Below are 57671 nucleotides of genomic sequence, written 5' to 3'. Positions count from 1 at the left end.
GTGCTGCGGATAGATCGCATAACGCATCTCGATGACGCCGTGGCGCACACCCTTGATGTCTTTTTCATAGGTGCGGGTGTCGCCGAGCTGCTCGATGCGCGCATCGGCGATTTGCAACGGGGTCAGGCTGCTGTCGTCGTACAGCGACACCGAGTGATAAATGCGCAGGGTCAGGATGGCCTGGGCCTGCACGTAGACGCTGGTCTGATCGAGGCTGGCTTCGATGAACACCGGATCAAGGCTGTTCTTGTCTTCGCGGGCATCGCTTTCGACCACTTGCACGGTAATCGGCTCGCTTTGCGCGTCGCCCAGTTGCAGCGGTGCAATCACCACGCTGCCGGTCTCTTTCGGCAGCAGGGTGACGATCCAGCGCGTGGTCGCGCGGTTGTCACCATTGAGCGTGTTCAACTGGTTGACCTGCCGCGTGCCACGCACTTCGAACAGCGGCTCCAGCGGTGTCAGGTCAGGTTTGCCGAACTGGGTGACGTCGCTGGTTTCGAGAGTGAGCTCGACCGTCTCGCCGGAGTTGAGGCGACTGCGATCCACGCTGGCGGTCAGCTCGGCCGCCTGAGCGGTGGTCGTGCAGAGCAACAGGGGCAGCAAGAGAGCGGTGAAGCGGGTCATCGAGTGTTTTCCTGATCCTGATGTTGTTGCTGTTCGTACCAGAATTTGCGTCGCAGCAATTCGCCCGGATCGTCCGGGATCTTGCCCAGCCATTGTTCCAGTGCCTGCCGTTGTTCGCCTTCGAGGTTGTCCTCAGTGGGGCGCAGGGTGGGCACGGTGTCCGTTTCCTCTTCCTCGTCGCTGCCCGGAATTTCATCGGGGCCCGGTTGCGGCGGCGTGGTCGGCGGTGGTTCGTTGGCCGGTTCGGCGGGCTGCGTGTCGCCCTGAACTTCACTTTTCACTGCAGGCGGTGGCGTGGTCGCCGGTGGCGGCTCATCGCCGGGCAAGCTTTGCTCCGTCGGTTTCTGTTCTGGCTCAGCGGGCGGCGGCGTGTGTTTCTGTTTCAGCAGGTTTTCCACCAGCGCCTTGTTGGTCTGTGCCGGGCGCAGATCCGGTTGCAGTTCCAGCGCCTGCTCGTAGGCATCGATGGCGGCGTCCAGCTCACCGCTTTTTGCCAAAGCGTTGCCACGATTGTAGTGGGCGCGGGCGTCACTGCCTTCGGCGAAACGCTGGGCGGCGCCACTGTAGTCGCCGGCCTCGTACAACGCCACCCCTTGCCACTGGTGATCGTCAAAATGCGCCGCCGCTTCGGCCGGGCGTTTCTGTTTGAGCAGATGCAGGCCTTGTTGATCGGGGCGCAGCCACAGGTCTTCGAAGTCGAAAGCGTAGCTCGGCTGCGGCAGGCAGAACAGTAATGGCAGGCAAAACAGCCAGCCCCGTCGGCCGGCGCAGGCGGCGAGCAGCAACAGCGGCAACAGCAGCCAGTAACCCTGATCGGCCCAGGTATCGAGGCGCACGGTCTGACCGTCGTCACGCAGGCTGCGCGGGCCATTGAGCAGGCCGAGTGCGCCGAGATCGGCTTCGTCGAGCCGGGCAGGGTGGTATTCGCCGCCGACGCTATTCATAAACGCCGCGAGGCCCGGGCTGTCGAGTTGCGGTACGCGAATCGCGCCTTGCTCGTCCTTGAGGAAACTGCCGTCCTCCTGGGCAATCGGCGCGCCTTCGGCGGTGCCGATGCCGAGCATCAACAGTTGTGCGGATTCACCGCTCAGCGCGCGGCGAATGCCTTGGCGTTCCTGTTCATCGAGCGACGAACCGATCAACAGAATCCGCCCCTGACCGAGCGCGCCTTGTTTGAGCAAGGCCAGCGCTTTGATCACGGCCAGATCGGCACGATGGCCGCTTTCCGGCATCAGCGACGGTTTGAGTGCGTCGAGCAAGTTGCGACTGGTCGCCAGATCATCCGAAAGCGGCACCAGTGTGTGCGCGCTGCCGGCGTAAACGACGATGGCGGTCTGCGCATCGCTGCGTGCCTGCAACAGATCGAAGAGCTTGCGCCGCGCCTGCTCCAGTCGCGTCGGCGGCGAGTCGGTGGCGAGCATTTCCGGGGTCAGTTCGAGCACCACCACCAACGGGTCGGCGGGTTTCTGGCTGGTCTGTTCGACACGCTCCCAGCTCGGCCCAAGCAGCGCGAGAATCGTCAGCAGCCACGCAGCGCCGAGGGCAATCCACGGCAGTTTGCTGTCGCGACCATTACCGCCGCTAAGCAGGGCGGAATGAAACGCCGGCGGCAGAATCATCTGCCAGCGTCCGGCGCGCTTCTGCCGGTGCCAGAGCTGCCAGATCAGCCAGCCGAGCAGCGGCAACAGCAGCAACGACCAAGGACGGAACCAGTGCGGCCAGAGCGCGATCATCGACGCCTCCGCAAACGCAGGCGCTTCAAACGATCACGCCAGTCGGGCAGCGGACTTTGCAGATACAGCTCCTTGGTAAACAGGCGTTGCAACGGGTTGTCCGGCCACAGTTCGCGGGCCACCAGCAACAGGCTCAGCCACAAGGACAGCGCCAGAGGCCAGTGATACAAGGCTTGCGCTGGACGGGCCTGGGTCGGTTGCTGGGTCACCGGTTCGAGTTGATCGAGGGTGTCTTTGATCGCTTGCAGTTCTTTGCCGTCGTGGGCGCGGAAATACTGGCCGCCGGTGACTTCGGCAATGGCTTTGAGCGCCGGCTCGTCGAGGTCCAGGCTCGGATTGACGCCGAGCAGGCCGGTCGAACCACTGTCTTCAGGATTGGCGCCGATGCCGATCGGGTAAATCTTCACGCCTTCGCTGGCGGCCAGTTTCGCGGCGGTCAGCGGATCAATCTCGCCGCCATTGTTGGCGCCGTCGGTGACCAGAATCAGCACGCGGCTTTGCGCTGGGCGCATGCGCAGGCGTTTCAGGCCCAGACCAATGGCGTCGCCGATGGCGGTGTTCTTGCCGGCAATGCCGATGCGCGCTTCATCCAGCCAGACCCGCACGGTGCGGCGGTCAAAGGTCAGCGGTGCTTGCAGGTAGGCCTGGCTGCCGAACAGGATCAGGCCGACGCGATCGCCATCACGGCTTTCAAGGAAGTCGCCGAGCAAATGCTGCACCAGCGCGAGGCGGCTGACTTCTTCGTCCTGCCACTGCATGTCGGGGAAATCCATCGAGCCGGAAACGTCCACGGCCACCAGCAGATCACGGCCACTGGCGGCAATCGGCAGCGGTTCGCCGAGCCATTGCGGGCGGGCAGCGGCGGTCAGCAACAGCAGCCACAGAAGCATGAACGGTGCTTGCTGGCGCCACGCCGGCAGGTTGGCGCGGGCGCGGCGACGGGCGAGGCCTTCGAGATCGGAGAGGAAGCTGACTTTCAGGGCCGGCTCGCCGCTGTCGGCCACTGGCAGCACCAGGCGCATCAACCACGGCAATGGCAACAGCGCAAAGATCCACGGCCAGGCGAACTCAAACATGTTTGCGAATCCACGTGTCGACGGCTTGAGTCAGGCCAGCGATGGCCTTGTCGTCGAGTTTGCATTCCGGTTTGTACGCGCCTTCGACCAGCACCATCCAGCGCGTCAGGCCCGCCGCCGGGCAGCGGTTATCGAGGAACGCCAGCCATTTGCGGCCATTGAGTGTGTGGCTCTGGCTGTAGGGGTAATGGTTGCGACACAGGCGTTTGAGCAGGCCGTTGAGTTGCTGCAACCAGGCACCGGCCGGGGCGCCGTCGTAGGGTTTGGGCATTTGCGCCAGTTCCGCGAGGGCGGCGATGCGCACCGGATCCAGCGGTTGCTCGGCGCGGACGATCGGGCGTTTCTTCATCGGAATAAAGCCCCGCAGCCGCCACACGGCGTAACCGAGCAGCGGCAACAACAGAAGCAGCAGCCACCAGCCCGGCGCCGGTGGCCAAAAGGCAATCGGTGGCGGCGAGATCAGCGGTTGCAGTTGCTCGAGGCCGTTCATCGACCTTTCCCCGGACGCTGCGGATTGAGGAACTCGCGCATCTGCTCGACCATTTCACTCTGCGTACTCAGCGGCATCAGCAGTACTCGCAGCTTTTGCGCGAGCAATTCCCAGCGGGCGATACGCGCTTCGGCCTGAGCGCGGTAGGTCTGGCGCAGGTCGAAGTTCAGCGTGTCGAGTTCCAGCTGCGCGCCACGCTCGGCAAATCTGAGCAGGCCGGCAGCGGGGAGGGCGTGATCCAGCGGGTCGGAAATCGGCAGCATCAGCAGGTCGCAATGCCGCGACAACAGGCTCAACTGTTGCTCGGCGCTCTCGGACAACGCGCGCTCATCGCAGATCACGATGGCCAGACTGCCCGGACGCAGCACTTCACGGGCACGGCGCAGGGCTACGCCAAACGCATCGCGATCCGGTTCGCGCTCGCTGTGCAGCGATTGATTGACTTTGACCAAGCGGTTGAGCAGTTGCAGCAGGCTCTGTTTGCTGCGTCGTGGCTTGATTTCGTAGTGCTCGTTGTCGCCGAACACCAGCCCGCCGACCCGGTCGTTGTGGCCGAGTGCGGCCCAGCCGATCAGCGCTGCGACTTGCGCCGCCAACACCGATTTGAACATCAGCCCGGAACCGAAAAACAGTCGCGTGCTCTGCTCGACCATGATGAAAATCGGTCGCTCGCGCTCTTCATGGAACAGTTTGGTGTGCGGCTCCTGGGTGCGTGCGGTGACGCGCCAGTCGATGGTGCGCACATCGTCGCCCGCCTGATACACCCGCACCTGATCGAAGTCGACGCCGCGACCACGGAATTTCGAGTGGTGCAGGCCGATCAGCGGGCTGCGCTGGCTCGGCGTGGAAAACAGCTGCACTTCGCGCACGCGGTGACGCATCTCGATCAGCTCGGCGAGGCTGATGCGGATGCCCGGTTCGGACGGCAGAGGGGCGTTCATGGGGGTCAAGCGACGGCTACGACGTCGAGAATCCGCTGCACCACGCGATCCTGATCGATGCCAGCGGCTTCGGCTTCAAACGACAAAATGATGCGGTGACGCAACACATCGAACAGCACCGCTTGAATGTCTTCCGGGCTGACGAAGTCACGCCCGGCCAGCCATGCATGGGCACGGGCGCAGCGGTCGAGAGCAATCGAGCCACGCGGGCTGGCGCCGTAGGCGATCCACTCGGCCATTTCCGGGTCGAACTTGGCCGGGTTGCGCGTGGCCATGACCAGTTGCACCAGGTATTCCTCCACGGCGTCGGCCATGTACAGACCGAGGATTTCCTTGCGTGCGGCGAAGATCGCCTGCTGACTGACGCGGCGCTCGGGCTTGGTCTCACCGTTCAGCGCTTCGCCACGGGCCTGCTGGAGGATGCGGCGTTCGACGGCGGCATCGGGGAATCCGATTTTCACGTGCATCAGGAAGCGGTCGAGTTGCGCTTCGGGCAGCGGATAGGTGCCTTCCTGCTCGATCGGGTTTTGCGTGGCCATCACCAGAAACAGCGGCGACAACTCATAAGTGCTGCGCCCGACGCTGACCTGACGTTCGGCCATGGCTTCGAGCAGTGCCGATTGCACCTTGGCCGGGGCGCGGTTGATTTCGTCCGCCAGCACCAGGTTGTGAAAGATCGGTCCTTGCTGGAACACGAAACTGCCGGTTTCCGGACGATAGATCTCCGTGCCGGTGATGTCGGCGGGCAACAGGTCAGGGGTGAACTGGATGCGATGGAACTGGGCTTCGATGCCCTCGGCGAGTTCTTTGATCGCTTTGGTCTTGGCCAGACCCGGAGCACCCTCGACCAGCATGTGGCCGTCGGCGAGCAGGGCGATGAGCAAACGCTCGATGAGTTTTTCCTGGCCGAGAATCTGCGTTGAAAGAAAGGTTCGCAGCGCCAGCAGCGCTTCACGATGTTCCATCGGTGACTGTTCCTGGAAAGGGGTGGCCACCGGCGTTCGGATAACGCCGGGGCTGGGGGCGTTACTTTAATCCATCGCAGGGGGTGGCGACTAACGGCATTTTGCGCAAAGTGCGGGAAATGATTGGGGGAATTGTTGGATTTTTGTAGCCGGGGGAGTGTTGAGGTGGCGGTTCTGGCCTCATCGCTGGCAAGCCAGCTCCCACAGTGATCGATGTGTTGCACAAATCGCATGCATACCATTGAAACCTGTGGGAGTTGGCTTGCCAGCGATGAGGCCAGTCCAGGCGGCATCAAACTTCGTTAATGAAGGTACCGGTCCCATCAAGGATATTCTTGAGGGTCTCAGCAACCTCATCCAGATCCACCATGTCCGGGTTAAAGCTGATCTCCAGCACATCATCGCCATTCAAAGCATCAGCATCCGCCGCCGCAATCTCGATCTTCAACAGCGTCGACGTCAACGTGACCTTCACCCCATCCAGCGTCGACGGCTCGCCATCCAGCGTGATTTCCAGCTCGTCCTCGTCCGGGTAGCGGCTCATCAGGAACATGTCACCCTTGTCGCTGTGGCAGCAGAGCATGGCCATGTTGTCTTCTTCGTCATCGCACGGGTTGACGATGAGTAGGGCGGTGGTCATTTGCATGGGGGGAATTCCTGGCCGAGGTGGCGCTAAGTGCAATCGAAAGCGCAATTTTGCCAGCCTTGGCGCATTTGTGCTGCCCCTTGCGCAGGCAAGAGCTGTTGCGCAGCGATTTTTGGTTATTGATAGTGGTAATAACGCTGCCCGTAAGACTTGGCAGAATCAATAAAGAAGGAAGTTTCCTGCGGATGCGTCTTAGGGCGCAGCGTGAAGTTTCCTAAGGCGTTGCAGGAGAATTTCCCTCTCGGCATTTAATCGACGTTTCCTGCTTTTTCGCTTGTTTTCTCGACATGTGTGCCATTATTTTCGCCATTCGAACGCAAAGGAGTGCGTAAACAAAACTTAAAAAAGGACCTCTTTCAATGAGTCAATATTTCCAGCGCGCAGAGGAGATCGCGCACTTGTCCGACGATCTGGTCGAGCAGCTTTACCAGCGCTATCTGGACGGGGAAAAAAGTGCCGCACTGATGGCCGAGTTTCAAATCCCGGCCACGGTCCGCAGTTTGCTCAAAGTGCTGCCGCCGATCGTCAGTCCGGATCTGAAGTGTCCTTATTGCGATTTGCCTATGTGGGTGCGCCGGCACGCGAGGGGCACGCCGGTCTCGCAGCGTCATCCGTTCAAGTGCGTGCGGTGCGAACACCGCTATTCTGCGGCCGCCCGGAATGGCCGACGCACGGCGTGTAATTGCCAGGCATGCTTCAAGGTTCATCAGCAACAACTGGCGGCGCAGGCCGAGCGAGATCGGCGGGAACTTGAATCGCGCTACGGTACGCCGTGCCCCGCAGTGCCTTATTCGGCGCTGGGGTTTGTGCAGAAACTGACGTTGCTGGCCTTGCTCGACGACGGCAGTGGCAACCAGCACGAATGGATCGCTCCGCTGGGCGCGCCTTCGCGAAACGAGCAACTCGCAATGACCACCGAGGCCAGCGAAGACCGGCTGAAGAGCCTGTATGAGGCCGGCGTGTTAATGGTTGCGACGAGTTCTGACATCAGAGCTTTTGATCGCACCGAGGGTTGCAGTATCAGCGACTATTCAGCGGTGCGCTGGCTGCCCAATGTTGCGCTCGGCGGAACTGCGCGTTGTACTCGGGAAAGTTTGTACCTGGCGCTCTATCATGAATTGTCCGGCGACGTTCAGGCTGCCTGGAAGAGCGAACTCTACGGATTGATCTTCGATCTGGCCCGGGAAGAGTCGCTGCAATACATCCGCGTGCTGGCCAATGAAGTCAGTTTCGCGTTCACGGCCGAGGCGCGTGCTGACACCGTGGTCGGGCAACTCTTGCAGGATTTTTCCGTGAGTCAGCTCTACTACTTCGCCCGTCTGGCGGTGAAAAATGCCGCGCACTTCTACGCCACCGGCAATTCCAAAGGGCGCAACCACGCGTCCAACACCATCCCGCGCAATATGCTCGGCACCGCGCAGGATGCCCTGACGCGAAACTGGCGCAAAAACGCCCACCGCGATTCGCGGGTACCGCAATCGGCGTTAAACCGGTTGTTGTACGACGTGGTGCTCAAGGACAGCGGCGCGGGGTTTTCCAAATCGCCGGGCATGTACTGGCGCGACGAACTGGTGCCGCAGTTCTTTTCGGGCGCGGCGTTCGACAGTGATCTGATCGGCCATTTGAAGCTGTTTTGCCGCGAGTGCGACTCCAGCAACATCGACGCCAGCATGGACAAGTTGATCCTCAAAACCATGTGCTACGACTGCGCCACCATCAGCCAATTCAGAGCCTACGAAGACTGGCCGGACTGATCCGCGTCAACCGCAGCTGCTGAACCCAATGCCACGCTCAGGGTCGATTAAACGTCCCTGGGCGTTTTCGTTTCTGGATATGTAGCGTCGCGTAGGCTGTTTCTGGCACGAAAGTCCCGTAAAACCGGGCGCTCGGGCGGTCATTTTTCCTCGTGGCTGCTAGTGTTTAACGTTGCACAGGCCTTTGTTTACGTGCCAATGACCGAATATGTCGCAGCACCGCAAGCAGACACATTGTCGCACCCTTTAAGCTGCGCAACGGATGAGCACCCGTAAAGGCATTGCCGGCGACCCTGGCAGTCGCTTTTGCAGATGCTCATTCAATGGAAGGTGAATGTGACCTCAGTGTCTCGTCCAGCTTCACCCACCTGTCTCCCTGTTTCCTCTGCCCGAGAATCAGGAACAGGGCGACACAAGCCCCGAAAGGGGTGTTGCACGCGACGCTTTCCATCAATAACAAGCTTAAGCGGAGTACCACAGATGGCGTTCTTCACCGCAGCCAGCAAAGCCGACTTCCAGCACCAACTGCAAGCGGCACTGGCGCAGCACATCAGTGAACAGGCACTGCCACAAGTGGCGCTGTTCGCTGAACAATTCTTCGGCATCATTTCTCTGGACGAGCTGACTCAACGTCGCCTCTCCGACCTCGCTGGCTGTACTCTTTCCGCGTGGCGCCTGCTTGAGCGCTTCGATCACGCGCAACCGCAAGTGCGCGTCTACAACCCTGATTACGAGCGTCATGGCTGGCAGTCGACCCACACTGCGGTCGAAGTTCTGCACCATGACCTGCCATTTCTGGTCGACTCGGTTCGTACCGAACTGAACCGTCGCGGCTACAGCATCCACACCCTGCAAACCACCGTGCTCAGCGTGCGCCGTGGCAGCAAGGGCGAGTTGCTGGAAATCCTGCCGAAGGGCAGCACCGGCGAAGGCGTTCTGCACGAATCGCTGATGTACCTGGAAATCGACCGCTGCGCCAACGCGGCCGAACTGAATGTGCTGAGCAAAGAGCTGGAACAGGTTCTCGGTGAAGTCCGCGTCGCGGTCGCCGATTTCGAACCGATGAAAGCCAAGGTGCAGGACATCCTCACCCAGCTCGACAACAGTGCATTTGCCATTGATGCCGACGAAAAGAACGAAATCAAAAGCTTCCTGGAATGGCTGGTGGGCAACCACTTCACCTTCCTGGGCTACGAAGAATTCGTGGTTACCGATCAGGCCGATGGCGGCCACATCGAGTACGACCAGAACTCCTTCCTCGGCCTGACCAAACTGCTGCGCACCGGCCTGACCTACGAAGACCTGCGCATCGAAGACTACGCCGTTGCCTACCTGCGCGAACCGACCCTGCTGTCGTTCGCCAAGGCTGCGCACCCGAGCCGTGTGCACCGTCCGGCTTACCCGGATTACGTGTCGATCCGTGAAATCGACGCCGACGGCAAAGTCATCAAGGAACACCGTTTCATGGGCCTGTACACCTCCTCGGTGTATGGCGAGAGCGTGCGGGTCATCCCGTTCATCCGCCGTAAGGTCGAAGAAATCGAAACCCGCTCCGGCTTCCAGTCCAAGGCTCACCTGGGCAAGGAACTGGCGCAGGTGCTTGAAGTATTGCCGCGTGATGACCTGTTCCAGACCCCGGTCGACGAACTGTTCACCACCGTGATGTCGATCGTGCAGATCCAGGAACGCAACAAGATCCGCGTGTTCCTGCGCAAAGACCCGTACGGTCGTTTCTGCTACTGCCTGGCCTACGTGCCGCGCGACATCTACTCCACCGAAGTTCGCCAGAAAATCCAGCAAGTGCTGATGGAGCGCCTGAAGGCTTCCGATTGCGAATTCTGGACGTTCTTCTCCGAGTCGGTACTGGCGCGCGTGCAGTTGATCCTGCGTGTCGACCCGAAAAACCGTCTCGACATCGACCCGGTGCTGCTGGAAAAAGAAGTCGTGCAAGCCTGCCGCAGCTGGCAGGACGATTACGCCGCACTGACCGTCGAAAGCTTCGGCGAAGCCCACGGCACCAACGTGCTGGCGGATTTCCCGAAAGGCTTCCCGGCCGGCTACCGTGAGCGTTTCGCTGCGCATTCGGCCGTGGTCGACATGCAGCATCTGCTAAGCCTCAACGAAAAAAATCCGCTGGTGATGAGCTTCTATCAGCCGCTCGGTCAGGTCTCCGGCCAGCGCGAGCTGCATTGCAAGCTGTACCACGCCGACACGCCGCTGGCGCTGTCCGACGTGCTGCCGATCCTGGAAAACCTCGGCCTGCGCGTACTGGGTGAATTCCCGTATCGCCTGCGTCACACCAATGGCCGCGAGTTCTGGATTCACGACTTCGCGTTCACCGCCGCTGAAGGTCTCGACCTCGACATCCAGCAACTCAACGACACCCTGCAAGACGCGTTCGTCCACATCGTTCGTGGCGACGCCGAGAACGATGCGTTCAACCGTCTGGTGCTGACCGCCGGCCTGCCATGGCGCGACGTGGCGCTGCTGCGTGCTTACGCGCGTTACCTGAAGCAGATTCGTCTGGGCTTCGATCTGGGTTACATCGCCAGCACCCTGAACAACCACACCGACATCGCTCGCGAGCTGACCCGGTTGTTCAAGACCCGCTTCTATCTGGCACGCAAGCTCAGCGACGAAGATCTGGAAGACAAGCAACAGCGTCTGGAACAGGCGATTCTGACCGCACTGGACGACGTCCAGGTGCTCAACGAAGACCGCATCCTGCGTCGTTACCTCGACCTGATCAAAGCGACCCTGCGCACCAACTTCTATCAGACTGATGCCAACGGCCAGAACAAGTCGTACTTCAGCTTCAAGTTCAACCCGCACGCGATCCCTGAACTGCCGAAGCCAGTGCCGAAGTTCGAAATCTTCGTTTACTCGCCGCGCGTTGAAGGCGTGCACCTGCGCTTCGGTAACGTCGCTCGCGGCGGTCTGCGCTGGTCCGACCGTGAAGAAGACTTCCGTACCGAAGTCCTCGGCCTGGTAAAAGCTCAACAAGTGAAGAACTCGGTCATCGTGCCAGTGGGTGCGAAGGGCGGCTTCCTGCCGCGTCGCCTGCCACTGGGCGGCAGCCGTGACGAGATTGCGGCCGAAGGCATCGCCTGCTACCGCATCTTCATTTCCGGTCTGTTGGACATCACCGACAACCTGAAAGACGGCGCGCTGGTGCCGCCATTGAACGTGGTGCGCCACGACGATGACGACCCGTACCTGGTAGTGGCAGCGGACAAGGGCACTGCAACCTTCTCCGACATCGCCAACGGCATCGCCATCGATTACGGCTTCTGGCTGGGTGACGCGTTTGCGTCGGGTGGTTCGGCCGGTTACGACCACAAGAAAATGGGCATTACCGCCAAAGGCGCGTGGGTCGGCGTACAACGTCACTTCCGCGAGCGCGGCATCAATGTTCAGGAAGACAGCATCACCGTAGTGGGCGTCGGCGACATGGCCGGTGACGTGTTCGGTAACGGCCTGTTGATGTCCGACAAGCTGCAACTGGTCGCGGCCTTCAACCACTTGCACATCTTCATCGATCCAAACCCGAACCCGGCAACCAGTTTCGTCGAGCGTCAGCGCATGTTCGACCTGCCGCGTTCGGCCTGGACCGACTACGACACCAGCATCATGTCCGAAGGTGGCGGTATCTTCTCGCGCAGCGCGAAGAGCATCGCGATTTCCCCGCAGATGCAGGAACGTTTCGACATCAAGGCTGACAAGCTGACCCCGACCGAACTGCTGAACGCCTTGCTCAAGGCGCCAGTGGATCTGCTGTGGAACGGCGGTATCGGTACTTACGTCAAGGCCAGCACCGAAAGCCACGCTGACGTCGGCGACAAGGCCAACGACGCCCTGCGCGTCAACGGCAACGAGCTGCGCTGCAAAGTGGTGGGCGAGGGCGGTAACCTCGGCATGACCCAATTGGGGCGTGTGGAATTCGGTCTGAATGGCGGCGGTTCCAACACCGACTTCATCGACAACGCCGGTGGCGTGGACTGCTCCGACCACGAAGTGAACATCAAGATCCTGCTGAACGAAGTGGTTCAGGCCGGTGACATGACCGACAAGCAACGCAACCAGTTGCTGGCGAGCATGACCGACGAAGTCGGCAATCTGGTGCTGGGCAACAACTACAAGCAGACTCAGGCGCTGTCCCTGGCGGCACGTCGCGCTTATGCGCGCATCGCTGAGTACAAGCGTCTGATGGGCGATCTGGAAGGCCGTGGCAAGCTGGACCGTGCCATCGAGTTCCTGCCGACCGAAGAGCAGATCAACGAGCGCATTGCTGAGGGCCACGGTCTGACCCGTCCTGAGCTGTCGGTGCTGATCTCTTACAGCAAAATCGACCTCAAAGAGCAGCTGCTGGGCTCCTTGGTGCCGGACGACGATTACCTGACCCGCGACATGGAAACGGCGTTCCCGCCGAGCCTGGTCAGCAAGTTCTCCGAAGCCATGCGTCGTCACCGTCTGAAGCGCGAGATCGTCAGCACCCAGATCGCCAACGACCTGGTCAACCACATGGGCATCACCTTCGTTCAACGACTCAAAGAGTCGACCGGCATGAGCCCGGCGAACGTGGCTGGCGCTTATGTGATCGTGCGCGACATCTTCCACCTCCCGCACTGGTTCCGTCAGATCGAAGCGCTGGACTACCAAGTCAGTGCTGACGTACAGCTGGAGCTGATGGACGAGCTGATGCGCCTGGGCCGTCGCGCTACGCGCTGGTTCCTGCGTGCCCGCCGCAACGAGCAGAACGCTGCCCGTGACGTCGCGCATTTCGGTCCGCACCTGAAAGAGCTGGGCCTGAAACTCGACGAACTGCTGAGCGGCGAAATCCGTGAAAACTGGCAGGCGCGTTATCAGGCGTACGTCGAAGCCGGTGTACCGGAATTGCTGGCGCGTATGGTTGCGGGCACCTCGCACCTGTACACCTTGCTGCCGATCATCGAAGCCTCCGACGTGACTGGCCAGAATCCTGCTGAAGTGGCCAAGGCTTACTTCGCCGTGGGCAGTGCGCTGGACATCACCTGGTACCTGCAACAGATCAGCGCGCTGCCGGTTGAAAACAACTGGCAAGCCCTGGCCCGTGAAGCGTTCCGTGACGATGTCGACTGGCAGCAACGGGCGATCACCATCTCCGTCCTGCAACAGGGCGACGGCACTCAGGACGTGGAAGCACGCTTGGCGCTGTGGATGGAACAGCACGAAAGCATGATCTCGCGCTGGCGCGCCATGCTGGTGGAAATCCGTGCGGCAAGCGGCACGGACTACGCCATGTATGCGGTGGCCAACCGTGAACTGCTCGACCTGGCGTTGAGCGGGCAAGCGGTCGCGCCTGCTGTTGCTGCGAATGCCGAGCTTGAACTGGCGTAAGTAGTCGCTGAATGAGAAAGCCCCGGTGTCGTGAGATGCCGGGGCTTTTTTATGTCTGAAGTTTTTTTACTGGCTGTTATGGCCTCATCGCTGGCAAGCCAGCTCCCACAAGGATCGGGTGCACCACAATACCTGTGGGAGCTGGCTTGCCAGCGATGAGGCCAATACATTCAATACAACTTCTGACCTTGTTTATTATCGAGCATCGACACTTTATCCGCAGGCCTTGCGACTAAATTGTTGAGCGATTGGTCAAACTTCTGCAGCGCCCGAACTTGCACATCCTGCTGCTGATTAATATCCGCCACAATCTCTTCCGAACGTTTGAAGTCCGCCCACACCGGCGTCAGTTCCCGTGCGTCCGAACCTTTCGCCGTGCCGATATAGTTCAACTGCGCATCATAAAAATCGGCACTGACATCGGCCTTGATATCGGAGCTGCGCGAGGTAATCAACTGGCTGTGAGTGTCGATGATCGCCGTCACATCCGGTCTGGCCGCACGCAGGCTTTGCATGTCTGGATACACCGTCACCGAACCGAACTGGCGTTGCAGCGAGGCATTCACCCATTCCACGGCCATGTCCGGTTTCGAACTGGCGACGTAGGCGTCGTGGATCGGCTGCACCAGCAGGCTCTGGCCGAAACCGGTGCCGGCGTTGGCCTGATAGTCGCGCAGGTATTCGCGATTGGTCTGGGTGCTGGGGCTGTAGACCACGCCGAGCGATACGCCGGGACCGCTTTTGACCTGAGTGGCGCTGCTGCGGCCGGTCGGATGGGGCAGCAAAGTATCCAGAGATGAGACTGCTCTCGGGGCCGTAGGGACCGAGCACGCGGACAAGGTTAAAACCGATATAGCCAACACACTGGCAAACGCAAGTTTCATGGTGTTTCTCCCGTGAAACAACATCAGTCGGAAAGTTTCAAGTTGTCATCAATGATGACAGTTAATTCAGACTAAACCCGCCGCGTTGTAAATAACCTGACAATTTGCTGTCTGGTTTTGAGTTGAATAGTTTTATTTGCTGTAACCCGATCCGGTTAATTGCATCGGGATATAAAAAGGCGCAAATCATCGATTTGCGCCTTTTTATTTATGGCTGGCTAAACAACCATCAGTTTTTCAGCGGGATCAGCACTTGCTCATCCGGCGACAGCACCATGAACACCAGCAACTTGGCCGGCTTGGTTTTGCTGGCGTTTTTCGAGACCAAATGTTCGGAGCCGGCCGGTTCATACCAGAACTGACCCTTCTTGTACGTGATCGCCTGTTCGCCTTTCACCTGAGAGATCACTTCGCCTTCGAGCACGTAAGCCATCGCGGTGCCGTCGTGTTTGTGGGCGATGGAGGACTGGCCAGGTTTGTAGTCGACCTCGATCATCATGGCTTTTTTGCCGGGTGCGTTTTTCAGCATCTGGTCTTGGAGGACGGTGATTTTTTCCGAGGGGTCGTGGGCGAAGACGGCGGAGGTGCAGAGGCTCAGGGCCAGGGCAGAGGCGAGCAAGGTATGGCGTTTCATGGCGGGATACCTGTGAGGGTTAAGATGCAATCACAGTAGTCCGCGAGGTTGGGTAATCAAACGGCCAATATTCGGGAAGATCAGGTGACCAATTGGAAGTTATTCAGCGTGTTTGAGTACGCCATCGCTGGCAAGCCAGGCTCCCACAGGGTTCAGCGTCGTTCGATAATTTAATGAACGACACAAAACCTGTGGGAGCTGGCTTGCCAGCGATGGCGCCAGATCAGACGATGGGAAAGCTGTTGAAGTCCACACTATTGGCCAACCGACTATCGATCAAATCAATAAACCCCTGCGCCTCGGGCCGGTTGAAATGCGCCTGCATCGCCGCTTCCGACTGCCAGCGTGCACTGACCGTCCAGCGGTGGCTGTCCTCGGGGCAGCGGTCGACCAGGTAGGAATCGCAGCCCGGCGTTTCGCGCAGGGTTTCGACGATCCTCTGCAGTTGCCTGCCCAGTTCCTCCGAGCGGCCCGTGGCAGCCTGCACCTGTACCGTATTGATCACTTCGTTGGACATTGCTCACACTCCTGAATCAGGCCGGACGAATCCTGCTCACTGAGGGATAACGCCTGTGCAGAATAGGCCTGCACCCCCGGAACACCAATAACCAATCGGCGGTTAAATCTTTAGGCCAATCATTCAGGCAACTTGTTGCAGGAGGTCGCGCAGGCGATCCAGGGCGATGTCGATGTCCAGCGTCTCGATGGCGCCGAAGCCGAAGTACAAGCCGTCCTTGGCCGGCTGCTGATAATAGAAGCCGTTGATCGAGTACAAGCCGACCTCGACCTTCTTCGCCAGCTCGATCAGCAGCGGCAGGTCGATCGGCACCTTGCAGAACACCGCCATATGAAACCCGGCGCTCGCCGGCACGGCTTGCAGCCACGGCGACAGGTCGGTCGCCATCCGCGCCAGAATCCGTTCGCGGCGCTGCGCGTAAATCGCGTGGCAGCGGCGAATGTGCTTGAGCAGGCAACCCTCGGCGATGAACTTGGCCAGCGCCCATTGCGGCAGCGTTGAGGCGTGCAAATCGGTGAGCTGTTTGGCGCGAATCACCGCTTCGATGATCGCCGGCGGCAGAATCCCGTAACCCAGACGCAACTCGGGCAACAGGGTTTTGGAGAAGGTGCCGACGTACGCGACGATGCCGCGCTGATCGAGGTTGTACAGCGAATCGGTCGGTCGGCCTTCGTAGCGGAATTCGCTGTCGTAATCGTCCTCGATGATGATTGCGCCCAGCTCATGGGCGCGGGCCAGCAAGGCTTCGCGGCGTGCGTGGCTCATCGGCATGCCCAGCGGAAACTGGTGCGACGGCGTGACATAGATGAGGCGCGTGCCATCGGGAATGTGCTCGACTTGAATGCCCTCGGCATCCACAGGAATCCCGACCACCTCGGCGCCATGGGTGCCGAACAGCAGGCGAGCCGGCGGATAACCCGGGTCTTCCATCGCCACCCGACTGCCAGGGCGAATCAGCACGCGGGCGATCAGGTCCAACGCCTGTTGCGCGCCGTTGCACACGACGATGTCTTCGTCCTGACAATTGATCCCGCGAGAAAACGCGATGTGCCGGGCAATCGCATTGCGCAGCGCCGGCAGGCCTTCGGCCACACTGTAGAAACCTTTCGATTGGGTCATCTGGCGCATCGCGTGGGACACGCAGCGCCGCCAGTCATCCTGGGGAAATTGGCCCTTGCTCGTGGCGCCGCCGATAAAGTCGTAGCGCAGCGAGCCTTCCAGGGTCGGGTGACGCAGAAACACCGGCAGATTGCGCCAGCTCTCGATCACCTCGGCACTGGCCAGTTCGGTATGGCTTTGTTTGCGCTGGATCTGCGCCGGGCGCGCATTGACGTAGGTGCCTTTGCCGATCACCCCGGTGAGGAAATTTTCGTAGGTCAGCTGCGCGTAGGTGTCGGAAATGGTCTTGCGCGAGATCCCCAGTTGCTCGGCGAGCAAACGGCTCGGCGGCAATTGCGTGCCAGCGGCCAGACGCCCGGTTTCGATGGCCCCGCGCAGTTGCTGATACAACTGACCGGCAAGATCCTTGCGGCCGTTGATCACGACATGAAGTTCCATACCGACGAGGCTCCCGAGGCTGTTTGGCGTGCCCGCCAGATTACCGCTGTTGCGCGATCGGCAATAGTTGCGCACCACAAAAACCCAAAATTGGCCCCAATCCCTGTAGGAGCTGCCGAAGGCTGCGATCTTTTGATCTTGCTTTTCAAAAGACAACATCAAAAGATCGCAGCCTTCGGCAGCTCCTACAGTGGATTGGTGTTTTGATCGTTCCCACGCTCCGCGTGGTAACGCCTCCCGTGACGCTCTGCGTCACAGTGGACGCGGAGCGTCCATGGCTGCATTCCTTTGCTGCGCGTGGGAACGATCAGATCGCGGGGTGATTGGTGTAGCGGTTTTCCGTGCAATTGGGGCTGTAATGCACCGCTGTCGGCGTTTACGGTGAACTCATTATTCCGTCTACCGAGACCTGCCCATGTCCCCGCGTCTGGATTACTACAACGCGTCGCCCAAGGCGATGAAAGCGATGATTGCCATGGAGGCGCTGACCAGCAATCTCAGCATCGAGCAGCCGCTGCTGCAGCTGATCCGTGTCCGCGCCTCGCAGCTCAACGGCTGCGCGTTTTGCACCGACATGCATTCGGTCGATGCGCGGCGGGCCGGGGAGAGTGATCGGCGTTTGTATGCCATTGCCGTGTGGCGCGACAGCAACTTCTTCAATCCCCGCGAACGTGCAGCGCTGGCCTGGGTCGAGGCGGTGACGTTGTTGGCGGAGAGCCGCGTGCCCGATGACGTTTATCAGCAGGCGCGCGAGCAATTCAGTGAAGGGGAACTGGTTGATTTGACCATGGCCGTCAGCGCGATCAACAGCTGGAATCGGTTGGCGGTGAGCTTCCGCCAAACGCCAAGCGATTGAGCCCCCCATGATCGTTCCCACGGTCCGCGTGGGAATGCCTCAACGGACGCTCTGCGTTCGGCTTTGGAGGGGACGCAGAGTGTCCCGGGCTGCGTTCCCACGCGGAGCGTGGGAACGATCAAGATCAAAATCATTGCGGCGGCCGTTGCGGTTTCACTGATGTGCCAAAAGTATTGCCCATCCGCGTGCTGGTCGCCGCCGGTGTCGCGAGACCCACCTGATTCGGCGGCCGCTTATGCACCGGCACATTCAACGCCTCCTGATTCTTCTCGGCCGCCGCCGCACCGTCAGGGTTGTTGCCCATCTGCTGACTCAAACAATCGTAATTCGGCGCCTTGTAACCGCCGACCGTCACGTCCACGCAACCCAGCGGCTGCTCGGCGTGCGCGCTCGCGAACAGCGTCAGCAGCATCCCGCCCAAGGTCAATTTCCACAGTGTTTTCATGCAGGCCTCCTGGCTGGCCCGACGGGGCCGCGCTATGCCATGAGTCTAGTGCAAGCCGTGCGCAATTCCCGTGATGGTTTTTTTGCACCGGCCGTCACACCAGATTCATAAACAGCCCTCAGGATGACGATTTCCAAGGATTCGTCAGCCGTGCAGCGAGGCAATTCCACGGACGGTTTTCAGCGTTCAACGAGGCTTGTGCGCCGGATGTGTCTGGGGTGGCTGCTCGGCTGTGCGGCGAGCCAAGCCATGGCCGACGCGGTGCCGGCAGACTTGCGCATGACGCTGCACATTCCGGCGCAGGATCTGGCCCGGGCGCTGGATCAGTACAGCCGCGCCACCGGTGTGGCGGTGCTGGTCGACAGTCAGTTGAGTCGCGGCAGACGCTCGCTCGCGGTGGACGGCGAGTTCACCGCCGCCGATGCCCTGCGTCGATTGCTCGGCGGCAGCGGCTTGATGGCGCGGTATGCGCGCAACGATGCGTTCACCCTGCAAGTGGCGCAGGTGGAAGACGTGCCGACGCCGACGCAAAAACAGTCGCCGGAGAGCGCGGCCGTCAGCCGCAGTTACGCCACCGCCGTGCAAGCGGCGATCGAGCAGAACCTGTGCCGCTCGCCGCTGACCCGTCCGGGCAGTTATCGCGCGGTGTTGCAGGTCTGGGTCGGCCGCGACGGCGTGGTGCAGCACAACCGGTTGGTCACTTCGACCGGTGATGTACGGCGCGACACCGCGCTGGTGGAAAGTTTTCGCAATCTCAAAATCGAGCGGCCGACGCCCAGCGCCTTGCGTCAGCCGGTCACGTTGCTGTTGTTACCGGAGTCGTCAGGGAAACGCATGGAATGCACGAAATGGGAAGGAGTTTCCGGGGGATGAAAGACACCGGACAAGGCTCGATGAGCCAATTGTTCCTGACGTCCTACGAGGACTTTCGGGTGCGTTTGCGCAGGCGTCTGGGCTCAGAGGATCTGGCCAACGACGTGCTGCACGAAACCTGGCTGCGCGTCGACCGCATGGAGACGCCGCCCAATCTGCTGCGACCCAACGCCTATCTGTATCGCATCGCCCTCAACATCGCCGCCGACCGGCGTCAGGCCGACGCACGTCTGCTCACCGGCAGCGAAGTCGAGGAGCTGCTGCAAATCAGCGACGAGGCGCAGGACCCGGCGCGGGTCGTCGGCGGGCAAAAGGAAATCCAGTCATTGCTCAGCGCCCTCTACGAACTGCCCGCACGGCGTCGGCGGATCTTCATCGCCGCGCGCCTGGAAGAGGCGCCGCACCTGGAAATCTCCCAGCGCTTCGGCATTTCCACGCGCATGGTCGAGAAGGAAATCAAAGCCGCGTTGGGCTATTGCGCGGCGAAACTGGAAAGAAAAGTGTTTCAGCGGTTCGGTCGCGGGGCCGGAAAACCGTCTTCAGAGTAGTGTCCCGATTAATCCGTTGAGAATCTGCGCGTTTGAACATCTTTCGACTGAGACCTGCCGAGCCATCGGCCAGCGAAAATCTGCACAGCGAAGCCCGCGACTGGCTGATCCTGCTGACGTCGGGCCGCGCCACCGTGGCCGACGCTCGTGCGTTGCGCGAGTGGTGCGCGCAGAGCGACGAACATGCGCAGGCATTCGAACAAGCCAAGGTTCTGTGGCAGCACCTGAAGCCAGCGGCTGAGGCGTTGCAGGCACCGCGCGGCTTTGGCCGGCGCGCCTTTCTTGGTGGCGCGATTGCCGCGTCGGCAGCATTCTTTGTGGTACGCGGCACGATCCCCGGTGGCTTCGAAGGGCTGGGCGCCGATTACATCACCGAAGTCGGCCAGCAGCGGCGAATTGAGCCGGCCGATGGCGTGAGGCTGGAGCTCAACACCCAGACGCGGATCAACCAGCGTGCCGTCGACGAAGGCGTGCAGGGTTTTGAACTGGTCAGCGGCGAAGTCGAAGTGCAGACCTCACGTTTGCCTCTGGCGATGCAGGCGGGAGGAGGGTGGTTGCGCGCCAGTCAGGGGCGTTTCAACCTGCGCAACACCGATCAACAGGTGTGCGTGACGTGCCTCGACGGCGCCGTTGAAGTTGACGTCGAAGGGCGTAGCTTGCGCCTGCAACCGGGGCAGCAATTGACCTATGACGCGCGGCAGGTTGGCGCTATTCAATCTGTCGACACCGCTGCCGTCGTGAGCTGGCGTCAGCAAATCCTGGTATTCAACGGCGCGACCCTCAGCCAGATGATCGACGAGATCAACCGCTACCGCCCCGGCATGTTGCTGCTCCTCAACCGCGAACTCGGCCAACGCCGCGTCCAGGCCCGCTTCAGCCTCGACCAACTCGCCGGCGTTGCACTGCTGATTCGCGATGCCTACGGCGTCAAGTTCACCGAGCTACCCGGCGGAGTAGTCGTCCTCAGTTAACCCATTCCCGCCAACACCACCAACCCCTGTGGGAGCTGGCTTGCCAGCGATTGCGGCCTGCCATCCAGCAATTCTCTAACTAACTACATTCGATCCCACTGTAGGAGCTGCCGAAGGCTGCGATCTTTTGATCTTGGCTTTTTTGCGGGGATGACCGAGTACATATCCGTTGCTGCGGTTATGGCTGCTTAGGGTTTCGCCCTTACGGCGACTCACTTTTTTTACAAACGCCTAAAAAAAGTAAGCAAAAAAACGCTTGCTCCTACGTCCGGCCCGCTCGCTGAGGCTCGGGGTTCCTTCGTTCCGACGTCGCCCGTGAATCAAGATCAAGATCAAGAGCTGCAGCCGAGCTAGCGCTCATCCTGTTGAGTGGGGCGGCTTTGCCGCTTGGGTTGTACGCAAATTAAAAACTGTGGGAGCGAGCTTGCTCGCGAAGGCGGCCCACCAGCCAACCAATCTCTATCAGACTGCATACGGTCCACTGTAGGAGTGAGCCTGCTCGCGATGACGGCCTGCCACGCAACCACCCTCCAACTGACCGCACCCAAATACCACTGTAGGAGCTGCCGAAGGCTGCGATCTTTTGATCTTAAAAATCAAAGTCAAAAGATCGCAGCCTTCGGCAGCTCCTACAGTGACATTCCATAGGCATCACTCCAACAACCCAATCACCTGCCGATACCGCTCCACCCCCTGCGCCGTCTCCCGACTCAATCGAATCTCCAACCCCAACGGATCCTCCCGCCGATTCCCGCTCAACTGCCGCCACCCTTTATCCACTTCCCAAACCCGCACTTGCACGTCACTCACCCCATCCAACACCGCCACCCCAGCCGTGGGCGCCGGCAACGGATACCGGCTCCGCGCCTCCGCCACCGCCCGATACAAAGTGTCCCCCTTGACCCACCAGCGCACCCGCTGCAAAGCCCCGGGCTGATCCGCCGCCGTACGAATGACATCCAGCCGAAACCCCTTGCTGTCACTGCTCCGCACAGTAACCGCCGGCGGCGCCGTCACCGGTTCATCATCCACCCCAACCTTCTTCGGCTCCGTCAGCTCAATCCCCGCGCGCATCTCCACATCCCGCTGCAACTGATTCAACGCCCGCAACAAACTGTCACTCTGCTCACCACTCGCCTGCAAATGACCATCAGCCCGCGTCACACTGTCCAACCCCCGCCAGGCAATCAGACTCACCACCGCCATCAGCAGAATCGCGACCATCACCTCAATCAACGTAAACCCGTGCTGATTCTTCATTGGATACTGATCCGCCCAGCGCCGTCGCGCACCACGCTCAACCGATTCAACCCATCCGACAACGTCAACTGCAACGGCGGATTGATCCACTCAGCGTTCAGCACAACCCGCTGCTTCGGCTCCACCCGCACATCAATTTTCGGACTCTGCCAGGCACGCGGACGCAACTGCTGATCCTGCGCAAAATGATCAAACCCCTTGCCACCGTCGCCACGCCGACTAAACCGAAACCCCTTGGCATCGCTCAGCCACACAATCGCCCGACCATCCGCCCGCGCCTCAGCCTGCGCCACCTGCAGCAACTGCGCCACGCGCTCGGCATCCTTGCGCAGCAACTGCAGCGGATCCGGTTTGATATTCAGACTGATCGCCGCACTGGCGATACCGATGATCACCAGCACCACCATCAACTCGATCAGCGTAAAACCCTGTTGCCTGTTCATCGCGCGCGCGCTCCTTTGCGTCCTGCGCCATCGTGCACGGCCAACATGTAAGGCGTGTGAAATAAAACGGAGAGAATTGCCGCGTAGGCTGACAGCAGGGATAAAAAGGAGATTCAACCCATGACTTTCACCGCACGCGTTTCCCCACCCCAAATGGCCCAGGCCTTCGCGCTGCTCGCCGCGCTGGTCGGCGTGGCGACATGGTCGTCGCTGCTGCTGACCTCCGCCGAATCACACACCCCGGCAGCGGCTCCGCAGTTGCTGACGGCGCGCAGTGATAGCCCGGCATTGCAGTGGTTTTCCAATCAAACGGCACCGATGGACATCAAGGTGAGCGGGGTGATGGCGGGGAGTCGGGGGGCGGTGGCGATACTGAGCCTGAACGATGGGCCGCCGAGGAGTTTTTTGCAGGGGGAGAATGTTGGGCCTGGGGTGAAGTTGGTGGCGGTGGAGGGGGATGGGGTGGTGATTGAGCAGGGTGGGGAGAGGGTGAGGTTGGGGGTGGAGAGGTTGGGAGAGGGGGTGGTTTTGCCGAAGTTAACTCGGCCCTGATTAGCAGGGATTTCGACCAGAAGCGGAGTCTCAGGAATATCTCATTCGGAGTTTTCTTGCATGATGGCTTATTGACTCCTTGTCCGAACTAATGCCAAGATCCCGCTATGCCCCTAGGGGGTGAACGGGTGCCCTAAAGCTCTGGATTTAGCTATCAGAGAGATGTGCGGCAGAAGTAGAGAAAGCCTCGAAACTGCTGGATTTAGCGATTTATTTTTGCGTGGTTGCATCCGTGGGAAAAAAGCTCAGCATTCGTGTTGGGCTTTTTTTTTGATTGAATGAGAGGGATCTATGATATTAGAAAAACAACTGCTCAAATTTATCCAAGCTGAGGCAGAGAAACTAAGTGATCGCCACCATGCGTACCACAATTCGGTGAATTTGGAGTTCGAGCGTAAATCTAAGAGATTGTTGGATCCAGGGAAAAAGGTCGTTACGCTACCACCTCACTGGTCCGAAGATAAAAAATTTAACCCTTTTCACGTAAATAAAAATCGTAAAAAAATTGCTCACTCCATAGCAAAAAAAATACTTTTAGGTACATATAGTCCAAACTCTCCTGCCTCCATGAAGGTTCGTAAACCATCAGGGGGGTATCGCACCGTATCCATTTATCAAATTCCAGATGCTGCGGTGTCATCTTTGTTTTATCATCAACTGCTTAGAAAAAACAAACATAGATTAAGCTCCTTTGCGTACGCATATAGAGATGATCGTAATGCTCACTTTGCAATTCAAGATATCTCTCTAGAGCTTGGGCAGGCCCCAAGGATATTTGTTGCAGAATTCGATTTCTCTAAATTTTTCGACAATATTCGACATGATTATCTTTTTGCGCAGTTTGACGAAAACGGATTTTCAATCAGCGAAAGTGAGCGTAAAGTAATTCAAGCATTTCTTGGGCCTTCCGGTAAAGGCATACCTCAAGGTACGTCAATTTCGTTGTTTTTAGCGAATTTAGTTTGCTGGAATCTCGATAAGAAACTTGAGCTTGCAGGGTTGAGGTTCGCTCGTTATGCGGATGATACAGTTATTTGGGCAAACGATTATCAAAAAATCAACATCGCTTACGACATTATCTACAGGTTTTCGGCGGAAACCGGCGTCGCTATCAATTTAGAAAAGTCCGAAGGCATAAGTTTACTTTGTCCTAAGGATCATAAGAGTGAGTTTGCGCAGTGCAAGGATTCTGTAGATTTTTTAGGGTACACACTTTCGAAAGAAAAGATATCAATAAAAGAAAAGTCTGTACTAAAAATAAAAAAAGAAATTAGCTATATTTTGTATAAGCATCTGATTCAGCCGCTGAAATCGTCGGTGCTTAGGTCTTTGAGTATTCCGGCGAACAATAAAGATGTTGATCTTTTGCGGGCAGTGTCTGAGATACGAAGATTTTTATATGGGGATTTAACTGATGAGATGATATCTAATTATATAAATGGAGCCAGTAATCGAATATTTTTCAAAGGTACAATGAGTTTCTATCCTCTTCTCAATGACGAAATGCAACTCCGTCAACTAGATACATGGTTGGTTTTGGCGATTTTTAAATCTATTAAGCTTCGAAAAAGACTACTGGCAAGGCACGGTTATAACAGAGCTCACTCATCTCCATTTAATATACGAAAAAAAGACATCGCATCAACGTTGCGTAGGCAGAAAGATGGCGGGAAGAAAAAATTGCAAATCCCAAGTTTTTTCTTCATATATCAGGCGTTAAGAAAGGGGCTGTCTGATATGGGTGTTGAAGGTGTTATGAATCCGAAGTCAAATATGTATAATTATTAGGTCGTTAGTTTGGCGTGCAAGAACTTCAATCTGATGGGGTTGATGATGCATGATTTGTAGGTCGATATTGTCAGTTGCAACTGACAATATCGCCAACTTTCTTTCGTCTGTTGAGAAAAGGGACGAAGTGAGGCTGATCTGTTCAGGACAGTTACGAAAAAGTTGATCGATTGATTGTCTGATAAATAGCTAAGCATCTTTTTTTAGTGTCCTGGAACGGATAGGTATGCTCATTGTAATTGGCTAGTAACATTACCCCGAGCAGCCTGCAGCCAATTTAAAGCTTTCGCCAGATTGTACTTTTCCTAATAACGCAACCGCTGCTTCAGAGTATTTCCTAGTGAAACTACTCTCCGACTTGCCAGTCTTTAATTTAAAGTGGTAAGGGTTGTCAGAGTTTTTCATATCAAAGCCGGTCATTTGCTCTAGCAGTTCAATAAGTTTGTGAGCACCATTCCAACTAGTAAATCCCAATTTCTCCGCTACCATTTGAAGGGTATACGGATAGTTAGCGTTTACGCTAGCAGGGCCATCTAGCGATGTAATACCCAATATTTTCGCAAAATTCTCGTCATTTTCGACAGCATGCTCGAGCATTGAGAAATTTACTTCCACATGTTTTGATAATGTATCTCTCCTAACTAAGTTAAATGCTCGAGCCATTAGTGTGCGTAATAATTTGACGTTGATTTGTTCGAGTGTGCCATTGTTTCCAAAAGCCTTAAATACCCAATCAAATGAAGAAGAGACTATGCTTTTTATGCGGATCGTAACATCGCCTCCGACGTTTATGATACGCTCGCGTGGTGGGTATGAGTTATCACCGATATCCTTATCCCACTCCAATATATAAATATTTGGAGTTAAAGCTTGTGTGGCCTTGAACATTCTAGTGATGTCATAAAGTATGCTCTTTATGTTTTGGTCTTCGGCTCTGTATCCAACAAAAAGCAAAGGATGCTCTGCAAAATAAGTAAGAAGTTTTGCACTCAAATACTTTTTATCAGCTTCAAATGTTTTGTAGTCTTCTTCGGTTAGTACCAGAGATAAAGGGTCGGAAATGCACCCGTGTATCTTAAATATTTCACCAATTGATAAGTAAGGCTTGCTTAGAACTTGTTGGCCTACGACTCGTTCGAAATCCGGAAAAATCAACTCTAATAGTTGGTCGTAATTTGTTGTAATGAGCGCATGTGGGCTCATTGCTTTCAGGGCTGCAATTTCTGCGTCTAAATTTTCTGATCCGTAGGACCCTTTTTTATCTGGCCCCATTCCATTCAAAATGGTGGCAATACAATGTTTTATGAATATATCGGATGGGTAGTTTTCGGAGAAGTATTCAGCCGGAAATTGATCTCTGCCATCGGTCCATGCCCATTCTCGAAAGCAGTCAGAAAATATACTTCCAATTTCGACTAGGCTTTTATTTTTTTGCTTGTAATACGCTAAGTCAAGACTAATGTTGGGGCACATTGAAGCCAGCCCCTTTAGAAGCTCCTCCCAACTCGGGCCGTTTGAGTATCGCTTGGAAAAACCTGAGCCTACAAATAATATCGGTTGGCATGCAGCTTGGCCGAGAACATTTAAAATGTCGGAAATTACTTCTTCTTGATATTGTTCGTAACTTAAAGGCATACACACTCCAGTTTTATCTTTTTGGGGCGCAGAGGGTAATTCAAGTGAGAAGCTACGGACCGGTGTTAATAGTGAAGTTATAGCACCTATTTGAAAGGTCGACCGACTGTCTGAATTTGAAAGCCAGAGCCTGGCTCGGAGCTCGGAGCTCGGAGCTCGGAGCTAGGGGATAACGGGGGCCGGCTATTAGGGAAGCGTGTCGGGATGAAGCCTCGATAAACACCAACGTTTAAAAAGACATTTCCAGACACTCTCCCAGGCTACATATCCTTGCGCCTTTGCCTACAGCTACGCCAGAATCCGCCGGCTTGTGCGCCTTGGGGGCGGGTTCTATTGTGGTCTGGTCGCTGGCGAATCAGCGATCGGGTTTGGTAGCCCGGCTTAGACTTGGCGCATAGCGTCGCCCGATACAGGCCTTTTTGGGGCTGTGTATTTATGGTGGCCATGCGCAGGGCGTCTTCGGGCGCGCCGGTTCTCCAAGTCACCGGTCTACCAACCTTCGTATGGCCACCACCCCTTCGTTTGGTAGCGAAAGATGATGGCTCCTTTTCTATGATTTGGAGATTCACTCATGATCAAGCCAACACCCAACCCACCTGAAACCGCCTCGGTTTCCCCCTACGAATCCATCGATTCCAAAAAACTCCACGAAGCCGCCGACCGCGCGCTCGACCATTACCTCTGTCCGCCCGGTTCCACGCCGCCTCCACGAAAAAACCGCGGGATGTACGCCGTGACGGCGGACAACAAAACCGAAGAACTGCTGGTCGATGCCAGTGCAACACTCGCTTCGGCCAAAACCATCGCCCAGAACGTCTCCAGCCTGTTGCCGGCATCGCAGCGCCATGCGCTGGCGGGGATTGCGCAGCTGATCATGCTCGGGGAATTGGCGGTGAATCGGGCGTTGGACAATTTGCAATTGCCGGGTTGATGCGCGTGCCGTCATCACCTAGTGATTGATCGGGTGTTCATTCTGGCGCCTTCGCGAGCAGGCTCGTTCCCACAGGGTTTTATGCTGATTGCAGGTGTTGTGTACGATGCTGAAACCTGTGGGAGCAGTCGATTATTACCGTGTCGTCTTTGCGTGATTATTGAGGTGCTTCAGGACATTCACGTGTCCATCGTGTCACGCTCATGTCATTGAATTGTTCACCGATGGTATCGACGCGTAGGCAACTTCCTTTCTTTGCGTAGTACAAGATGCAGCGCGAGCTATCAAACGAGCAGGTATCCAGTTCGAAGAACTTGTGTGCAGCCAGCTCCTTCTCCACACCACTGTATTCATAGCCGTCGTTGGTATGCAGCCGCGTCGGCTTCCAGCCTTGTTTGATCAGCTTTGCCTTGGCCGCTACCAAACGTTCACCGACGATGATGCCTGCGCTTGGCGCCTCTGAGCTATCGGCAAACGCTACGCTGATACCGATGCAGTAAAGTGCGGAAAGTACGAGGATCGACGCTTTCATTTGATAGTTTCTCCAGCCGATTTCTAGCCCGACAAAAACTCCGGATACCCGGCGGAAGGGGGCGTGGGATTGTTTATTGCCTAGGCCTTCGGCACGCGCCGCCCACCTTATCGCTGCTTTCGCCATCGCGCCCAGAGTAATTAGGGACTGGCCTATTTTCTGAAACAACCAATACGTCCCCAAAGGCGTACCGAAGGCACGTAGACCAACTACTCTAATCGACCGAGTAGCCGAAATTTCGCTGATACACTGATTTCCAACGTATGCCTGTAGCCGCCAATTAGCCGGGAGTTGAGATGGAAATCAAAGAGTTTTGCGTCGCTCATGGATTTGATTTGAGCGGCAGTGGAGTGGCATCTGGAGGCGGAAGTTTTGGAATGACAGATCTGAAAATTTCTCCGATTGAATTTTTGACTTTGGCAGAAGACGATTTTGAACGGGGCGGTTTGGCAGCCCTTGTTAACGCAACGACTAACGTGAAACGCGCCATTGTCGGACAGCTTGATCAGTTGTTGATCTCTTTTGGCTATCCTTCACTTAGATGGAACGTGCCGAAGAAGATCGAGCGAGTAAGGGCGCTAGGGTTATTGGCACCCAGTCTGCTGCGTAAAGTTGTCGATATGCGAAATTTTCTTGAGCACGAGTACGCGACACCTGAGCTCAAAAACGTTGAGGAGGCGTTGGATATCGCGAGTCTCTTTGTGATGACTGCTTCGGCGATGTTCATTCCTTTCGATGATGTTCTGGAGTTTTCACGATCTGAGCTCCCTGTGTCGGATAGCTCTTTCACACATCTCACGGCGGGGTTGAGTCGGGAGGATTCGGGCAGGGTTTTTTACACTGTTTACGCGTATGAACCTGGCGATTACGCCGGACATTGTGTTGGGCAATGCCAGATTCAATCAGGTCATGTCCTATTTGAGGCAATGGTGAAGCTTTCCGCATCGCTGATGCTTCGATACAAAGTAAACCAAGCACTAAGTGATTTCGAAGCTGCCTATGCCCGGTTATGAGTGCTCGTTATTTTTTAACCCGAGGGAAAGGGCTTGACCCAGTTAAGGGGGAGAGCTGCGCAGCAAGGCCCCGACAAACGCCAGTGTTTAAAAAGACATTTCCAGTCACTCTCTCAGGCTACACACCCTTGCGCCTTTGCCTACAGCTACGCCAGAATCCGCCGGCTTGTGGGCTTTGTACCTGGTCTATATCGTCTATGGGTCGCTGGCAACCCAGCGACCGGGTTTAGCGACCTGACCAGGTATAAGTACAACGACGCTCCAGTTTGTCGCAGACGTTTGCGACGACGATATGGTGGCTGTGCGTGGGAGACCTTCGGGTCTGCCGGGTCTTATACCTCTCGGTTCGCTAACCCGCGCACAGCTGCCACCCTTACGTGTTTAGCGACAGGTTTTGGTGGTTCCACCAGGTATAAAAATGGAGCTTCACCATGATCAAACCAACACCCAACCCGCCCGAAACCGCCTCGGTTTCCCCCTACGAATCCATCGATTCAAAAAAACTCCACGAAGCCGCCGACCGCGCGCTCGACCATTACCTCTGTCCACCCGGTTCCACGCCGCCCCCACGTAAAAACCGTGGGATGTACGCCGTGACGGCGGACAACAAAACCGAAGAACTGCTGGTCGATGCCAGTGCAACACTCGCTTCGGCCAAAACCATCGCCCAGAACGTCTCCAGTCTATTGCCGGCATCGCAGCGCCAGGCGCTGTCGGGGATTGCGCAGTTGATCATGCTCGGGGAGTTGGCGGTGAATCGGGCGTTGGATAATTTGCAATTGCCGGAGTGATGCGGGTGTCGGGGCACTTGGTGATTGATCAAGTGTGAACTCTGGCGCCTTCGCGAGCAGGCTCGCTCCCACAGGGTTTTATGTCAGTCATGGACATCGTGTTCGGCGCTGGAACCTGTGGGGGCGAGTTGGCTATCGTCCTGCGCCGTCTTGATTGGGTTATTGAGACGCCTCAGGACACTCACTGATCCATCGCGTCACCGCCATGTTATTGAACTGCTCACCAATCGTATCTACCCGCAGGCAAGCGCCTTTCTTCGAGTAATACAAGATGCAGCGCGAGCTATCGAAAGAGCAGGTATCCAGTTCGATGAACTTGCGTGCAGCCAGCTCCCGCTCCACGCCGCTGTATTCATAGCCGTCGGTGGCATGCATCGGCGTTGGCTTCCAGCCTTGTTTGACTAGCTTGGACTTGGCCGCCACCAAACGGTCGCCGACGACAATGCCTGCTGGCCCGTGCTTTTCGTTTGGCGCCTGTGAGCCATCGGCAAATGCTGTGCTGATACCCGTGCAATAAAGTGCGACGAGTATGAGGTGCGAAGCCTTCATTTGGCGGTTCCTCCAGCCGATTTGTAGTACGACAAGAAATCCGAATATTCGGCGTAAGGTTGCGGTGGGTAGTGATTTTTTTTGCCAGGCCCTTCGGGAAGCGCAGCCCACCGTGTTGCGGCTTTCGGCATTGCGCTCGGGATGTCACCGGCCTTGATCTTGTCGATCACACCGAGGGTGCGCAGAATGTCGACCGCCATAAGGTCTTGAGTATGAGGCGTAAAGTCGGTCAGCCCCATCTTGCCGCCATACTCGCGCCAAGTGGCAATGGTTATTTGATACAAGCCTGATGCCGTAGTTGATCCGCCGAAACCGGCGCCTGGATGGGTGGACTCGTCTGTGAACGTCCATTTCCCAGTTTGAAAACCCTTTGCCCAGCCATATCCATATTTCGCGTGGTAGTCACCGCCTTCGGCTTTGGCAATGGCAGCCAAATATGCCTTCACGTTCGGATCCTTCAAATACTCCTCATTCTCCGCCCGTCTTATCTGTTTTTTAGCGTCCAGCGCTACAGTTTTAGGGGAGGTGTCTTTGACGGCCGTCACTTCTCTCGTGGCGACGGGAGACATTTTCCTGCCACTTTTGCTAACGACTTCAGCCATGCCTTAATCCTCAAGAAACAGCTTGATGGTTTCAGGCAGGTGCGAACTCACTACATGCGTGTAACCCATCGGATCACTTACGCCATGTTCCATGCTGCCGTCAGCGCGTTGAATGGCGTATTCAAAATGGGCTAGCGGTTTGCCCGACTCTTGGTCAACCAATCTGAACTTGTCAGTAAAGTGCACTGGCATCGGCAGCAGACCGCTGAAGGGTGCTGATACGACGGTGTCGCCAATAATGACCGTTCCGGATCCGCCGATAACCACGTTGCCGTGGCCACCGGTACTGTCTTTAGTCGCAGCATTCAGCCCATTGATGAAAACCGTAGCGCTGACGGCGCCCGTAATTGGGCTACCGCAGGCGGATTTGTCGGTCATTCGAGCGGCAGGTAGGCCGTCGAAATTCACATTGGGCGAGCCGCTGACAATAGGGTTTGTGCCGTGCCCCGGGAGAGGGCAATTGGTTGGATCTGTCACTCGCGCAGCAGGTTTGCCACTCATGAAATATTCCTTTTCAAAGTTGTAGTTTTCCGTGACTTGAGCGGTGCCGATGGGGGGGAGGGAGTCGGCCGCCAAAATGATGCGAGGTAACCAGGGTGTACGCGCGAAGAAAAGGGCGTGTCCTTGGAGGGGCGCATAAAGTTTTACTATCCATGTAAATGTGCTGCGCGCAGCATGCCCGAGGCAGGCGGCGCGCTCAATATTTACTTACAAATTATTGGTTGACTGCTGGATATGGCCGCGAAGCGAGGCGAGCTGGGGGAATCCTTGGCAACAGGTGACTGGATCGATTTTAGACGGCAGGACGCGATGAGGCGCGATAAACGCCAACGTTTAAAAAAACATCTCCAGACACTCTCTCAGGCTACACATCCTTGCGCCTTTGCCTACAGCTACGCCAGAATCCGCCGGCTTGTGCGCCTTGGGGGTGGGTTCTATCGTAGTGCGGTCGCTGACGAATCAGTGATCGGATTTGACCGTCCGCCCAACATCAAGGCGCGCCAGCGTTCTGCACGTGTTCAGGCATTGTCTGAAATCATGTCGCGGTGGCTGTGCGTGGGACACCTTCGGGTGTGCCGGAGTCCTTGATGTCCGGTCGGTCAACCCGCGTACAGCTGCCACCCAGTTTGTTTGACCGCGAACGGTGGCGGCTCCAGTCATCAAGGAGCTTCACCATGATCAAACCAACACCCAACCCGCCCGAAACCGCCTCGGTTTCCCCCTACGAATCCATCGATTCCAAAAAACTCCACGAAGCCGCCGACCGCGCGCTCGACCATTACCTCTGTCCGCCCGGTTCCACGCCGCCCCCACGTAAAAACCGTGGGATGTACGCTGTGACGGCGGACAACAAAACCGAAGAACTGCTGGTCGATGCCAGTGCAACACTCGCTTCGGCCAAAACCATCGCCCAGAACGTCTCCAGCCTGTTGCCGGCATCGCAGCGCCAGGCGCTGGCGGGGATTGCGCAGTTGATCATGCTCGGGGAGTTGGCGGTGAATCGGGCGTTGGATAATTTGCAGCTGCCGGGTTGATGCGGGTGTCGGGATCACCTGGTGATTGATCGGGTGTGAACTCCGGCGCCTTCGCGAGCAGGCTCGCTCCCACCTTTGAGTGTGTTCCAAGGTGGGAGTGTGCTGGCTCTCCAGCCGCGAGTGGCGGGTTGCTTTCTTTGCATCAATCGACTGCCAGATTGTCCCGAGCCCACTGTTCAGCCGTAGTCACCTGAATCGACTGCTGTTCGTTGAACGTCCCCGCTTTCGGCCACGACACGCCTCTGCCTTGGGCAAATACGGCGCGGTATTTTTTGATGTGGTGAGTGGGGTCTTTTTCCAGTTCCTGCATCAGGTACGGAACCGTCCAGACGTTACGCTTGAACGGCCGCCCGAGCACACGTTCAAGCAGGCTCGCCACCTGCCCATACGTCACCGTGTCGCCACACAGGTAGACGATCTCGTTGCGAAAGCGCGGTTGGTAGAAAACGATTTCCGCTGTCAGCTTGCCGATGTCCTCGGGTGTCGTGAGCGTCACGCTGGTTTCCAGGCTGCCCAAGGCGTTGACGGTGTGGTTGTCAAAATCGACGACCTCAAAGACCGGCTCGAACAGAAAACTGGTGAACATGCCGGTCGAGATGATCACCCATGCAGTTTTATCCTGGGCGCGGAGCAATTCGCGCACATCGAGTTGCGCATCGAACAGATCCTGCGGGCTGTCCCGGCCAATCACTTCGAAGTCGACGCCAAACTGCCAGGGGAAATAGCGCTTTACGCCGGACTTGAGCGCGGCTGTCGCCAGTTTCATAGGCGTTTCGCGGCCCGCGACCATGCCTGCGCAGCCTATGACGGTGTCGAATGCTGCGAAGACTGTGGCCAGTTGATCGATGGAATCGTTAACCAGGTCTGCAGCGACTAGCTGGATGCCTAGACTGCGCAGCTCATCGATTTCCAGTTTTTTCTCAGAGACTTGCGTGTTGATGGTCGAGTCCCTGAGCAGGACGCTGATGGTGTTGCCGGGCGAGCGCTTGGCTACCCGCGCAAGATTGCGTAGCACCGGCAGGCCGAGTTCTCCGGCGCCGAGTACGAGAATGGATTGTGGGGAAGGTTGGGTCGCTTGGGTCATGATGTCTCCTGAGATCTGTCGTCTGTATGATTTGGCGATGCTGGCACGATTGCGCAGCGCTCAGAAGAAGGCACACGCGTGATACCAGGAGGACACATGACCGATGAGGAAACCCTTAGCCAGGCAGAAGCGATCTGCCAGACGCTAAGACGAGACGATGATGGCGTGCGGCGCGAAGTCCTGGCTCACGCCGGTAGCCGCTGGTCACTGGGTATCCTGCATGCCCTCGGTGTGTACGGCACGATGCGTCATGCCGAGATCAAGCGGCAGATGACGGGTGTGACTCAGCGCATGTTGACCAAGACCCTGCGTGCGCTGGAGCGCGATGGTCTGCTGATACGGCGCGAGCTCGATCAAGTGCCGCCCCATGTCGAGTACGAGCTGACGCCGTTGGGTATGGAGCTGTTGGTCCGCATGTCGCCCATTTGGACTTGGGTTGTGGAGCACGTCGATGATTTTCGCGAGGCGCGTCGGGTGTTTGATGTTCAGAGTGGTAAGAAACCCTCATGGCAAATTCCGGTGGTGGGTCTGGGTGATTCGGATGCGTCCGATTGAATAGTTTGATCGGGTGTTCATGCTGACGCCTTCGCGAGCAAGCTCGCTCCCACAGGGTTTTGTGGTGGGCACAGGTATTGTGTTCGGCGGTGGGATCTGTGGGAGTTTTGCTGGCCGGGAGGGCGGTGGCAGATGCGCTGTTTGCGGTGGCTGATCGTTCGCTATCGCTAGCAGAGCTAGCTCCTACAGGTTTTTGGGGTGCTCACAGATGTCTTATAGAACGCTGAGAATTGTAGGAGCTGCCGCAGGCTGCGATCTTTTGACCCTGCCCTTCAAAAACCAAAATCAAAAGATCGCAGTCTGCGGCAGCTCCTACATTGGGCGGCTGAGTAGGGTTTCCAGTTTGGCGAGTGGCGGGACATCCTGGTTGCGGTCGAATACCTGGATGGCGATTTTGAGCAGGCGTCCATTTTCGGCTGTGCCAATCACTTGTTCGCAGCGCAACAACAAGCGCCCCTGATCGCAATCAACAGCCTTCATTCCCACCGGCAATTTCCCCTCCAACCTCAACTCCGCCATCCGACTCTGCGCCGCTATCAGCGCAACCGAACGATCCCGCAAAACCCCGCTGCTCTGCGTCATCAACCCCGCCACGCGCACAGCGGCGGACATGGCCACGGCGATAATCGCTAGCGCCACCAGCACTTCAATCAGGGTGAAACCTGCTTCTCGGGAAAGCGCTCGCATAAGTGGCCCAAAGCCAAAGCACAGCCCCCAACGCTAACCCGCGTCGTTGACGGCTTGACGACGAAAACTCCCGAGGATTTTCAACATCCCTGACATATCTTCTTGCAACACTGCGCGTCGAATCGGATCTAGCCAGGGAATGTCGAGATGGATATCGCACCGTGCACTTTGCTTCAACCATTGCCGCGCAAGCCCCGGGGTCAACGGGGTTTTACGCTGATCGAGATCATGGTGGTCGTGGTGATTCTGGGGATTCTGGCGGCGATGGTGGTGCCGAAGGTGCTGGATCGGCCGGATCAGGCGCGGGCGACGGCGGCGAAGCAGGACATTGGTGGGTTGATGCAGGCGTTGAAGTTGTATCGCCTCGATCACGGCACTTATCCGTCGATGAATCAGGGTTTGAAAGTGCTGGTCGAGCGTCCGGCGGATGCGAAGAACAGCAACTGGCGTTCGTATCTGGAGCGTTTGCCGAACGATCCGTGGGGGCGTCCTTATCAGTACCTCAATCCGGGTGCCAACGGTGAGATCGACATCTTTTCGCTCGGTGCCGATGGTCAGCCTGACGGCGACGGCGTGAATGCCGATATCGGTTCCTGGCAGTTGTAAGGCCGGCCATGAACAGCCGTTCGCCGAACCGGGCGAAGGAAGAGGGCATGGCGACTATCAGCGCGTTGCTGATCGCGGCGGTGGTGGCGGTGATTGCTGCGGGCATGCTGACGCGCCAGAGCATTTCGACGCGCAGTCTTGAGGCCGATCAGCAGCGCGTGCAAGGGCGTTGGGTGGCGTTTGGCGGGTTGGAGATCAGCCGGCAAATATTGTGGGATGCGCGTCAGCGTGATCCGTTGACTCGACTCGATCAGCCGTGGGCGCAGCGCTTGAGCGCGCAGGGTTTTGAAGGGCGGCTGGAGGACGAGCAGGGCAAGTTCAACTTGCGCAATCTGGTGGCCAACGAGCGCGTCGATGAGGCGCAGGTGCAGGCGTTTCAGCGATTGTGCGAGTTGATCGGGGTGAATGGCGGATTGACTGAGCGCATCCGTCAGCGGGTCATCGCGTCCTATCCGCGCTTGTTGAATCCGCCGATTGCCGAGAGCAGTAAACCCGGTTTCGACAGTGGTCGCGCAACGTCGCCGAACGCTTCGCACAAGCCGCAAAAGCCAACCTTGCCGATGCTGCGCAGCCTCGATGACCTGCGCAGCGTTGACGGCGTGAATGACGCGCTCATCAACAAACTCGCGCCGTATTTGACGGTGATTCCGGCGATGACCTGGCTCAACGGCAATACAGCCACCGCGCCGGTGTTGGCCGCGTATGTGCCGGGGCTGTCGCTGGAGCGTGCGCAGGCGATGATCAATGAGCGCGATGCCGGGCGCTGGTTTATCAACCGTGGCGATTTCGTTAACCGTTTGCGCATGCCGCAATTGGAGCTGACCAGCGTCAAGGTCGGCATCACCAGCGACTGGTTTCGCCTGCGTGGCGAGGCGCGGCGAGACCAGCGTCGGGTCAGTCTCGAAGCATTGCTGCATCGCAGTGAGGATCGTTTGCCGCAGGTGATCTGGTCGCGGGTGGGCGTATGAGTCAGCTCAGAATTGCTCTGCCGCCGTTGGCCGAACTGGATTTGCACAGTGAGTTGAGTTGCGCGTGGCTGGATCGTCAGGGTCAGGTCAGCCGTGAAGCGCGGCAGAGCTTGAATCAACTGAGTCAAACGCCGAAACAGCCGCCGCTGGTGTGCTTTCTGCACCCGAGCGACAGCCTGCTGGCGAGCCTTGATTTGCCACCGTTGCCCGCCAACAAAACTGCGGCGGCGGTGCAGTGTGCGGCGCAGGCGTTGATGCTCGGCGATAGCAGCGCGATGCACATCGCTCACAGTTCCCGGGACGAAGCCGGACAGGTGCAGATTGCCTGGGCGCCGCGTCAGGACTTGCAGCGGTTGGGGCAGTTGCTCAAGCAAAGCGCTTTGAACCTGCGCGGTTTGTACCCGGCGGCGTACAGCTTGCCGGTGCTACCGGGCACGGTGGCGTGTATGCAGGACGGGCATTTGTTGTTGCGCGACAGCGTGCAAGCGGCGCGGGTGCAGCCGTTGTTCGAGGACGGCGTCGACAGCGTTGTGTGGGAGCCGGCGACAACCTTGCACTGGATTGGCGATCAAGCGCCGTCCAGCGCTGAACTGCCGATGGCTGAGGCCCAGCGCTGGACCGGGCCGCTGCCGGGTTGGGGTTTGCATGGCGCCGTTCAGCAGCCGCGCAGCGAACATCGCGGTTGGGGCAGGGCGGTCGGTTTGTCAGCGCTGGCCGTGGCGGTGTGGGTGATTGGTTTGAATCTGTACGCGGCCCGCGAAGCCAGCCAGGGTCAGCGGCTCAAGACGCAGATGAATCTGCGGGTAAAGCAGGCTTTTCCCGAGTTGCCGGTGATCCTCAATCCGCTGCAACAGGCTCGCCAGCAATTGGCTGCGCGGCAGAAAGGCGCGGCGGATGACCCGACCCAGAACTTCAATCGCTTGGTGCTGCAGGCCGGCAGCGGCATGCCGTTTATGGCCGGCAGCGTTGAGCGCTTGTTCTTTGCCGGCGACACCTTGCAGTTGAGTTTGCTCAGCGAGGCGCGCCGCACCGGTGGCGACAAGGCATGGCAAAGCACCCTGGCTCAGGCCGGCATCAGCGTGACTGCCGAGAGCGACGGCTGGACCTTGCGTCCGTCCGGCGAAACCGGTGCCACCGAGAGCGACGACAGCAGCGGAGCAGACGATGAATAAGGCAGCGCTGGCGGTTTATCGCGCCCGGTGGCGACGCTTCAACGCTCAGTTGCAGGCGCGCTGGCAGCCCTTGGCGCTGCGCGAAAAACGCATGGTCGCGGGCATGGCGATCGCGCTGTTAAGCCTGTTGGTGTGGATTGCACTGATCCAGCCGCCGCTGAAAAAAATCGCTTACTGGCAGACCGAAACGCCAAAGCTGCGCGCGCAGACCGAAGCACTGGAAGTGTTGCTGCGTGAGGTCAGCGTGCGTCCGCCCGATCAAAGCATCGGCCAAGCGCTGGAGCAAACCCTGCAGGCCAGTGGCCTCGCCGGGCATTACCAATTACAGGCGGCGGACGCCGGCGTATGGCAGTTGAGTGTCGACGCCGCGCCGGCCGATGCGCTACTCGATTGGCTGTTGAGTCAGCCATCGCAACTTTCTCTGCAAGTGGTCGAGGCGCAGCTGCAACGCAGCGAAAACGCTTCGACTGAAGTCACTGCCGGCACTTTGTCGGGCACCGTTCGCATGGATCAGGCGCTGGGCGCTAAGGAAGCTTCATGAAGGGGTCAGGATCCAAACCGGCACGTCTTGCATTGCCGATGTTGCTGATGGCGTTAAGCGCGTGCAGCAACACCAGCACTCCACAGAATCAACCGCCGTTGCTGGTCGACAGCGAACTCGGTCGGCCACTGGCCAACACCCAGCGCAACGGCGACGCGGTGGCCGATCGCGAACGGGCGCAAGCCCAGGCGCGACCGGTACCGAAGCAACTGCACAACATCACGAAAAGTGCGCGCAGCGGCGCGGCGGCAGCGAGCAGTCCGGCGCTGGGCAATCCGTTGGGCACCCAACCGGTGACGCTGAATTTCGTCGACGCCGATATTCAAGCGGTGGTGCGTTCGTTGTCGCGTTCCAGCGGCCAGCAGTTTCTCGTCGATCCTCGGGTCAAGGGCACTTTGACGTTGGTCTCGGAAGGTCAAATTCCGGCGAACCAGGCCTACGACATGTTGCTGGCGTCGTTGCGCATGCAGGGTTTCAGCGTGGTCGATGTCGGCGGTGTGGCGCACGTGGTGCCGGAGGCTGATGCGAAGTTGCTCGGCGGGCCGGTCTACAGCCCCGGCAAACCGGCGGGCAGCGGCATGCTTACGCGTACCTTTCGCTTGCAATACGAGAACGCGGTGAACCTGATTCCGGTGCTGCGCCCAATCGTTTCGCCGAACAACCCGATCAACGCCTACCCCGGCAATAACACCATTGTCGTCACTGATTACGCCGAGAACCTCAACCGCGTGGCGCAGTTGATTGCCAGCATCGATACCCAGAGTGCAATCGACACCGATGTGGTGCAGATCCAGAACGGCATCGCCGCCGACATCGCGCCGATGGTCGCCGAGTTGCTGGATGCACCGGGCAATGATCCGACGCAGAAAATCGCCGTGATCGGCGACCCGCGTTCCAACACCATCATCATTCGCTCCGGCAGCCCCGAGCGCACCGAGCTGGCGCGCAATCTGATCTACAAACTCGACAACGCGCAGAGCAATCCGAGCAATCTGCATGTGGTGTATTTGCGCAACGCACAAGCGGCGAAACTCGCCCAGGCCCTGCGCGGTTTGCTCACCGGCGAAAGCGACAGCGGCAGCAGCGACAGTGCACGTTCGGTGCTCAGCGCGATGGGCAGCACCAGCAATGCCAGCGGACAAAACGCCCAGAGCGGCACACAAACCAGCGGCACGACAACCACCAACAGCAGCGGCAGCACCGGCGGCAGCTACGCGCAGGGCAGCAGTGGTTCGACCGGCAGCGGCAGCACGCAGAACACCGAGCAGAACGTCGCGTTCAGTGCCGGCGGGGTGACGATTCAGGCGGATGCGACCACCAACACCTTGCTGATTTCCGCGCCGGAGCCGGTGTATCGCAACCTGCGCGAGGTTATCGATTTGCTCGACCAACGCCGTGCGCAAGTGGTGATCGAGAGCTTGATCGTCGAAGTTGGCGAGGACGATGCCAGCGAATTCGGCGTGCAGTGGCAGACCGGTAATCTCGGCGGCAACGGCGTGATCGGTGGCGCGAATCTCGGTGGCTCGGGGATCAATCTCAACGGCAGAACCAGCCTCGATGTGTTGCCGCAGGGGCTGAACCTCGGCTACGTCAACGGCACCGTCGACATCCCCGGCATCGGCAAGATTCTCGACCTGAAAGTGTTGGCCCGGGCCTTGAAGAGCAAGGGCGGCACCAACGTGTTGTCGACGCCGAACCTGCTGACCCTCGACAACGAAGCGGCGAGTATTTTTGTGGGGCAGACCATTCCGTTTGTCAGCGGCAGTTACGTGACTGGCGGTGGCGGCACCAGCAACAACCCGTTCCAGACCGTGACCCGGGAAGAGGTGGGCCTGAAGCTCAATGTGCGCCCGCAGATTTCCGAGGGCGGCACGGTGAAGCTGGATATCTATCAGGAAGTCAGCAGCATCGACGAGCGCGCCTCGAACAGTGCGGCGTCGGCGGGCATCGTCACCAACAAACGCGCAATCGACACCAGCATCCTCCTCGACGACGGGCAGATCATGGTGCTCGGCGGCTTGCTCCAGGACGGCTACAGCCAGAGCAACGACGCGGTGCCGTGGCTGGGCAGTCTGCCGGGGATTGGCGCACTGTTTCGCAACGAGCGCCGGGCGATCACCAAGACCAACCTGATGGTGTTTCTGCGCCCGTACATCATTCGCGACAGCGAAGCGGGGCGCAGCATTACCCTGAACCGTTACGACTTCATGCGCCGCGCGCAAAGCGGTTTGCAGCCGGAGCGCAGTTGGGCGATGCCCGATATGCAGGCGCCGCAATTGCCGACAGCGGCGCAAGGTGTGCCGGCGGTATTGCCGGCCTCGGGCCCACGCGCAACCATCAAGGCAGTGCCCGTCCAATGAACCCACTCTCTCCTGTAGGAGCTGCCGAAGGCTGCGATCTTTTGATCTTGCTCTTCGACGGATCCAAACGACCAAAGAACAAAAGATCGCAGCCTGCGGCAGCTCATGCAGGGATTGGGGAGGGCTTGAGATGAGTGTGTTGCCTTACGCCTGGGCGAAGGCGCAGCGGATTTTGTTGTGCGATGGGGTGTTGACGGTGTGCCCGTCGACGCCGGGCTGGTCGATCAGTGAGGCGCGGCGACAGTTTGGTGCGACCACGATTCAGCGGGTGCGCGATGATGAGCTGGATGGTTTGCTGGCCGTGGCCTACGCCGATACCGGCAGTGCGGCGGCGGTGGTTGGCGCCGCTGAAAACGAAGTCGACCTCGACCGTTTGATGCAGGACATGCCGGAAATCACCGATCTGCTCGACACTCAGGACGGCGCGCCGGTGATCCGCATGATCAACGCCTTGCTCACCCAAGCCGCGCGCGATGAGGCCAGCGACATTCACATCGAACCGTTCGAAACCCATTCGGTGGTGCGCTATCGCGTCGACGGCACCCTGCGTGATGTGGTGTCGCCACGCAAGGCGTTGCACGGTGCATTGGTGTCGCGGATCAAGATCATGGCCCAGCTCGATATCGCCGAAAAACGCCTGCCCCAGGACGGTCGTATCGCGCTGCGTGTGGCCGGGCGGCCGATTGATATTCGCGTGTCCACGGTGCCGACCGGACACGGCGAGCGGGTGGTGATGCGTTTGCTCGACAAGCAGGCCGGGCGTCTGCATCTGGAAACTTTGGGCATGGACGCGCAAGTGCTGGCCAAACTCGACCATTTGATTCGTCAGCCCCACGGCATCGTTCTGGTCACCGGCCCCACCGGCAGCGGCAAAACCACCAGCCTCTACGCTGCACTGGCGCGGCTGGACGCGAGCACCAGCAACATCCTCACCGTTGAAGATCCGGTGGAATACGACCTGCCGGGCATTAGCCAGATTCAGGTCAACGCCAAGATCGACATGACGTTTGCCTTGGCGCTGCGGGCGATTCTGCGGCAAGACCCGGACATCATCATGATCGGCGAGATCCGCGATCTGGAAACCGCGCAAATCGCCGTGCAGGCGTCGCTGACCGGTCACCTGGTGCTGGCGACGTTGCACACCAACGACGCGGTGTCGGCGGTCAACCGTCTGATCGACATGGGCGTTGAACCGTTCCTGTTGGCCTCGTCGATGCTCGGGGTGTTGGCCCAGCGGCTGGTGCGGCGTCTGTGCAATCAGTGCAAACAGGAGGACCCGGCAACGCCCGGCACCTGGCGCCCGGTCGGCTGCCCGGCGTGCAATCAAACCGGTTACAGCGGCCGCACCGGCATCCACGAATTGTTCTGCATCGACGACGACATCCGCACCCTGATTCACCAAGGGGCAGGGGAGCAGGCCTTGCGCGCCTCCGCCGCGAAAGCCGGGATGTTCAGCCTGCGCGAGGACGGTGAACGCTGGATCCGCAGCGGCGCCACCGCGCCAGAAGAAATCCTTCGTGTGACACGGGACGCCTGATGAATCGCTATCGTTTTGAAGCTGCCGATGCCACTGGCAAGATCGAATCCGGGCACCTTGAGGCCGACAGTCAAAGTGCCGCTTTCACTGCGTTGCGCACGCGGGGTTTGACTGCGCTGGCGGTGCATAAGGAAAGCAACGTCGCCCAGCACGGCGGCGGTGGATTGTTCAGTGCCAAACTCTCCGACAACGATTTGGCCTGGGCCACGCGACAACTGGCCAGCCTGCTCGGCGCCAGTCTGCCGCTGGAGGCTGCGCTGAGCGCCACGGTTGAGCAGGCCGAGAAAAAACACATCGCCCATACCCTCAGCGCCGTGCGTGCCGACGTGCGCAGCGGCATGCGTCTGGCCGAATCGCTGGCGGCGCGGCCTCGGGACTTTCCCGAGATCTATCGCGCATTGATTGCGGCGGGCGAGGAGTCGGGCGATCTGGCGCAGGTGATGGAACGGCTGGCCGATTACATCGAAGAACGCAACAACCTGCGCGGCAAGATTCTCACCGCGTTTATCTATCCGGGGGTGGTCGGGCTGGTGTCGATTGGCATCGTGATTTTTCTGCTCAGCTACGTGGTGCCGCAGGTGGTCAGCGCGTTTTCCCAGGCGCGACAGGATTTGCCGGGGCTGACGTTGGCGATGCTGACGGCGAGTGATTTCATTCGCGCGTGGGGCTGGTTGTGTGCGGCGATCACGGCGGGGGCGTTCTGGAGCTGGCGCCTTTATCTGCGTAATCCGGCGGCGCGGTTGCGTTGGCATCATCGGGTGCTGAAGTTGCCGCTGTTCGGGCGGTTTATTCTGGGTTTGAACACGGCGCGGTTCGCCTCGACCCTGGCGATTCTCGGCGGCGCGGGCGTGCCGTTGTTGCGCGCACTGGAGGCGGCGCGGCAGACGCTGTCCAATGATCGCTTGAGCCTGAGCGTCAACGAGGCCACGGCCAAGGTGCGCGAGGGCGTCAATCTGGCGGCGGCGTTGCGCGTTGAGAACGTGTTCCCGCCGGTATTGATTCACTTGATCGCCAGTGGCGAGAAAACTGGTTCGCTACCACCGATGCTCGAGCGCGCGGCGCAGACCCTGTCGCGGGATATCGAGCGCCGGGCGATGGGCATGACCGCGCTGCTGGAGCCGCTGATGATTGTGGTGATGGGCGGGGTGGTGTTGGTGATTGTGATGGCGGTGTTGTTGCCGATTATTGAGATCAATCAGTTGGTCCAGTAGTGGTGGGCCTGAAATATTGATGGTGACTGGGCCGGCCTCATCGCTGGCAAGCCAGCTCCCACAGGGTTTTGTGTTGTGTCGCAAATCGCATTAACAACACTGTTCCCTGTGTGGGAGCTGGCTTGCCAGCGATGAGGCCAGTCAGGCCAATAAATAATTCAAGGTTTTTGCAAAAGATTCGCCATCACCCGACCCTCAAAACAACCATCCTCGGGTTCTCCTTTCTGTCATCTGCAACCACCCGTCAACGCCTCCAGACCGATTCAACCAAACCCGCGATCCAGACACTGCGCAGCAGCCGACAAACACCCGAGAAAATCCCTTCAGAAACACCGCGCACCTCCCGAGGTTTTTTCCTTTATCTGTCACCGGAAGCTGCGAATTTCTCAGTGCGACTTCACCACGGCCAACGCCAGCGAGGGCCCGGTGAGTCTTCCCAGTGTCATGCAAGCAACCCCGAAACCTGTGTTCACAACCCAGTTGAAAAGGAGATTCTTCATGTTCAAGCGCACTCTGATCGCAGCTTCCCTGACCGTCGCCGCTCTGGCTTCTGCTCAAGCCATGGCCGTTACCGGTGGTGGTGCAACCCTGCCAGCCGCTCTGTACAAAGGTGCTGCCGACAGCATCCTGCCAGCCAACTTCTCCTACGCTGCCATCGGTAGCGGCGGTGGCAAGACTGCTTTCCTGAAGAACAACCCGGCTGGCTTCGGCACCACCGGCACCGTGCACTTCGCCGGTAGCGACTCGATCCTCAGCGCTTCGGAACTCAGCACTTACACCAGCGAATTCGGTGCTTCGTACGGCCCGCTGATCCAACTGCCTTCGGTGGCCACTTCGGTTGCCATTCCGTACAAGAAAACCGGTCAGACTGCTCTGAACCTGACCAGCGCCCAGCTGTGTGACGCTTTCTCGGGTACCGCTGCTACTTGGGGCGCTCTGCTGGGCACGGCTGACACTACCCCGATCCGCGTCGTGTACCGCAACGTTTCCAGCGGCACCACCGAAATCCTCAGCCGTCACTTGAACTCGGTCTGCTCGGCCAAGTTCGCCACCAACAACACCTTCACCAACGCACGCCTGCCGGCTGGTTCTGCGCTGCCTTCGAACTGGGTGGGCGTCGCCAACACTTCCGACGTCGCCACTGCCGTGAACGCGGTTGACGGCTCCATCGGTTATGTCGGTCCGGACGGTGTTGACGCCACCAGCAACGCGGTGGTTGCTCGCGTAAACGGCGTTCAGCCGACCTCGCCAAACGTGACACTGGCGCTGTCTTCGGTGACGCCTCCGTCGTCTGCAACCGACGCAGCCGATCCGTCGAAATGGTCACCAGTGGTGGCTAACCCGACTTCCGGTTACAAACTGGCCGCCTACACCAACTTCATCTTCGGCCAGTGCTACAAGGATGCAGCCGTGGCCGCCGATGTCAAAGCTTTCCTGACCACTCACTACAGCAACCCGGGCAACAACACTGCGACTCAGGCCCACAAGTTTGTCGCCGTGCCTAACGCCTGGAAAACCGCTGTAACCGCTAACTTCATCACCAACACCTCGGGCAACAACCTGAACATCAACAACACCACCGTGTGCAACACCATCGGTCGTCCTTTGTAAGCTCGGACTGTCGTAACAAAAATGGCGGCAACCTTCGGGTTGCCGTCATTTTTTTTGCCGACTACTCCTCGAACATGAAGTTTGTGTGACATCCGTTCGGTCGTGGCCCTCGCCAACGGCCTATGTCGTAACAGCAGGTTTTTGCAGGCCTGCGGCAGCTTTGGCCACCAAAGTGTGGCAATCAAAAAAGGATCTCGTAGTGATGCTCGCTCGCCCATCCCGTCGTCGTACCAACGTTCAGTCCGCCAAACGTGAAGTCGTAGAGCCGACGCTGTGGCTGCTCAAGCCGCTGGCGCACGCCGTGGCGTTGTGTCTCGTGGCGGGCAGCGCGCAGGCGCAGACGGCGTTCAGTTCGAGTTGGTTTGCCGCCAAGGGTGCAGCGCAACAGGCAGCGGCGGCGCGTCCGAGCATGGGCGGCTTGCCGGGGATGACACCGCCGCTGGCTCAACAGCAGAAGGCCAATCAGCAGTTGCAGCGTTCGATCCAGACGTTGAACAACACCGTTGCCGCGATTGCCGCACAACAAGCCGCGCAGGCGGCCGGACGTGCAGCGGCGCTGGGCACGGTGCAGTTTGTGCCGGACGGTCTGGGTGAGGGTGGTCTGAAAGTCGATAACAGCCTGGCCCAGGGCTGGCAGAACGCCAAAGGCCCGCAGCAGACTCAGGCCGATGGCAAGACCACGGTGAAGATCGAGCAGACCGCCGACAAGGCGATCCTCAACTGGGAAACCTTCAACGTCGGGCGCAACACCACGGTCGACTTCGCTCAGCAAGCGAACTGGGCGGTGCTCAACCGGGTCAACGATCCAAGCGCCCGGGCCAGTCAGATTCAGGGTCAGATCAAGGGCGCCGGCACGGTGATGCTGGTCAACCGCAACGGCATCGTTTTCAGCGGCAGCAGCCAGGTCAACGTGCGCAACCTGGTGGCGGCGGCGGCCAATATCACTGACATCCAGTTTCGCGACCGTGGGCTGTACTTCGACAGCACCGGCACTCAGCCGACGTTCACCGATGCCGCTGGCAAGGTGCTGGTGGAGCGCGGCGCGTCCATCGCGACGCACACACCGGCAGTGTCCACCGATGCTGGTGGCTATGCGTTACTGCTCGGCAACGAAGTGCAGAACGACGGCAGCATCAGCACCGCCAAAGGGCAGACCGTATTGGCTGCTGGTGATCGCTTTTACATTCGCAAAGGCTCGGGCACTGAGGGCAAAGCCCTTTCGACGACGTTCGGCAGTGAGGTCACGCCGGGCTTCAAGGTCGGTGCTGTGGCGGGCAAAGTCACTAACAACGGGCTGATTCAGTCCGCCACTGGCGACATCACTTTGGCCGGTCATGAGGTGGTGCAAAACGGTGTTTTGCTCGCTAGCACTTCGGTGGCGACGCGCGGCACGATTCATTTGTCCAACCCAAGCACCGACAGCACGGGCAGCGTCACGCTGGGGCAGGGCAGTGCCACGGCAATCATGCTCGACAGCAGCGACCTCACGGCGCTCGACAGTCAGCGTGACGCCGCGCTGACCGGGGTCAACGCCAACAACCGCATCCGTGGCGATCAGTCGCGTATCGAGATCCAGAGCGGCGGCAGCGTCGAGTTCCAGAACGGCTCGATTACCTTGGCGACCGGCGGCCAGGTCGCGGTCAGTGCGCAACGTCGCAGCCTGGTACGTGATGGCGCGATGATCGATGTGTCCGGGGCGCTTGGCGTCAAGGTCGCAATGGAAAACAACAACATCAAGATCAACGTGCAGGGCAACGAACAGCGCGACGCGTCGATCAACCGCGAGAAGGGCGCGCTCAACAGCAATGACGTCTGGGTCGATGTCCGCGAATTGGTCTACGTGCCGGCCGGCACCAACGGCTATGCCACGGAACGCTGGTACACGGCGGGTGGTTTGCTCGAAGTCGGTGGCTATCTCGGCACCCAGGGCCACAGCGTCGGCGAGTGGATGGCGCAGGGCGGTATGGTGAGTTTCGCCGGTAACGATGTGGTCACCGAGAAGGGTTCGCTGATCAACCTGTCCGGCGGCACGCTGGATGTGCAGAGCGGCCAGATTCGTCAGAGCTGGCTGCGCGGTGCCGACGGCAAACTTTACGAAGTCTCGCGCGCGCCGGGGGATCTGCTCTACACCGGGTTGTACAAAGGCTATGAGGACAGCAGCGAACGCTGGGGCCAGACGAGCTATTTCTACAACCCGCTGATCGCGCCGCGCTCACGTTTCGAGTCCGGCTACACCGTTGGCCGTGACGCCGGGCAACTGGTGATTGCCACCGCCAACGCTGTGCTCGATGGGCAGATGATCGGCGAGGTGTATCAGGGCGAACGGCAGAATCAGGCGCCGAAACCGGTGCTCGACGGCTATGAACAAAGTCAGACAGCACTGGCGCGGCGTGCGCAATTGATCGTCGGCAGTTACGACCCGACCTACGTCGCGGCGGCGAGCGGTTTGTTGTACACGCTCAATCCGACGCTGGACCAGGTGCAGATTGGCGGCGAACGTCCGCTTGCTGGCAGTGATCTGGACCTCACCGGTGCGGTGTCCGATGCGCGCAAGGGCAAGTTGTTTCTTGATCACGATCAACTCAATGGTTTGCGCCTCGGTGCGCTCAAAGTGTCGGCTAAGGATCAGGTCGTCGTCGACGGCGCACTGACGGTCGATAACGGCGGCGACATCACCCTGTATGCCCCGGATGTGCAGATCGGCGCTGACCTGACTGCGCGTGGCGGTAGCCTGCGCCTGGGCAACGTGCTCAATCAATTCCTCTCCAGCGATACCGCCGACACTCGGCTCACGGCCAAGGCCGACAAGGCGACCCAGGTCAACGTGGCCGACGGTGTGCGACTCGATACCCGTGGCGTGTGGAGCAATTTGCGCACGAACCCGGACGATGGCGCGAACCTCGCGTACTTGAATGGCGGCTTGGTATCGATCCGCAGCAGTGGCGATATCGATATCGGCGCGGGCAGTCTGCTCGATGTGTCCTCCGGCGGCGCTGTGCTGGCCAACGGCAAGACCCGGGGTGGCAAGGGCGGCGACTTGACGCTGGAATCCAGTGCGATTTCGGCGCCCGGTAAAACGCATCTCGACCTTGCGGGTGAACTGCGAGGCTACGGTGTCACTGGCGGCGGCACGCTGACGGTGCAGGCCAACAAGATCCTCGTTGGCCAGACCGACCAGGCATTGGCCGACAACACCCTGCAACTGTCCGGTGATCTGTTCAACAAGGGTTTTTCCGCCTATAACCTGATCGGCCTGAGCGGATTGGACGTCGCCGATAACGCCGTGATTGACGTGAACATGCCGGTGTACCGTTTTGGCGATGCCGCGCCGCATCAGGTCAGTGGTGTCGATCCGCAAACGGCGCTTGAGTTGTGGTCGCCGACGCTGTTCCAGGAAAACCCGATCAAGGGCCTGTTGACCCAACGCGCCGGCGCCAGCCTGACGCTGCAGGGCGGCGCCAGCCTGATCGGCTTGATCGATGCCGCCAACAGTCCGTTGACGCTGGGCCGTGGTTCGCGCATCAGTGTCGATCCGGGGCAGAGCATCAAGCTGCGCGGGGCGGGGCAGATCACGGTCGAAGGTGAACTGAATGCCTGGGGCGGGACGATTGATATTCGTCAGCAACAGTTTGGCTCGATCAACCCGGGCACCTCCAATCAAGTGGCGGATTCGAATGCGCACAACCGTTCGATCTGGATCGGCGAGCAGGCCGTACTGGATGTCGCCGGACGCGCCAATACGGCCATTGATGTTCTGGGGCGCACGTACGGTCAGGTCGGCAAGGGCGGCAGCATCATCATCGGCGGCGAAATAGACACGAAACTGGCGACGGCCACAGCGGCCGATGCCTATGTCATCGTTCGTCAAGGGGCTCGACTCGATGCGTCCGGCACCGAAGCGGTTCTCGATATCGCCGATCAGGGGCCGACCCGCGTTGCAACGGATGGCGGGCGCATCAGCCTGAGTTCCTACAACGGCTTGTTCATGGAGGGCAGCTTGCGTGCGGCGGCCGGAGGTGTCGGCGCTGCCGGTGGGCGTCTGGAGCTGGCGCTTGAGGTCCCGTTGTACTTGGATTCGGCAGGCAATGCGGTGCGCGCGCCGAGGGAAATCATTATCGGCCAAGGCCCCGGCGACGCGGGGTTGTCCGCCAGTTTGCGGCCGGGCGATGCTGCCGACAGTTTGCGCTACGGGCAGACGCGCCTGAGTGCGGATACGTTGATGGCCGGCGGTTTCGACAACCTGAGTCTGCTGAGCAACGGCTTGCTGTCGTTTGACGGTGACGTCAATTTGCACATGAACCAGAGCCTCAATCTGTATGCCGGGGCGCTCTCGCTGGCAGAAAAATCCAGTGATGCGGCACGTGTCGATTTGCGCGCGCCGTACCTGCGCCTGTCCGGTGTCGGTACTTACTTTGAAGCGCCCACCATGACGCGGCCACGGGTGATCCTCAACCCGACGAGCCGACTGTCGCAGGCCACGTTCAATGCCTCGGCGAACTTGCTGGATGTGGGCAACGGGCTGTCGTTCGGTACCCAGGGTGCGATCTTGCAACAGCAAGGACCTGCCGCTGCATACAGTCGCCGGGCATTCGGCCTGGTGTCCCTCGACAGCAGCGGTGACCTGCGTTTCCTCGCGCCCAATGACCGTGCCGAAAAAACCCGCCTGTGGACCCCGGGCGACTTGAATCTCGGTGCGGCGCAAATCTACCCCGCCACGGGCGTGCAGGCTGACGTCCGCGCCGGCTATCAGGGCGCCGACCTGGCGAACGAACACACCCTGCGGATCAGCGGTCGCGGCGCGGCACCTGCGGCGGTGCCTTATTCGGTATTCGGCAGTTTGACCCTGATCGCAGGCACCATCGAGCAGGGCGGGGTGATCCGTGCACCGTTGGGCCTGATTACCCTGGGTGACGATGTTTTGACCGCCACAGGTGCGGTGCGCCTGTTGCCGGGCAGCATGACGTCGGTCAGCGCCGCCGGGCTGGTCATGCCTTACGGTGGCACCACCGACGGCATCGACTATCGCTACAACGACAAGTCGGTCATCTTGAATGGCATCACTGGCCAAACCAATGGCGTGGTCGTCAACTCGCAATACATCGATGTACAGAGCGGTGCGACTGTTGATCTGTCCGGTGGCGGTGATCTTCGCGGCGCCGGTTTCGTTTCCGGACGTGGCGGCTCCACCGATGCCCGTCTCAATCCGCTGGTTCGCAATGCCGCCGACGGCACCTTCAGCTTGCCAGGGCTTGCGAGCAATCCGGTCTACGCCATCGTGCCGGGTAATCAGAGCGTCTATGCGCCGGTGGTGGCAGGGGCTGCAGCAGTGGATCCGCGTGTCGGCCAGCAGATCACCCTTGGCGCCGGCGTGCCCGGTCTGGCAGCCGGCACCTACACCTTGTTGCCCTCCAGCTTTGCCCTGTTGCCGGGGGCGTTCCGCGTTGAAGTCAATGGTCAGGCGACGCCGAGCGGGACGACGCGTGCGCTGCAACTGCGCAACGGGTCCTGGACCAGCAGCGGGCAGATGTCGATTGCCAATACCGGTTTGCGTGACAGCCTCGCCAGTCAGGTGATCCTGACGTCTGCCGATGTGTTGCGCCGCTACTCGCAATACAACGAAACCAGCTTGACCCAGTTCATCTACAGCGATGCCGCGCGACGGGGCGTGCCGCGTGCGCTGGCGCCCATGGACGGCAAGACGCTGGACTTGCGTCTGAACGCGGGTGGCGAACAGGACATTGCTTTGCAGTTCAACGGGCAGGCGCTGTTCAAGGCCGCCGAGGGTGGCTTTACCGGCACCGCCGTACTGCGCGGGGGCAATGCCGGTGCGAACTTTGAAATCCTTGGTGCAGGGCGTGCGCCAACCGCTGACTTCGATGGCGTGTCGATCTACGCTGACACGCTCAACAACCTCAACGCCGGACGCCTGAGCATCGGTGCGATGCCGAATGTCATGTACGTCAACTCGGCCAACATCATCGGATTCCTTGGCACCAGCAAAGACATCGTTCTGCGTGAAGGGGCGATCCTGTCAGCGCCGGAAGTGCTCTTGCGCACCACGTCGACCCTTGGCGGCATCACGGTCGAGGCCGGGGCGGGGATCAATACCCTGGGACGCGGCGATGTGGCCTACGACTCAACGGCCGGCTATTTCTATCAGCCTGACCAGTCCAGCCTGTTGCTGGCTTCCAATGGCTGGACCCACGTTCTGGCGCCGAAAGCGGCGAGCGGCATTTCCGGCGGCGGCAGCATCCGCGTCGGTGTCTGCACAATGGCTGTGTGCAGCAACCCGGCGATCCTTTATTCGGACGGCAGTCTGACGGCCGCCACGGATAATCAATTCGAACTCGACGAAGCGGTGCGTTTCGGTACACGCCACCTGGCGCTATCGGTCGGCTCGGTCAACGCCGGCAGTGCCGAGGCGCTGGCAGCGGCAGGCAGTCGCGTACCGGTGGGGTTGATGCTGAATCAGAACGTGCTCAATCGCCTGTTGCGTGGCGATACGCAGTACGGCGCACCGGCGCTGGAAACCCTGAGCCTGACCACTCGCGATGCTTTCAATTTCTACGGCAGCGTGAGCCTCGACACCCTCGATCCGCAGACTGGCCAGAGCAAACTGCAGAATCTGTTGCTGGTCACCCCGGCGATTTATGGCTGGGGCGATGCCAGTGATGTGGCGAGCATCCGCACCGCCAACTTGATCTGGAATGGCGCCACGCAAAGCCCAGGCGGCGTGATCACCGCTGGCGCCGGTACGGGCAGCGGCACGCTGGACATTCAGGCGCAGCGTATCGAGTTGGGTTACGACCCGATGCCGCAAGCGAGCGGGCTGGATCAGAACAATCGTCTGGCGCTGGGCTTTGCCAACGTCAACCTGAGCGCCAGCGACCGCATCACCGCCAACCATAAGGGCAGCCTCGCGGTGTATCAGGAGCAGGGCACTTACGACCCGGTCAAGGGTTACAGCTACAGCGGCGGCAACCTGAATCTGCGTACGCCGTTGCTGACCGGTGAAGCGGCGTCGGTCAGTGTGCTCAAGGCTGGCAACAATCTGACGCTCAGCGGTGGCGGGGCTGCCGGGGTGGCGGACGCGCTGGGTGCCGAGTTGAACCTTGAGGCACGCAATGTCGTGCTCGACAGCCGTATCGCCTTGGCCAGTGGCAAGCTGACGGTCAAGTCCGAAGGTGATTTGACCCTCGGCAGTGCTGCGGTGCTGGACATGGCCGGGCGTACGTTGCCGTTCAACGATGTGAACAAGTACAGCTGGGGCGGCGACGTGTCGCTGTACAGCGCCAACGGCAATATCCGGCAGGCGGCGGGCTCGCGGATTGATCTGTCGGCGAAGAATAATCAGGCCGGCAACCTCACGGCCACCGCGCTGGCCGACGCGGCCGGGACAGTCGATTTGCAGGGTGAAATCCTCGGCGGCAGCAGCGGTTATTACGATGCCGGCGGCACGCTGGTGCCGTACAAGGCCGGGGGCGTGGACATCCGCGCGCAAAACCTCGGCGGAGATGCCACGGCGCAATTCGCCGCGCTCAATCAACGCCTGAACGCCGGGCAAGTGTTCGGCAGCCGCAGCCTGCAACTCAAACAAGGCAATCTCGTGATCGGCGATGGCCTCAAGGCTGGTGACATCAATGTCTCGGTGGACAACGGCAGCCTGACCGTGGCCGGTCTGATCGACGCCAGTGGCGAGCGCGTCGGCAGCATTCGTCTGTCAGCGAAAAACGGTCTGGCGCTCGCCGGCAACAGCGTACTCGACGCCCATGGTCGCGTGTTGCGAGTCGACAGCTACGGCAAGATCATCGATGCGCCGAACCGCGCCACGGTGGAACTCAACTCCGGCGAGGGCGTACTCACGCTGGCGTCCGGCGCGCGGATCGACCTGCGTCACGGCACCGATGCGCTGCCCGGTTTCCTCGCGGGTCAACACGACGGAATGCTGCGCGGCACCCTGGAGCTGAACGCGCCGCGTCTGGGCAGCAATGACATCGCCATCGACGCCACCGGTGCGTTGACCATTCAGGGCGCTCGCTCCATTGGCCTCAACGCTACACGCCGCTACACCGATGCCCGCGATGGCGTCGATCAAGCGGTCAGTGGCCGACCGTATCAAGTGATCGACCAAGCCATGCTCGAGCGCATTCACGGTGACAGCAACACCTTCATCAATGCCGCGCTGGGCAACAACGATCTGCTGCAACGCAAACTCGCCGGGCTGAATAACGCCACGTACGCCGATGCATTCCATTTACGCCCGGGCGTGGAAATCGCCAGCAAAACCGCCGACGGCGATCTGGTGGTGGAGGGCGATCTGGACTTGTCCGGTTATCGCTATGCCAGCCTCAATCCGCACACGCGCTTGAATCCGGCGGTGTACGGTTCCGGTGAGGCCGGCAATCTGGTGATCCGCGCGGGTGGCAACCTCGATATTTACGGCAGCATCAACGACGGCTTCGCGCCGCCGCCGGAAACTCAGGACGATGCCGGCTGGAAATTGATTGCCGGTGTGCAGCCGTTCGGCGCTGATCTGATCGTGCCGGGCAGCGGTGTTTCGCTGGCTGAAGGGACACAGTTCCCGGTCGGCGCCACGCTCAATTACGACGTGACAATTCAGGGCGCGGTGTTGGCCAGCGGCACGTTGCTGCCGACTCAGGCAGTGTTGGCTGAGGCGTATACCTTTAGCGCCGGCACGGTGTTGGCCGGGGCCATCCATGATGCCAGTGGCAACCTGCTGTATGCGGCGGGGACATTGCTCAGTGACAGTGTGACGGTGCCGGCGAACAGCCGTTTGGGTGCTGGCATTCGCTTGAACAAAGCGACGAACCTGCAAGCCATGAACTGGCCCAAAGGCGTGCCGTTGCCGGGGGTTTACAACGCCGACCTGCAAAGCGTTTCCGGGGTCAGCCTGAGTGGTTCGCTGGCATTGCTGCGCGGATCGCTGATTCCTTCCATGACCGACGTGAAACTGGCCGACGGCACTTCACTGATCGAACTGCGCCCGTTTACCGGCGACCAGCAAGGCAAGAATTGGGCGGTGGCGAGCATGCTGCCTTCGGGCAGTGCATCGTGGTCGATGCGCGTGGTGGCGGGGGCGGATCTTGGTGCTGCCGACAGTCGTACGGTGAGACCGCTGACCCCGGAGGGCAATCTGCGGCTGGCGGACGCTCACTACGGCGTTAAGGTGACGACGTCTGCGGGGAGACTGGTCTGGGCTGCCGGCAACCAATACGGCTTTCCAGAATTCGAGCCTGTTTCCGACGATTTTCTTGTCCTGTGCGATATAGAACCGGGAGACTGCGCGCCAATGGCACGCTGGGTATGGGCGCCGGGCAGTGGTCAAGGACCTGACTACGAACCCGTTCCCGAGGAGTATCAGGTCCTTTGTGAAATCTATCCGGAGTTCTGCATCGGCAATAATCCCGGCACAACCGCCAAGGCCCACAGCCAGATGTTCAGTGTGCTGCGCACCGGTACTGGCGATCTTGATCTGATGGCTGCCGGCAACTTGAGCATGGATTCACCGTTTGGCGTTTATACCGCCGGCACTCAATCAGCGAACGTCGATCCGTTGTACAACCAGAAACGCGGGTATCTCTCGAACAGTAATTCGGTATTGGGCAGCGCCGGTGCCGATTATGAAAAATGGGTCAACGGCGGCACCGACAGTCTTTACCAGGCCTGGTATCCGCAGATGGGCGGCAATCTGACGATCAACGCGGGCGGGTCTGTTTCGGGCGATTCGGTAGGGCAGAAAGCTCGATCGACTTCAGGTGGAACCCGGGAGCAGATCGCAAGTGTCGCGGTGGGCAACTGGCTGTGGCGCCAAGGCACGGACAACCCGGATATGCCCACGGCCTGGTGGATGAACTTCGGCAGCTATGCCACCCAATTGATGCCAGACACGAACACCAATACCGAACCGTACCTGGTCGGGTTCACCGGTTTTGGCACTTTGGGCGGCGGTAATATCAGCCTGCGGGCCGGTGGTGATGCCGGCATGCTCAAGCCGTTGGGGGATGCCGTGAACAATCCTCGAAGCCAAGGTCTGATCGTCGCAGTCGGCAGCACCGGTCGAGTCGCCAGCGATGGCAGCGTGCAGATGACCGGGGGTGGTGACATGGATATTCGAATCGGCGGTACGTTCAACCCGTCGCTGCAAGCGCGGGCAGGAGAAACCGGTATCGGCAGACCGGTCCATGATCTGCAAGGTGCGCTGATCAACCTGCGCGGTGCGGCACAAATGACGGGTGGAGCACTGGGTGGCATCAACCTGAGGTACGGCGCCAGCACCGTGGTCAATGATCTTCGGGAAACCCGGGCACTTGATCCATTTACCTCGACCACCGGTAGCGCTTCCGGAGGCGTGGTGCTGATTCCGGGAGACTCGGGCATGAGCCTGAGCAGCCGTGGGGATCTGGTATTGGGTGGTGCAGCGGATCCTGGACGAGTGAGTCTGATGAACGCCAGCCCGATCATGGCCGCCAACGGTAGCGTTCAGCAGGGCGGTACTCTGAGCGGCTTCTCATTGTGGACCGACCACACCGCAATCGATCTGTTCTCGGCTGGCGGGAACCTGACGCCGGGCACACAGATATCCGAGGTCAACTCATCCAACGGTCTGATCACGGGCCGCAATACCTCTCCTACCGATGGCCGGTTTGTCTATCCATCGATACTTCGTGCGGTGGCGGGCCAGGGATCCATCTATGCAGGACCATCCGCGACGTTCACTGGCGTAGACAACTACCCGCTGCAAGGTTACTCACTGCTCCTGGCTCCGTCGAAGTCGGGACAGCTTGAACTGCTGGCAGGTGACTCTATCTACGCCGGTGGCTATGCGATCAACCAGTCGGGGGCGAGCCCGATGGCCATTACCACGCCGTTCAACCCGGCGTTCAACACCTTTACCACCAACAGCAACACAAGCAAGCCGGTGCGCACCAACTACAGCGACGATGGCGTGGCACCAGAGAGTAACGTGCGATATCCGCTGTTTGCCTTTGGTCCCGATAGCTATTCGGGTTTGAACGACGTACAGGGGCCGGCGCGAATCTACGCACTGACGGGGGACCTGGTGGGCGTTCGCAGTGGTGAAACGTTGAGCTTTTCCACTTCCAAACGCACCTGGTACGAAGCGGCCGGTCCTGTGTGGATGATCGCCGGTCGTGACATCGTCGCCTCCGGCACCACCCTGGGGCAGCCTACGGCAGTACCGAGTTCAGAAATAAGCAACGGCAAGGATGGCATTTCTTCCACCGGCAACCTGTTTGTCCACAATGATCCGCGAGACGTATCGCGAGTGTCAGCAGGTCGCGACATTCTCTACAGCAACTTTGATATCGCCGGGCCGGGAACGCTGGATATCAACGCCGGGCGCAATATCCTTATGGAAAACCGCGCCAGCATCACCAGCCTCGGCTCGTTGGTGGCAGGCGATAAACAACCGGGTGCCAGCGTGGTATTGCAGGCCGGTGTGGGCGCGCAGGGGCCGGATTATTCGCGGTTCATTGCCCGCTATCTGAACCCGCAGAACACTGCCAACCCGAATGCCTCTCTCAATGGCCAGCCGGGCAAAGTGGTCAAAACGTACGTTGATGAATTGCAGAGCTGGCTGACCCTCGGCTATGGCTTCAGCGGTGATGCCGAGCAGGCCCAGGCGTTTTTCTCCGCGCTGCCAACCGCCGAGCAAGCGATCTTCGCGCGGCAGGTGAACTTCGCCGAACTGCGCGCCGGTGGCCTGGAATACAACGATGTCGATGGCCCGCGTCAAGGCAGCTATCTGCGCGGTCGCAACGCTATCGCGGCGTTGTTTCCAACTACCGATGTGGCGGGCAATGCGATCCGTTATGACGGCGACATCACGTTGTACGGCGGAGCAGGGGTCAAGACCCTGTTCGGCGGCGACATCCAGATGCTCACCCCCGGTGGCGGTCAGGTGTTCGGCATCGAAGGCGCCGCGCCGCCATCGACGGCGGGGATCATCACCCAGGGCTCGGGCAACATTCAGCTCTACTCGCAGGGCAGCATCTTGCTCGGCCAGAGCCGGATCATGACCACCTTCGGCGGCTCGATTCTCGGCTGGTCCGCCGAGGGCGACATCAACGCCGGTCGCGGCTCGAAAACCACCGTGGTCTACACGCCGCCGAAACGCGTCTACGACACTTGGGGCAACGTGACCCTGTCGCCGTCGGTGCCAAGCACCGGCGCCGGTATCGCCACGCTGAACCCGATTGCCGAAGTGGCGCCGGGCGACATCGACCTGATCGCGCCGCTGGGCACCATCGATGCCGGCGAGGCGGGGATTCGTGTGTCGGGCAACGTCAACATCGCCGCCCTGACGGTGGTCAACGCTGCCAACATTTCGGTGCAGGGCAAATCGACCGGGGTGCCGGTGGTGTCGGCAGTCAACACTGGCGCGATCACCTCGGCCAGTTCGGCGGCATCTTCGGCCACGCAAGCGGCGGAAGACGTGGCGCGTCAGCAGCAAGCGGCCTCGCGGCAGAATCAGGCCTCGGTGTTCACCGTGCAGGTGCTGAGTTTCGGCAACGAACAACTCGCCCCAACCCGCGATGGCGCCAGCCGCACCCCGGCCCCGGGTTACAACCCGAACAGCCCGGTGCAGGTGCTGGGCGCAGGGGCGCTGGATGAACAGGCGAAGCAGCAGTTGACCGAGGAGGAACGTGGGCAACTGACGCTGTAAACGACTCTCGTGCAGTACGTTTGGGCGGCCATTTGGCCGCCCTTTTTTTGTCTGCTAAAAACTTCGGAACTAGCCACAACCCCTGTAGGAGTGAGCCTGCTCGCGATAGCGG

General features: G+C 59.4%; 43 protein-coding genes (1 of these 43 running past the window's edge). 22 read left to right on the top strand and 21 right to left on the bottom strand.

Annotated elements, in window-relative coordinates; all coding sequences use genetic code 11:
- From EJA71_RS08895 to EJA71_RS08865, 7 genes are all read right to left on the bottom strand, one after another.
- Nucleotides 1-624, bottom strand: partial view of a BatD family protein gene (locus EJA71_RS08895; protein ID WP_158956042.1) — the 5' portion only. Its footprint begins 1014 nt before the window's first position; only the first 624 of its 1638 coding nucleotides appear in the window; the start codon lies at nucleotides 622-624; its stop codon lies beyond the left edge, outside the window.
- Nucleotides 621-2357 carry a tetratricopeptide repeat protein gene (locus EJA71_RS08890; protein ID WP_158956040.1) on the bottom strand — a complete coding sequence of 579 codons (1737 nt, stop codon included), beginning with the start codon at nucleotides 2355-2357 and terminating at the stop codon, nucleotides 621-623. Before EJA71_RS08890 ends, EJA71_RS08895 begins: the two co-directional genes overlap by 4 nt.
- Nucleotides 2354-3433: a VWA domain-containing protein gene (locus EJA71_RS08885; protein ID WP_158956038.1), complete on the bottom strand. Its 1080-nt coding sequence runs from the start codon at nucleotides 3431-3433 to the stop codon at nucleotides 2354-2356. The genes EJA71_RS08890 and EJA71_RS08885 overlap by 4 nt, the downstream gene beginning before the upstream one ends.
- Entirely contained in the window at nucleotides 3426-3923 is a 498-nt protein-coding gene (locus EJA71_RS08880) for a DUF4381 domain-containing protein (protein ID WP_158956036.1), read from the bottom strand. Before EJA71_RS08880 ends, EJA71_RS08885 begins: the two co-directional genes overlap by 8 nt.
- On the bottom strand, nucleotides 3920-4864 hold the full coding sequence (locus EJA71_RS08875; protein ID WP_158956034.1) for a DUF58 domain-containing protein: 945 nt from the start codon (nucleotides 4862-4864) through the stop codon (nucleotides 3920-3922). Before EJA71_RS08875 ends, EJA71_RS08880 begins: the two co-directional genes overlap by 4 nt.
- 5 nt (nucleotides 4865-4869) lie before the next feature.
- Nucleotides 4870-5829: a MoxR family ATPase gene (locus EJA71_RS08870; protein WP_007913915.1), complete on the bottom strand. Its 960-nt coding sequence runs from the start codon at nucleotides 5827-5829 to the stop codon at nucleotides 4870-4872.
- 292 nt (nucleotides 5830-6121) lie between these two features.
- Nucleotides 6122-6475, bottom strand: coding sequence for a hypothetical protein (locus EJA71_RS08865; protein WP_158956032.1), 354 nt, complete (start codon nucleotides 6473-6475; stop codon nucleotides 6122-6124).
- Between the two features lie 359 nt (nucleotides 6476-6834).
- Between EJA71_RS08865 and EJA71_RS08860 the strand changes: the two genes are divergently transcribed.
- Nucleotides 6835-8229: a hypothetical protein gene (locus EJA71_RS08860; RefSeq protein WP_158956030.1), complete on the top strand. Its 1395-nt coding sequence runs from the start codon at nucleotides 6835-6837 to the stop codon at nucleotides 8227-8229.
- A 480-nt stretch (nucleotides 8230-8709) separates the two neighbouring features.
- On the top strand, nucleotides 8710-13605 hold the full coding sequence (locus tag EJA71_RS08855; RefSeq protein WP_158956028.1) for an NAD-glutamate dehydrogenase: 4896 nt from the start codon (nucleotides 8710-8712) through the stop codon (nucleotides 13603-13605).
- 170 nt (nucleotides 13606-13775) lie between these two features.
- On the opposite strand, the gene EJA71_RS08850 is transcribed toward EJA71_RS08855, so the two are convergent.
- The 4 genes from EJA71_RS08850 to EJA71_RS08835 all read right to left on the bottom strand — a co-directional run bounded on the left by EJA71_RS08850 (nucleotide 13776) and on the right by EJA71_RS08835 (nucleotide 17197).
- A complete protein-coding gene (locus EJA71_RS08850) occupies nucleotides 13776-14489 on the bottom strand; it encodes an ATPase (RefSeq protein WP_158956026.1) in 714 nt (237 codons plus the stop codon).
- A 229-nt stretch (nucleotides 14490-14718) separates the two neighbouring features.
- Nucleotides 14719-15123 carry a cupin domain-containing protein gene (locus EJA71_RS08845; RefSeq protein WP_158956024.1) on the bottom strand — a complete coding sequence of 135 codons (405 nt, stop codon included), beginning with the start codon at nucleotides 15121-15123 and terminating at the stop codon, nucleotides 14719-14721.
- Nucleotides 15124-15346: 223 nt separating this feature from the next.
- Nucleotides 15347-15640: an antibiotic biosynthesis monooxygenase family protein gene (locus tag EJA71_RS08840; RefSeq protein WP_158956022.1), complete on the bottom strand. Its 294-nt coding sequence runs from the start codon at nucleotides 15638-15640 to the stop codon at nucleotides 15347-15349.
- A 123-nt stretch (nucleotides 15641-15763) separates the two neighbouring features.
- A complete protein-coding gene (locus tag EJA71_RS08835; protein ID WP_158956020.1) occupies nucleotides 15764-17197 on the bottom strand; it encodes a PLP-dependent aminotransferase family protein in 1434 nt (477 codons plus the stop codon).
- Nucleotides 17198-17612: 415 nt separating this feature from the next.
- On the opposite strand from EJA71_RS08835, the gene EJA71_RS08830 reads away from it, so the two are divergent.
- A complete protein-coding gene (locus EJA71_RS08830) occupies nucleotides 17613-18053 on the top strand; it encodes a carboxymuconolactone decarboxylase family protein (protein WP_158956019.1) in 441 nt (146 codons plus the stop codon).
- Nucleotides 18054-18183: 130 nt separating this feature from the next.
- Here the strand turns inward: EJA71_RS08830 and EJA71_RS08825 are convergent, their stop codons facing one another.
- Nucleotides 18184-18498, bottom strand: a complete 315-nt coding sequence (locus EJA71_RS08825; RefSeq protein WP_158956017.1) for a hypothetical protein — start codon at nucleotides 18496-18498, stop codon at nucleotides 18184-18186.
- A 207-nt stretch (nucleotides 18499-18705) separates the two neighbouring features.
- On the opposite strand from EJA71_RS08825, the gene EJA71_RS08820 reads away from it, so the two are divergent.
- The 3 genes from EJA71_RS08820 to EJA71_RS08810 are packed head-to-tail and all read left to right on the top strand — an operon-like array spanning nucleotide 18706 to nucleotide 20890.
- Nucleotides 18706-19371, top strand: coding sequence for a secretin and TonB N-terminal domain-containing protein (locus EJA71_RS08820; RefSeq protein WP_158956015.1), 666 nt, complete (start codon nucleotides 18706-18708; stop codon nucleotides 19369-19371).
- Nucleotides 19368-19919, top strand: a complete 552-nt coding sequence (locus EJA71_RS08815; protein WP_158956013.1) for an RNA polymerase sigma factor — start codon at nucleotides 19368-19370, stop codon at nucleotides 19917-19919. Before EJA71_RS08820 ends, EJA71_RS08815 begins: the two co-directional genes overlap by 4 nt.
- Before the next feature lie 32 nt (nucleotides 19920-19951).
- Nucleotides 19952-20890 carry a FecR family protein gene (locus tag EJA71_RS08810; RefSeq protein ID WP_158956011.1) on the top strand — a complete coding sequence of 313 codons (939 nt, stop codon included), beginning with the start codon at nucleotides 19952-19954 and terminating at the stop codon, nucleotides 20888-20890.
- A 651-nt stretch (nucleotides 20891-21541) separates the two neighbouring features.
- On the opposite strand, the gene EJA71_RS08805 is transcribed toward EJA71_RS08810, so the two are convergent.
- Nucleotides 21542-22150, bottom strand: coding sequence for a prepilin-type N-terminal cleavage/methylation domain-containing protein (locus EJA71_RS08805; RefSeq protein WP_158956009.1), 609 nt, complete (start codon nucleotides 22148-22150; stop codon nucleotides 21542-21544).
- On the bottom strand, nucleotides 22147-22593 hold the full coding sequence (locus EJA71_RS08800; RefSeq protein ID WP_158956007.1) for a GspH/FimT family pseudopilin: 447 nt from the start codon (nucleotides 22591-22593) through the stop codon (nucleotides 22147-22149). The genes EJA71_RS08805 and EJA71_RS08800 overlap by 4 nt, the downstream gene beginning before the upstream one ends.
- A 120-nt stretch (nucleotides 22594-22713) precedes the next feature.
- Here EJA71_RS08800 and EJA71_RS08795 point away from each other — a divergent pair, with 120 nt between their 5' ends.
- Complete coding sequence (locus EJA71_RS08795; RefSeq protein WP_158956005.1) at nucleotides 22714-23145, top strand: type II secretion system protein N; 432 nt, start codon at nucleotides 22714-22716, stop codon at nucleotides 23143-23145.
- 291 nt (nucleotides 23146-23436) lie between these two features.
- Complete coding sequence (locus EJA71_RS08790; RefSeq protein WP_158956003.1) at nucleotides 23437-24933, top strand: reverse transcriptase domain-containing protein; 1497 nt, start codon at nucleotides 23437-23439, stop codon at nucleotides 24931-24933.
- Between the two features lie 252 nt (nucleotides 24934-25185).
- Here EJA71_RS08790 and EJA71_RS08785 read toward each other — a convergent pair whose 3' ends face one another.
- Nucleotides 25186-26568: an SIR2 family protein gene (locus EJA71_RS08785; RefSeq protein WP_218576475.1), complete on the bottom strand. Its 1383-nt coding sequence runs from the start codon at nucleotides 26566-26568 to the stop codon at nucleotides 25186-25188.
- Nucleotides 26569-27139: 571 nt separating this feature from the next.
- Between EJA71_RS08785 and EJA71_RS08780 the strand changes: the two genes are divergently transcribed.
- Nucleotides 27140-27499 (top strand): DUF6124 family protein, encoded by a 360-nt coding sequence (locus tag EJA71_RS08780; RefSeq protein WP_064119814.1) that lies wholly within the window; start codon nucleotides 27140-27142, stop codon nucleotides 27497-27499.
- A gap of 157 nt (nucleotides 27500-27656) precedes the next feature.
- Here the strand turns inward: EJA71_RS08780 and EJA71_RS08775 are convergent, their stop codons facing one another.
- Nucleotides 27657-28199, bottom strand: coding sequence for a hypothetical protein (locus tag EJA71_RS08775; RefSeq protein ID WP_256671575.1), 543 nt, complete (start codon nucleotides 28197-28199; stop codon nucleotides 27657-27659).
- A gap of 128 nt (nucleotides 28200-28327) precedes the next feature.
- Between EJA71_RS08775 and EJA71_RS08770 the strand changes: the two genes are divergently transcribed.
- Both EJA71_RS08770 and EJA71_RS08765 read left to right on the top strand, forming a co-directional pair.
- Complete coding sequence (locus tag EJA71_RS08770) at nucleotides 28328-29044, top strand: hypothetical protein (RefSeq protein ID WP_158956001.1); 717 nt, start codon at nucleotides 28328-28330, stop codon at nucleotides 29042-29044.
- A gap of 431 nt (nucleotides 29045-29475) precedes the next feature.
- On the top strand, nucleotides 29476-29835 hold the full coding sequence (locus EJA71_RS08765; RefSeq protein WP_158955999.1) for a DUF6124 family protein: 360 nt from the start codon (nucleotides 29476-29478) through the stop codon (nucleotides 29833-29835).
- A 159-nt stretch (nucleotides 29836-29994) separates the two neighbouring features.
- Here EJA71_RS08765 and EJA71_RS08760 read toward each other — a convergent pair whose 3' ends face one another.
- Genes EJA71_RS08760 through EJA71_RS08750 form a run of 3 tightly spaced genes read right to left on the bottom strand, consistent with a single transcriptional unit; the run spans nucleotide 29995 to nucleotide 31487 of the window.
- Nucleotides 29995-30384 carry a hypothetical protein gene (locus EJA71_RS08760; RefSeq protein WP_158955998.1) on the bottom strand — a complete coding sequence of 130 codons (390 nt, stop codon included), beginning with the start codon at nucleotides 30382-30384 and terminating at the stop codon, nucleotides 29995-29997.
- Nucleotides 30381-30986 (bottom strand): hypothetical protein, encoded by a 606-nt coding sequence (locus EJA71_RS08755; protein WP_218576474.1) that lies wholly within the window; start codon nucleotides 30984-30986, stop codon nucleotides 30381-30383. Before EJA71_RS08755 ends, EJA71_RS08760 begins: the two co-directional genes overlap by 4 nt.
- Nucleotides 30987-30989: 3 nt before the next feature.
- On the bottom strand, nucleotides 30990-31487 hold the full coding sequence (locus EJA71_RS08750) for a PAAR domain-containing protein (RefSeq protein WP_158955996.1): 498 nt from the start codon (nucleotides 31485-31487) through the stop codon (nucleotides 30990-30992).
- 674 nt (nucleotides 31488-32161) lie between these two features.
- Here EJA71_RS08750 and EJA71_RS08745 point away from each other — a divergent pair.
- Complete coding sequence (locus EJA71_RS08745; RefSeq protein WP_158955994.1) at nucleotides 32162-32521, top strand: DUF6124 family protein; 360 nt, start codon at nucleotides 32162-32164, stop codon at nucleotides 32519-32521.
- 142 nt (nucleotides 32522-32663) lie between these two features.
- Here EJA71_RS08745 and EJA71_RS08740 read toward each other — a convergent pair whose 3' ends face one another.
- The gene (locus tag EJA71_RS08740) at nucleotides 32664-33605 is read right to left on the bottom strand and encodes an aromatic alcohol reductase (RefSeq protein ID WP_158955992.1); all 942 of its coding nucleotides are present in this window, start codon (nucleotides 33603-33605) and stop codon (nucleotides 32664-32666) included.
- A gap of 96 nt (nucleotides 33606-33701) precedes the next feature.
- Between EJA71_RS08740 and EJA71_RS08735 the strand changes: the two genes are divergently transcribed.
- Nucleotides 33702-34160, top strand: coding sequence for a helix-turn-helix domain-containing protein (locus EJA71_RS08735; RefSeq protein ID WP_158955990.1), 459 nt, complete (start codon nucleotides 33702-33704; stop codon nucleotides 34158-34160).
- 312 nt (nucleotides 34161-34472) lie between these two features.
- Here EJA71_RS08735 and gspI read toward each other — a convergent pair whose 3' ends face one another.
- Nucleotides 34473-34847: a type II secretion system minor pseudopilin GspI gene (gene gspI / locus EJA71_RS08730; protein WP_158955988.1), complete on the bottom strand. Its 375-nt coding sequence runs from the start codon at nucleotides 34845-34847 to the stop codon at nucleotides 34473-34475.
- A 147-nt stretch (nucleotides 34848-34994) separates the two neighbouring features.
- Here gspI and gspG point away from each other — a divergent pair, with 147 nt between their 5' ends.
- The 9 genes from gspG (at nucleotide 34995) to EJA71_RS08685 (ending at nucleotide 57559) form a co-directional block, all read left to right on the top strand.
- The gene (gene gspG / locus EJA71_RS08725) at nucleotides 34995-35453 is read left to right on the top strand and encodes a type II secretion system major pseudopilin GspG (protein ID WP_158955986.1); all 459 of its coding nucleotides are present in this window, start codon (nucleotides 34995-34997) and stop codon (nucleotides 35451-35453) included.
- A gap of 8 nt (nucleotides 35454-35461) precedes the next feature.
- Entirely contained in the window at nucleotides 35462-36421 is a 960-nt protein-coding gene (gene gspK / locus EJA71_RS08720) for a type II secretion system minor pseudopilin GspK (RefSeq protein WP_158955984.1), read from the top strand.
- The gene (gene gspL / locus EJA71_RS08715; protein ID WP_158955982.1) at nucleotides 36418-37593 is read left to right on the top strand and encodes a type II secretion system protein GspL; all 1176 of its coding nucleotides are present in this window, start codon (nucleotides 36418-36420) and stop codon (nucleotides 37591-37593) included. Before gspK ends, gspL begins: the two co-directional genes overlap by 4 nt.
- The gene (gene gspM / locus EJA71_RS08710; protein ID WP_158955980.1) at nucleotides 37586-38134 is read left to right on the top strand and encodes a type II secretion system protein GspM; all 549 of its coding nucleotides are present in this window, start codon (nucleotides 37586-37588) and stop codon (nucleotides 38132-38134) included. The genes gspL and gspM overlap by 8 nt, the downstream gene beginning before the upstream one ends.
- Nucleotides 38131-40494: a type II secretion system secretin GspD gene (gspD, locus tag EJA71_RS08705; protein ID WP_158955978.1), complete on the top strand. Its 2364-nt coding sequence runs from the start codon at nucleotides 38131-38133 to the stop codon at nucleotides 40492-40494. Before gspM ends, gspD begins: the two co-directional genes overlap by 4 nt.
- A 130-nt stretch (nucleotides 40495-40624) precedes the next feature.
- On the top strand, nucleotides 40625-42031 hold the full coding sequence (gene gspE / locus EJA71_RS08700) for a type II secretion system ATPase GspE (protein WP_158955976.1): 1407 nt from the start codon (nucleotides 40625-40627) through the stop codon (nucleotides 42029-42031).
- Nucleotides 42031-43242, top strand: a complete 1212-nt coding sequence (gene gspF, locus EJA71_RS08695) for a type II secretion system inner membrane protein GspF (protein ID WP_158955974.1) — start codon at nucleotides 42031-42033, stop codon at nucleotides 43240-43242. Before gspE ends, gspF begins: the two co-directional genes overlap by 1 nt.
- A 498-nt stretch (nucleotides 43243-43740) precedes the next feature.
- Nucleotides 43741-44853, top strand: a complete 1113-nt coding sequence (locus tag EJA71_RS08690) for a substrate-binding domain-containing protein (RefSeq protein WP_158955972.1) — start codon at nucleotides 43741-43743, stop codon at nucleotides 44851-44853.
- Nucleotides 44854-45055: 202 nt separating this feature from the next.
- Nucleotides 45056-57559, top strand: a complete 12504-nt coding sequence (locus tag EJA71_RS08685) for a filamentous haemagglutinin family protein (RefSeq protein ID WP_158955970.1) — start codon at nucleotides 45056-45058, stop codon at nucleotides 57557-57559.
- Nucleotides 57560-57671 lie beyond the last annotated feature (112 nt).

The organism is Pseudomonas sp. PB106, assembly GCF_009764645.1.
Classification (GTDB): Bacteria; Pseudomonadota; Gammaproteobacteria; order Pseudomonadales; family Pseudomonadaceae; genus Aquipseudomonas.
Note: the sequence above shows the minus strand (reverse complement) of the source record. Positions and strands in the feature narration are given on the sequence as shown.

Bases quoted from the DNA above. Each gene is read 5' to 3' on its own strand.
- EJA71_RS08835 (WP_158956020.1), bottom strand. From the start codon at position 17,197: ATGGAACTTCATGTCGTGATCAACGGCCGCAAGGATCTTGCCGGTCAG.
- EJA71_RS08815 (WP_158956013.1), top strand. From the start codon at position 19,368: ATGAAAGACACCGGACAAGGCTCGATGAGCCAATTGTTCCTGACGTCC.
- EJA71_RS08870 (WP_007913915.1), bottom strand. From the start codon at position 5,829: ATGGAACATCGTGAAGCGCTGCTGGCGCTGCGAACCTTTCTTTCAACG.
- EJA71_RS08755 (WP_218576474.1), bottom strand. From the start codon at position 30,986: ATGGCTGAAGTCGTTAGCAAAAGTGGCAGGAAAATGTCTCCCGTCGCC.
- gspL (WP_158955982.1), top strand. From the start codon at position 36,418: ATGAGTCAGCTCAGAATTGCTCTGCCGCCGTTGGCCGAACTGGATTTG.
- gspK (WP_158955984.1), top strand. From the start codon at position 35,462: ATGAACAGCCGTTCGCCGAACCGGGCGAAGGAAGAGGGCATGGCGACT.
- EJA71_RS08875 (WP_158956034.1), bottom strand. From the start codon at position 4,864: ATGAACGCCCCTCTGCCGTCCGAACCGGGCATCCGCATCAGCCTCGCC.
- gspF (WP_158955974.1), top strand. From the start codon at position 42,031: ATGAATCGCTATCGTTTTGAAGCTGCCGATGCCACTGGCAAGATCGAA.
- EJA71_RS08740 (WP_158955992.1), bottom strand. From the start codon at position 33,605: ATGACCCAAGCGACCCAACCTTCCCCACAATCCATTCTCGTACTCGGC.
- EJA71_RS08805 (WP_158956009.1), bottom strand. From the start codon at position 22,150: ATGAAGAATCAGCACGGGTTTACGTTGATTGAGGTGATGGTCGCGATT.
- EJA71_RS08840 (WP_158956022.1), bottom strand. From the start codon at position 15,640: ATGTCCAACGAAGTGATCAATACGGTACAGGTGCAGGCTGCCACGGGC.
- EJA71_RS08800 (WP_158956007.1), bottom strand. From the start codon at position 22,593: ATGAACAGGCAACAGGGTTTTACGCTGATCGAGTTGATGGTGGTGCTG.
- EJA71_RS08785 (WP_218576475.1), bottom strand. From the start codon at position 26,568: ATGCCTTTAAGTTACGAACAATATCAAGAAGAAGTAATTTCCGACATT.
- EJA71_RS08760 (WP_158955998.1), bottom strand. From the start codon at position 30,384: ATGAAGGCTTCGCACCTCATACTCGTCGCACTTTATTGCACGGGTATC.
- EJA71_RS08825 (WP_158956017.1), bottom strand. From the start codon at position 18,498: ATGAAAACACTGTGGAAATTGACCTTGGGCGGGATGCTGCTGACGCTG.
- EJA71_RS08765 (WP_158955999.1), top strand. From the start codon at position 29,476: ATGATCAAACCAACACCCAACCCGCCCGAAACCGCCTCGGTTTCCCCC.
- EJA71_RS08795 (WP_158956005.1), top strand. From the start codon at position 22,714: ATGACTTTCACCGCACGCGTTTCCCCACCCCAAATGGCCCAGGCCTTC.
- EJA71_RS08685 (WP_158955970.1), top strand. From the start codon at position 45,056: ATGCTCGCTCGCCCATCCCGTCGTCGTACCAACGTTCAGTCCGCCAAA.
- EJA71_RS08850 (WP_158956026.1), bottom strand. From the start codon at position 14,489: ATGAAACTTGCGTTTGCCAGTGTGTTGGCTATATCGGTTTTAACCTTG.
- EJA71_RS08830 (WP_158956019.1), top strand. From the start codon at position 17,613: ATGTCCCCGCGTCTGGATTACTACAACGCGTCGCCCAAGGCGATGAAA.
- gspI (WP_158955988.1), bottom strand. From the start codon at position 34,847: ATGCGAGCGCTTTCCCGAGAAGCAGGTTTCACCCTGATTGAAGTGCTG.
- EJA71_RS08790 (WP_158956003.1), top strand. From the start codon at position 23,437: ATGATATTAGAAAAACAACTGCTCAAATTTATCCAAGCTGAGGCAGAG.
- EJA71_RS08690 (WP_158955972.1), top strand. From the start codon at position 43,741: ATGTTCAAGCGCACTCTGATCGCAGCTTCCCTGACCGTCGCCGCTCTG.
- EJA71_RS08845 (WP_158956024.1), bottom strand. From the start codon at position 15,123: ATGAAACGCCATACCTTGCTCGCCTCTGCCCTGGCCCTGAGCCTCTGC.
- EJA71_RS08770 (WP_158956001.1), top strand. From the start codon at position 28,328: ATGGAAATCAAAGAGTTTTGCGTCGCTCATGGATTTGATTTGAGCGGC.
- EJA71_RS08880 (WP_158956036.1), bottom strand. From the start codon at position 3,923: ATGAACGGCCTCGAGCAACTGCAACCGCTGATCTCGCCGCCACCGATT.
- EJA71_RS08745 (WP_158955994.1), top strand. From the start codon at position 32,162: ATGATCAAACCAACACCCAACCCGCCCGAAACCGCCTCGGTTTCCCCC.
- EJA71_RS08750 (WP_158955996.1), bottom strand. From the start codon at position 31,487: ATGAGTGGCAAACCTGCTGCGCGAGTGACAGATCCAACCAATTGCCCT.
- gspD (WP_158955978.1), top strand. From the start codon at position 38,131: ATGAAGGGGTCAGGATCCAAACCGGCACGTCTTGCATTGCCGATGTTG.
- EJA71_RS08860 (WP_158956030.1), top strand. From the start codon at position 6,835: ATGAGTCAATATTTCCAGCGCGCAGAGGAGATCGCGCACTTGTCCGAC.
- EJA71_RS08735 (WP_158955990.1), top strand. From the start codon at position 33,702: ATGACCGATGAGGAAACCCTTAGCCAGGCAGAAGCGATCTGCCAGACG.
- gspE (WP_158955976.1), top strand. From the start codon at position 40,625: ATGAGTGTGTTGCCTTACGCCTGGGCGAAGGCGCAGCGGATTTTGTTG.
- EJA71_RS08780 (WP_064119814.1), top strand. From the start codon at position 27,140: ATGATCAAGCCAACACCCAACCCACCTGAAACCGCCTCGGTTTCCCCC.
- EJA71_RS08820 (WP_158956015.1), top strand. From the start codon at position 18,706: ATGTGTCTGGGGTGGCTGCTCGGCTGTGCGGCGAGCCAAGCCATGGCC.
- EJA71_RS08865 (WP_158956032.1), bottom strand. From the start codon at position 6,475: ATGCAAATGACCACCGCCCTACTCATCGTCAACCCGTGCGATGACGAA.
- EJA71_RS08885 (WP_158956038.1), bottom strand. From the start codon at position 3,433: ATGTTTGAGTTCGCCTGGCCGTGGATCTTTGCGCTGTTGCCATTGCCG.
- EJA71_RS08855 (WP_158956028.1), top strand. From the start codon at position 8,710: ATGGCGTTCTTCACCGCAGCCAGCAAAGCCGACTTCCAGCACCAACTG.
- gspG (WP_158955986.1), top strand. From the start codon at position 34,995: ATGGATATCGCACCGTGCACTTTGCTTCAACCATTGCCGCGCAAGCCC.
- EJA71_RS08890 (WP_158956040.1), bottom strand. From the start codon at position 2,357: ATGATCGCGCTCTGGCCGCACTGGTTCCGTCCTTGGTCGTTGCTGCTG.
- gspM (WP_158955980.1), top strand. From the start codon at position 37,586: ATGAATAAGGCAGCGCTGGCGGTTTATCGCGCCCGGTGGCGACGCTTC.